At 41.3% G+C, this 57,671-nt stretch carries 52 protein-coding genes and 1 tRNA gene (1 of these 53 running past the window's edge); 26 read left to right on the top strand and 27 right to left on the bottom strand.

The window, feature by feature from the left end; translation table 11 throughout:
• From B9N65_RS05285 to abc-f, 8 genes are all read right to left on the bottom strand, one after another.
• On the bottom strand, positions 1-121 hold the 5' portion of the coding sequence (locus B9N65_RS05285) for a hypothetical protein (RefSeq protein ID WP_087583094.1). 992 nt of this gene lie to the left of the window's left edge; 121 of the gene's 1,113 nt are visible here — the first part of the coding sequence; its start codon is at positions 119-121; its stop codon lies beyond the left edge, outside the window.
• A 3-nt stretch (positions 122-124) separates the two neighbouring features.
• Positions 125-1,498, bottom strand: coding sequence for a sodium-dependent transporter (locus B9N65_RS05280; RefSeq protein WP_009293662.1), 1,374 nt, complete (start codon positions 1,496-1,498; stop codon positions 125-127).
• A 152-nt stretch (positions 1,499-1,650) separates the two neighbouring features.
• Positions 1,651-2,103 (bottom strand): hypothetical protein, encoded by a 453-nt coding sequence (locus B9N65_RS05275; protein WP_087583093.1) that lies wholly within the window; start codon positions 2,101-2,103, stop codon positions 1,651-1,653.
• 391 nt (positions 2,104-2,494) lie between these two features.
• Complete coding sequence (locus B9N65_RS05270) at positions 2,495-4,435, bottom strand: BCCT family transporter (RefSeq protein ID WP_087583092.1); 1,941 nt, start codon at positions 4,433-4,435, stop codon at positions 2,495-2,497.
• A gap of 127 nt (positions 4,436-4,562) precedes the next feature.
• Positions 4,563-6,008 carry a DKNYY domain-containing protein gene (locus B9N65_RS05265; RefSeq protein WP_087583091.1) on the bottom strand — a complete coding sequence of 482 codons (1,446 nt, stop codon included), beginning with the start codon at positions 6,006-6,008 and terminating at the stop codon, positions 4,563-4,565.
• Complete coding sequence (locus tag B9N65_RS05260) at positions 6,008-7,519, bottom strand: DKNYY domain-containing protein (RefSeq protein WP_087583090.1); 1,512 nt, start codon at positions 7,517-7,519, stop codon at positions 6,008-6,010. Before B9N65_RS05260 ends, B9N65_RS05265 begins: the two co-directional genes overlap by 1 nt.
• Before the next feature lie 73 nt (positions 7,520-7,592).
• A complete protein-coding gene (locus B9N65_RS05255) occupies positions 7,593-8,027 on the bottom strand; it encodes a hypothetical protein (protein WP_087583089.1) in 435 nt (144 codons plus the stop codon).
• 1 nt (position 8,028) lies between these two features.
• Complete coding sequence (gene abc-f / locus B9N65_RS05250) at positions 8,029-9,960, bottom strand: ribosomal protection-like ABC-F family protein (RefSeq protein WP_087583088.1); 1,932 nt, start codon at positions 9,958-9,960, stop codon at positions 8,029-8,031.
• A gap of 95 nt (positions 9,961-10,055) precedes the next feature.
• Here abc-f and B9N65_RS05245 point away from each other — a divergent pair, with 95 nt between their 5' ends.
• The 3 genes from B9N65_RS05245 (at position 10,056) to B9N65_RS05235 (ending at position 12,569) form a co-directional block, all read left to right on the top strand.
• Positions 10,056-11,375, top strand: coding sequence for an MATE family efflux transporter (locus tag B9N65_RS05245; protein WP_087583301.1), 1,320 nt, complete (start codon positions 10,056-10,058; stop codon positions 11,373-11,375).
• Entirely contained in the window at positions 11,351-12,013 is a 663-nt protein-coding gene (locus B9N65_RS05240) for a M48 family metallopeptidase (protein ID WP_223231304.1), read from the top strand. Before B9N65_RS05245 ends, B9N65_RS05240 begins: the two co-directional genes overlap by 25 nt.
• Positions 12,014-12,083: 70 nt before the next feature.
• Positions 12,084-12,569, top strand: coding sequence for a tetratricopeptide repeat protein (locus B9N65_RS05235; RefSeq protein ID WP_087583086.1), 486 nt, complete (start codon positions 12,084-12,086; stop codon positions 12,567-12,569).
• 94 nt (positions 12,570-12,663) lie between these two features.
• Here the strand turns inward: B9N65_RS05235 and B9N65_RS05230 are convergent, their stop codons facing one another.
• The 6 genes from B9N65_RS05230 to B9N65_RS05205 all read right to left on the bottom strand — a co-directional run bounded on the left by B9N65_RS05230 (position 12,664) and on the right by B9N65_RS05205 (position 18,978).
• The gene (locus B9N65_RS05230; protein WP_087583085.1) at positions 12,664-14,730 is read right to left on the bottom strand and encodes a TRAP transporter permease; all 2,067 of its coding nucleotides are present in this window, start codon (positions 14,728-14,730) and stop codon (positions 12,664-12,666) included.
• 87 nt (positions 14,731-14,817) lie between these two features.
• On the bottom strand, positions 14,818-15,759 hold the full coding sequence (locus B9N65_RS05225; RefSeq protein ID WP_002940425.1) for a TAXI family TRAP transporter solute-binding subunit: 942 nt from the start codon (positions 15,757-15,759) through the stop codon (positions 14,818-14,820).
• Positions 15,760-15,964: 205 nt separating this feature from the next.
• Positions 15,965-16,837, bottom strand: a complete 873-nt coding sequence (locus tag B9N65_RS05220; protein WP_087583084.1) for a carbon-nitrogen hydrolase — start codon at positions 16,835-16,837, stop codon at positions 15,965-15,967.
• Between the two features lies 1 nt (position 16,838).
• The gene (locus B9N65_RS05215; protein ID WP_087583083.1) at positions 16,839-17,765 is read right to left on the bottom strand and encodes a cation diffusion facilitator family transporter; all 927 of its coding nucleotides are present in this window, start codon (positions 17,763-17,765) and stop codon (positions 16,839-16,841) included.
• Positions 17,766-17,767: 2 nt separating this feature from the next.
• Positions 17,768-18,736, bottom strand: coding sequence for an agmatine deiminase family protein (locus B9N65_RS05210; protein WP_087583082.1), 969 nt, complete (start codon positions 18,734-18,736; stop codon positions 17,768-17,770).
• A complete protein-coding gene (locus B9N65_RS05205; protein ID WP_002940350.1) occupies positions 18,733-18,978 on the bottom strand; it encodes a CBU_0592 family membrane protein in 246 nt (81 codons plus the stop codon). The genes B9N65_RS05210 and B9N65_RS05205 overlap by 4 nt, the downstream gene beginning before the upstream one ends.
• Before the next feature lie 109 nt (positions 18,979-19,087).
• Between B9N65_RS05205 and B9N65_RS05200 the strand changes: the two genes are divergently transcribed.
• From B9N65_RS05200 to B9N65_RS05185, 4 genes are all read left to right on the top strand, one after another.
• Complete coding sequence (locus B9N65_RS05200) at positions 19,088-19,741, top strand: amino acid ABC transporter permease (RefSeq protein ID WP_021085233.1); 654 nt, start codon at positions 19,088-19,090, stop codon at positions 19,739-19,741.
• A complete protein-coding gene (locus tag B9N65_RS05195; RefSeq protein WP_087583081.1) occupies positions 19,728-20,396 on the top strand; it encodes an amino acid ABC transporter permease in 669 nt (222 codons plus the stop codon). The genes B9N65_RS05200 and B9N65_RS05195 overlap by 14 nt, the downstream gene beginning before the upstream one ends.
• A 1-nt stretch (position 20,397) precedes the next feature.
• Complete coding sequence (locus B9N65_RS05190) at positions 20,398-21,135, top strand: amino acid ABC transporter ATP-binding protein (protein WP_087583080.1); 738 nt, start codon at positions 20,398-20,400, stop codon at positions 21,133-21,135.
• A 90-nt stretch (positions 21,136-21,225) separates the two neighbouring features.
• Positions 21,226-22,083 carry a cysteine ABC transporter substrate-binding protein gene (locus B9N65_RS05185; RefSeq protein WP_009293645.1) on the top strand — a complete coding sequence of 286 codons (858 nt, stop codon included), beginning with the start codon at positions 21,226-21,228 and terminating at the stop codon, positions 22,081-22,083.
• Between the two features lie 446 nt (positions 22,084-22,529).
• Here B9N65_RS05185 and B9N65_RS05180 read toward each other — a convergent pair whose 3' ends face one another.
• The 3 genes from B9N65_RS05180 to groES form a co-directional block, all read right to left on the bottom strand.
• Positions 22,530-23,897: a phosphomannomutase/phosphoglucomutase gene (locus B9N65_RS05180; protein ID WP_087583079.1), complete on the bottom strand. Its 1,368-nt coding sequence runs from the start codon at positions 23,895-23,897 to the stop codon at positions 22,530-22,532.
• A 130-nt stretch (positions 23,898-24,027) separates the two neighbouring features.
• Positions 24,028-25,662 (bottom strand): chaperonin GroEL, encoded by a 1,635-nt coding sequence (groL, locus tag B9N65_RS05175; protein ID WP_002940160.1) that lies wholly within the window; start codon positions 25,660-25,662, stop codon positions 24,028-24,030.
• Positions 25,663-25,679: 17 nt separating this feature from the next.
• Complete coding sequence (gene groES / locus B9N65_RS05170) at positions 25,680-25,940, bottom strand: co-chaperone GroES (protein ID WP_009293641.1); 261 nt, start codon at positions 25,938-25,940, stop codon at positions 25,680-25,682.
• A gap of 168 nt (positions 25,941-26,108) precedes the next feature.
• Here groES and B9N65_RS05165 point away from each other — a divergent pair, with 168 nt between their 5' ends.
• Positions 26,109-28,652: a tryptophanyl-tRNA synthetase gene (locus B9N65_RS05165; RefSeq protein WP_087583078.1), complete on the top strand. Its 2,544-nt coding sequence runs from the start codon at positions 26,109-26,111 to the stop codon at positions 28,650-28,652.
• Positions 28,653-29,813: an MFS transporter gene (locus B9N65_RS05160; RefSeq protein ID WP_087583077.1), complete on the top strand. Its 1,161-nt coding sequence runs from the start codon at positions 28,653-28,655 to the stop codon at positions 29,811-29,813.
• An 862-nt stretch (positions 29,814-30,675) separates the two neighbouring features.
• On the opposite strand, the gene uvrB is transcribed toward B9N65_RS05160, so the two are convergent.
• A complete protein-coding gene (gene uvrB, locus B9N65_RS05145; protein ID WP_087583074.1) occupies positions 30,676-32,652 on the bottom strand; it encodes an excinuclease ABC subunit UvrB in 1,977 nt (658 codons plus the stop codon).
• 125 nt (positions 32,653-32,777) lie between these two features.
• On the opposite strand from uvrB, the gene B9N65_RS05140 reads away from it, so the two are divergent.
• From B9N65_RS05140 to B9N65_RS05105, 8 genes are all read left to right on the top strand, one after another.
• A complete protein-coding gene (locus tag B9N65_RS05140) occupies positions 32,778-33,011 on the top strand; it encodes a hypothetical protein (RefSeq protein WP_012001558.1) in 234 nt (77 codons plus the stop codon).
• Positions 33,012-33,034: 23 nt separating this feature from the next.
• Positions 33,035-33,271, top strand: a complete 237-nt coding sequence (locus B9N65_RS05135) for a hypothetical protein (RefSeq protein ID WP_009293636.1) — start codon at positions 33,035-33,037, stop codon at positions 33,269-33,271.
• The gene (locus tag B9N65_RS05130) at positions 33,268-33,678 is read left to right on the top strand and encodes a type II secretion system protein (protein WP_087583073.1); all 411 of its coding nucleotides are present in this window, start codon (positions 33,268-33,270) and stop codon (positions 33,676-33,678) included. The genes B9N65_RS05135 and B9N65_RS05130 overlap by 4 nt, the downstream gene beginning before the upstream one ends.
• Positions 33,678-35,528: a primosomal protein N' gene (locus tag B9N65_RS05125; protein ID WP_087583072.1), complete on the top strand. Its 1,851-nt coding sequence runs from the start codon at positions 33,678-33,680 to the stop codon at positions 35,526-35,528. The genes B9N65_RS05130 and B9N65_RS05125 overlap by 1 nt, the downstream gene beginning before the upstream one ends.
• Positions 35,529-36,147: 619 nt before the next feature.
• Positions 36,148-37,206, top strand: coding sequence for a flavodoxin-dependent (E)-4-hydroxy-3-methylbut-2-enyl-diphosphate synthase (gene ispG / locus B9N65_RS05120; protein ID WP_087583071.1), 1,059 nt, complete (start codon positions 36,148-36,150; stop codon positions 37,204-37,206).
• A 4-nt stretch (positions 37,207-37,210) separates the two neighbouring features.
• Positions 37,211-38,623, top strand: coding sequence for a replicative DNA helicase (locus B9N65_RS05115; protein WP_009293632.1), 1,413 nt, complete (start codon positions 37,211-37,213; stop codon positions 38,621-38,623).
• Positions 38,624-38,625: 2 nt separating this feature from the next.
• Entirely contained in the window at positions 38,626-39,873 is a 1,248-nt protein-coding gene (locus B9N65_RS05110) for a ComEC/Rec2 family competence protein (protein WP_087583070.1), read from the top strand.
• Positions 39,874-39,923: 50 nt separating this feature from the next.
• The gene (locus B9N65_RS05105) at positions 39,924-40,283 is read left to right on the top strand and encodes a hypothetical protein (protein WP_087583069.1); all 360 of its coding nucleotides are present in this window, start codon (positions 39,924-39,926) and stop codon (positions 40,281-40,283) included.
• Positions 40,284-40,354: 71 nt separating this feature from the next.
• Here the strand turns inward: B9N65_RS05105 and B9N65_RS05100 are convergent, their stop codons facing one another.
• Genes B9N65_RS05100 through B9N65_RS05065 form a run of 8 tightly spaced genes read right to left on the bottom strand, consistent with a single transcriptional unit; the run spans position 40,355 to position 49,755 of the window.
• Positions 40,355-41,218 (bottom strand): EamA family transporter, encoded by an 864-nt coding sequence (locus B9N65_RS05100; RefSeq protein WP_087583068.1) that lies wholly within the window; start codon positions 41,216-41,218, stop codon positions 40,355-40,357.
• Complete coding sequence (locus B9N65_RS05095) at positions 41,215-42,450, bottom strand: TolC family protein (RefSeq protein WP_087583067.1); 1,236 nt, start codon at positions 42,448-42,450, stop codon at positions 41,215-41,217. The genes B9N65_RS05100 and B9N65_RS05095 overlap by 4 nt, the downstream gene beginning before the upstream one ends.
• The gene (locus B9N65_RS05090) at positions 42,447-45,473 is read right to left on the bottom strand and encodes an efflux RND transporter permease subunit (RefSeq protein ID WP_087583066.1); all 3,027 of its coding nucleotides are present in this window, start codon (positions 45,471-45,473) and stop codon (positions 42,447-42,449) included. Before B9N65_RS05090 ends, B9N65_RS05095 begins: the two co-directional genes overlap by 4 nt.
• Positions 45,470-46,213 carry an efflux RND transporter periplasmic adaptor subunit gene (locus tag B9N65_RS05085; protein ID WP_087583065.1) on the bottom strand — a complete coding sequence of 248 codons (744 nt, stop codon included), beginning with the start codon at positions 46,211-46,213 and terminating at the stop codon, positions 45,470-45,472. Before B9N65_RS05085 ends, B9N65_RS05090 begins: the two co-directional genes overlap by 4 nt.
• On the bottom strand, positions 46,210-47,475 hold the full coding sequence (locus B9N65_RS05080) for a TolC family protein (RefSeq protein WP_087583064.1): 1,266 nt from the start codon (positions 47,473-47,475) through the stop codon (positions 46,210-46,212). The genes B9N65_RS05085 and B9N65_RS05080 overlap by 4 nt, the downstream gene beginning before the upstream one ends.
• Positions 47,475-48,197 (bottom strand): flagellar type III secretion system pore protein FliP, encoded by a 723-nt coding sequence (gene fliP, locus B9N65_RS05075; protein ID WP_374220070.1) that lies wholly within the window; start codon positions 48,195-48,197, stop codon positions 47,475-47,477. Before fliP ends, B9N65_RS05080 begins: the two co-directional genes overlap by 1 nt.
• 11 nt (positions 48,198-48,208) lie before the next feature.
• Positions 48,209-48,988, bottom strand: coding sequence for a flagellar motor protein MotB (locus B9N65_RS05070; protein ID WP_087583062.1), 780 nt, complete (start codon positions 48,986-48,988; stop codon positions 48,209-48,211).
• Positions 48,988-49,755, bottom strand: a complete 768-nt coding sequence (locus B9N65_RS05065; RefSeq protein ID WP_004318159.1) for a motility protein A — start codon at positions 49,753-49,755, stop codon at positions 48,988-48,990. The genes B9N65_RS05070 and B9N65_RS05065 overlap by 1 nt, the downstream gene beginning before the upstream one ends.
• A 136-nt stretch (positions 49,756-49,891) precedes the next feature.
• Between B9N65_RS05065 and glmU the strand changes: the two genes are divergently transcribed.
• From glmU to truA, 7 genes are read left to right on the top strand one after another with little or no spacing between them, the layout of a single operon-like run.
• Positions 49,892-51,202, top strand: coding sequence for a bifunctional UDP-N-acetylglucosamine diphosphorylase/glucosamine-1-phosphate N-acetyltransferase GlmU (glmU, locus tag B9N65_RS05060; RefSeq protein WP_087583061.1), 1,311 nt, complete (start codon positions 49,892-49,894; stop codon positions 51,200-51,202).
• The gene (gene coaBC, locus B9N65_RS05055) at positions 51,189-52,361 is read left to right on the top strand and encodes a bifunctional phosphopantothenoylcysteine decarboxylase/phosphopantothenate--cysteine ligase CoaBC (protein WP_087583300.1); all 1,173 of its coding nucleotides are present in this window, start codon (positions 51,189-51,191) and stop codon (positions 52,359-52,361) included. The genes glmU and coaBC overlap by 14 nt, the downstream gene beginning before the upstream one ends.
• On the top strand, positions 52,358-53,044 hold the full coding sequence (locus B9N65_RS05050; RefSeq protein WP_087583060.1) for a hypothetical protein: 687 nt from the start codon (positions 52,358-52,360) through the stop codon (positions 53,042-53,044). The genes coaBC and B9N65_RS05050 overlap by 4 nt, the downstream gene beginning before the upstream one ends.
• Before the next feature lie 3 nt (positions 53,045-53,047).
• Positions 53,048-53,719 carry a polyprenyl diphosphate synthase gene (gene uppS, locus B9N65_RS05045; RefSeq protein ID WP_087583059.1) on the top strand — a complete coding sequence of 224 codons (672 nt, stop codon included), beginning with the start codon at positions 53,048-53,050 and terminating at the stop codon, positions 53,717-53,719.
• Between the two features lie 7 nt (positions 53,720-53,726).
• Complete coding sequence (locus B9N65_RS05040; RefSeq protein ID WP_087583299.1) at positions 53,727-54,515, top strand: prepilin peptidase; 789 nt, start codon at positions 53,727-53,729, stop codon at positions 54,513-54,515.
• The gene (locus tag B9N65_RS05035; protein WP_087583058.1) at positions 54,508-55,536 is read left to right on the top strand and encodes an LptF/LptG family permease; all 1,029 of its coding nucleotides are present in this window, start codon (positions 54,508-54,510) and stop codon (positions 55,534-55,536) included. The genes B9N65_RS05040 and B9N65_RS05035 overlap by 8 nt, the downstream gene beginning before the upstream one ends.
• On the top strand, positions 55,536-56,267 hold the full coding sequence (gene truA, locus B9N65_RS05030; protein ID WP_087583057.1) for a tRNA pseudouridine(38-40) synthase TruA: 732 nt from the start codon (positions 55,536-55,538) through the stop codon (positions 56,265-56,267). The genes B9N65_RS05035 and truA overlap by 1 nt, the downstream gene beginning before the upstream one ends.
• A 41-nt stretch (positions 56,268-56,308) precedes the next feature.
• Here the strand turns inward: truA and B9N65_RS05025 are convergent.
• Positions 56,309-56,385: transfer RNA gene (locus tag B9N65_RS05025), tRNA-Arg, on the bottom strand.
• 109 nt (positions 56,386-56,494) lie between these two features.
• Between B9N65_RS05025 and B9N65_RS05020 the strand changes: the two genes are divergently transcribed.
• Both B9N65_RS05020 and B9N65_RS05015 read left to right on the top strand, forming a co-directional pair.
• A complete protein-coding gene (locus tag B9N65_RS05020; RefSeq protein WP_087583056.1) occupies positions 56,495-56,680 on the top strand; it encodes a hypothetical protein in 186 nt (61 codons plus the stop codon).
• Between the two features lie 50 nt (positions 56,681-56,730).
• Positions 56,731-57,555, top strand: coding sequence for an adenylosuccinate lyase (locus B9N65_RS05015; protein ID WP_087583055.1), 825 nt, complete (start codon positions 56,731-56,733; stop codon positions 57,553-57,555).
• Positions 57,556-57,671: the final 116 nt, after the last annotated feature.

The following is a 57,671-nucleotide window of genomic DNA, read 5'->3' as shown; positions in this document are numbered from 1 at the left end:
TTGCAAATTCTTTTTTACTCTGCTTTGTTTTGCCGCCTTTTTGGCTCACGCTCACTAGAGCATTACCCTCTACGCCAAGTCTTAGGCGCTCACCACTATCAAAATTTACAAGCTCACGCATTTTTCACTTCAAAAAGTTGTCGTAAAAACTACTGATAAATAGCACCAAAATGACAAAAGGCACGATAAATTTGATATAGAAAAACCAAATATTTATAAGCTTTGCGTACTTTTCGCTACCTTGCAAGATCTCTTTTTTCGCTTCATCTTTTAGCACCCAGCCCACAAATATAGCACATCCAAGTGAGGTCAGCACGAAAAATATCGTCGCACTTATCGCGTCGTATGCGTCAAAGATATTTTTACCAAAGATACTCACATGGCTTAGCAAATTTGTAGCCATAAGTGATGGTAAATTCCCTAGCACGAAGATGACGCTAAGCACTAAAAATATCGCTTTTTTGCGTTTTATCTTAAATTTCTCTTGCAACGTTGTAATGATCACTTCATATATCGGTAGCGACGTCGTAAGCGCAGCGATCATAAGAAGCGCGAAAAACGCAACCGCGAAAAATCCGCCAAAAGGCATGTGCGAAAAGACGATCGGAAGCGACTTGAAAACTAGGCTAGGACCGCTATCTGGCGAGACGCCGTAGCTAAAGAGCGACGGAAATATCATAAAGCCAGCAAGCACGGCGATGACGGTGTTTAAGATGCCTGTGATGATAGAAATTTTAACCAAGCCTTCGTCCTTTTTCACAAAGCTTGAGAGCGTTATCATCACGCCAAATCCAAGCGAAAGCGCAAAGAAAACCTGTCCCAAAACCTCGACAAAAAGCTTTAAGTTTATCTTTGAAAAATCAGGCGTTAAGTAAAATTTCACACCGCTCATCGCACCCCCAAGCGTGATGTTTTTAGCGATCATTACTAGCATCAAGATAAAAAGAAGTGGCATTAGGTATTTTGCTGAGCGCTCGATGCCGCCAACTGCACCTTGCACCAAGATAGCGTAATTAACCAGAACAAAAACAAGGGTCGCAAAGCTGATGGCTAGCGGGTTGCTAACGATATTTTGCTCGTAAAATGCGCTAGTTTGCTCAAAGCTCACGATGTGCGAGAGATCAAGCAGTCCAAATGAAATTTGAGCGATATAGTTTAAGACCCAGCCGCCAATAACCATATAATAAGCCATGATGCCAAATGCGCCAACAAGCCCCATCCAGCCCACTATTTGCCACTTTTTGCTGATCTTTTTGCCATTTATCGTGCCGCCAAATGCATCAACGGCGTTGCATTTTAGACGCCTACCGATGGCGTTTTCAACCAAAATCATAGGAATACCAATGACTATCATCGCTATGCAAAATACCAAAACATAGGCCCCACCGCCGTTTTGACCGACCAAGTAAGGAAACCGCCACGTCGCGCCAAAGCCGACCGTAGCCCCTGCAACAGCTAAAATGTATGTAAGTCTTGAACTCCACGATTTTCTATCCATATTATCTACCTTTGTGAAAAATTTGGATTATATAAAAAAAATGATTAAATTTTGCTAGCAAAAGGCGATGCTTGCGTGCAAATTTGACTTTTTTGCTAAATTTTAGGACTTTTTTGGACGGAATTTATTTTTAAATTTGCGTGTAAATTTATTCAAAAAGTTTGTTTATCTAAAACACCAAATTCTACGTATCCCTCCATCGCAATTAGCAAGATCCAGCCCTCTTTTGGGCTGCAAAAATAGTGATGTTGCGCGATATTTTCAACCATAAATTTTAAAAAATCATAAAAGCATTCAGGCGCAAATTTAAGCTCTAGGTTAGTTAAACTATCGCCGACGTAGCTTATCTCGCCACTTAAAATTTTACTTTGAATGCTTGCGTCTAGGCTTAGAAAATTTTTAATATCAGCAAAATTTTCATAATCAGCCACTTTATAATCTTTTAAATTTTGCAAAAGCGGTTTTGAACCAACAAAGGTAAAATTTCGCTCTATAAATTTTGCTACATCATCGCTTTTGCACCATTTTTGACCCAAATTTGATAAAAAAGCAAGCACCTCATCATCAGCTGATGTGAAATTTGAAACTAGACTTTTCTCGCTCATTTGTCTCCTTTTTGTAAAGTCGCTACACCTTTATAAAAGAGGGATTATATAAAATTTATGGTGGTTTTATAATTTTTTAGTGGCAGTTAATGAGCAAATTTTAAAATTTCATGAGCGAGTAATTTCGGCTCTAAAATTTGAGCTAAGCGATGAGCGAAGCCAAATTTTAGTAGTCAATTCTTGCGAGTGAATGAAAGTTTAAAATTTGCAAAATAGATTTTTTATAAATTTAAAGTTTTATTTCTTTGTTAAGGGGGAAGAGGCTTGAATTACGAAGTCGCTCCCTTCCCCCTTTAACAATCCCCTAACCCCCGACAACGTTAGAGGTGCATGCGATAGCACTATCGTGCCGCATGCGTTTTGTTGAAAATCAATCAAATTTCACTCAAATTTACTCTCTAACGACGTGTAAAAACTGCATGTGTTTGCGGTATTGCTCGATGACGTCGTTTATCAGCGTAGCTTCGCTCCAGCCAAGCACGTCGTAGTCCTGACCGCCCTCTTTTAGATAGACCTCAGCTCTGTAATAAAGATCGTCACCCTCAAGCTCTCTGGTGTAGTCTGGGCTCTGGCTCTTGGTGAGATAGACGCCATATCTAAAATCCATCTCGTCGCCAAGCCCAACGTTTAAATTTACAAAATTTTCGCCATTTGTGACCTTTGCTTCAAGGCCGTTTTTGGCAAATTCCTCTTTTAGCTCGTTAAAAGCTTTTAGCACGACTTCATTTAAAAATTTCTTGCCATCTTTCTTGCCTGGCAGCGTGATGATCGCACTTAGGCGCTCTTGCCACGGCTTTGAAAGATCACTAATAGGCATGTTGCTAAAGTTATTTGTCTCTTTTTTGGTTAGATCCACACGTAACGCCTTAAATAGCCCGTAAATGGCGCCAAGTAGCACTATGGAAAATGGCAGCGCAGTCGTGATCGTAAGTGCCTGAAGTGAGCCAAGACCACCAGCTAGCATCAAAAATGCCGCCACAACACCCACTGTAACGCCCCAAAAGACCTTTTGCCAAACTGGTGTATCGTCCTTGCCGTTTGAGCAAAGCATATTCATCACGATCGCCGCAGAGTCAGCGGAAGTGACGAAAAATATGACGATCATAAAGACTGCAATCGTGCTTAGCACGCCTGAGAAGCTAAATTTTTCTAAAAACATAAAAAGTGCTGAGGCTGAGTCAGAATTTACCGTGGTCGCTAGCTCGCTGAAGCCACTTTGCACAAGTGCGATCGCTGAGTTACCAAAAAAGCTCATCCAAGCAAAAGTAAAGCCAGTTGGCACGAGAAGCACGCCGATCACAAATTCTCTAATCGTTCTGCCCTTTGAAATTTTAGCGATAAATAGCCCCACAAACGGCGACCAAGATAGCCACCAAGCCCAGTATAGCAGCGTCCAGCCGCCAAGCCAGCTCTCGTTTTGCCTCTCATAGGCGTAGAGGTTAAAAGTGTTTGAAATGAGCGTAGAGACGTAGTCGCCGCTGTTTTGCACAAACGACTTTAAAAGCTGCGTCGTATCGCCCAAAAATAGTATCAAAAACATAAAACATATAGCTAGCGCGATATTTGCGTTTGATAAGATCTTGATGCCCTTATCCACGCCGCTTGCCGCTGAGATAGTAGCTGCAAAACAAAGCACTATTAGAAGCGTGATATGCATAGTCGGCAGCCCAAAAACGTGCGTAAGGCCAGCATTTACCTGAAGTACGCCGTATCCTAGCGAGGTCGCCACACCAAAAAGGGTCGCTACGACGGCAAATGTATCGATAGCACTACCTATCTTGCCGTAAATTTTATCACCGATGATCGGATAAAACGCCGATCTAAGCGTGAGTGGCAAGCCGTGCCTATATGAGAAAAAGGCGAGGATTAGCGCTACGATAGCATAGACCGACCATGCGCCCATGCCCCAGTGAAAAAATGTGATATTCAACGCAAGCTTTTGCGCTGCGATAGTTTGTGCGTCGCCAACTGGTGGGTTTAGATAGTGCATGAGCGGCTCAGCCACACCAAAAAACACAAGTCCTATGCCCATGCCAGCGGCAAAAAGCATAGAAAACCACGAGATATTTTTGTGCTCTGGCTTTACATGGTCAGCTCCAAGCTTGATCTCGCCAAGCTTACTAAAGCCAAGAATGATGACGCTTAGCAATATGACGGCAACGACTAGGATGTAAAACCAGCCAAATTTCGCTGCGATGTAGTTTTGCATACCTTTAAAAAACTCATTTGAGAAATTTGGAAATATCGCTGCAAATGCCGCTATTAAAAATATGACAATAAGCGATGGGATAAATACTGAGTTGTTAAATTTTGACCTTTGAAATTTAAACATTTTTCTCCTTTTTTGTAAATTTCAGCTTCCTTTCAAACTAACAAAAAAGAGTAAATAGGTCAAATTTTCTCTTTAAAGTTTTTATGAAATTTTAAGCTTTAGCCACCAAAAATAGCCACTTTGAAATTTATCTCAAGTCGCTTTTATCTCTCTTTGGTTTTGCAAGAGTTGTTAGCACTATGACGACAAAAGCAATGCCAAATGTGATATACAAAATGATCTTTGGCGAGTCATACTCTATCCTAGATCTTGCGACCTCTTCGCCGCTTGCCTCCACTAGCTCGCCGCGCTTTATCATACCGCTGATATCTTTTGCACTAAGCTCTTTGGATGCTCTTGTTAAAATTTCTATGACACTAAGATTTGCCACCTCATAAACGCTATGCTTTATGCCATAAAATGGCTTTATCTTGCTAAAAAAATAGACCTTATCGCCGTTTGCATAAACTGCGCCATATTCGCCATCTTTTACTAGCCCTACTTCGCGCCAAGAGCTGCTTGGGGCAAATTTATATAAAGAGACTGTTTGCGCCTCTAAGTGCCTGCCGTGCTTTGAGCGCCGCCACTCTTCGCCTTGCTGTAAAAAATACGCCGAGCTCTCATCTACAAAAACGTCAGCATAGAGCCTTTTTAGCTCGCCTTTTAGCTGGTAGTCTGAAATTTTAGCCTGCTCGTCTTTCGTGCTATCCCAAAAGTAAATTCCATTTTTACTGGCAAAAAGAGGCCAAAAAGAGTGCACGTTATCCACGCTATAAATGGCGCTATAAGGCATATTTTGAGCGCTAAATTTACGCTCATTTGCAAACGCCGCCCCACTTTTTGGCTCAAAAAGATATTCTATATCGTGCTTAGCATCGTAGCATATCCGGCGCGTCTCATCTGAATATCTTGTATCAAGCCTATAAAAGCCCATAAACAAGCTTTTGCCATCTGTGTAATATCCGCTAGCAGCGCCGCTTTCTGTCGTGATGTATCTTAGCTCGCTGGGATCTGCATCAAGCTTTTCGCCCTTGTAATAAAGCGTACTGCCGTCTCTTGCAAAGCCAGCGTCAAAGATAGGCTCTAAATTTGTGCTTTCAACCCTTTTTGTCCTGTAAAAATAAGGGCTATCATCGTAGCTTTTTATAAAAACGTGAACAAGGTTTTTCATAATGGCGCCAAATTCGCTAAATCCCGCCTCTTTCTCGCTTCTAGTGCTGCAATAATAGCTTATCTTGCCATCACTTATATAGCCATTGCCAAGCACTTTGGTGCTGTTTGGATCAAGACCAGGCAAAATTTCTCTAGCGCAATAGACACTATTTTTATCAGCCGCCACATTTGAGTAATCGTATGCGTGTTTTAGCTTTAAGACCCTAAAACTAGCCTCATCAACGCCTTTTAGCTCATACTTGCCACTGCCTGAAATTTGAACGTAAATTTTACCCTCAGGCGAGCGGTAAAACTCGCTACTATCAATGTTTGCAAAGCCTCTTTGATACTCTCCCTCACGCCAGAGATAAAGCATTGCCAAAACAAAACATAGCGTCAAAATAACAAAAAGAAAAAGTATCTTAGTCGCAATTTTTCTCATTATCTATAATCATCCACCCTTTTTTTAAGCTCGCTGTTTTGCTTTTTGTTTTTAAAAATAGCGCCAACTACCGAGGCCACAAATGCTATTGCAAGAAATATCCAGTAGGCATATTTTTGCGAGTAATCATCAAAGTCGCTTATCGCATCGATCACCACCTCGCCCTCAGCTGGCGTCATAGCGCCTTGATCTACCATTTTTACTATCTCATCAAGTTTTAAATTCTTAACATTTGGGCCATAAGGACGAGTGAGAATTTCAACTACGCCAAGATCATTTATATCATAAACACTGCTGTTAAAACGCCAGCCGTAGCCGACGTTATCAAAATAATATGTCTTATCGCCGTTTGCATAAACCGCTCCGTAGCCATCGTTTCTTACAAGCCCTATCTTTCGCCACTGCTCTTTTGTATCAAGCCTTACGATACACGTGTGGCGTGAGCTTAGGCTGTGATTATTTTTTGTGTTGTGCCAAATTTCATAAATTTTTAAAAAATATGTCTTGCCATCACTTATCACCACGTCGCCATATAGCGGCGTTATCTCGCCTTTAAACGGATCATCACCGTCTCTTACAAACTCGCCCTCATCTATGCTGTTATACCACTGCCACTTTCGCTCCCAGTGATAGATCCCGCCTTTACCACGAAAGAGCGCATGATAGGTGTGCCTGTCTTCTAGGTTAAAAAGCGGTTCGTATGGGGCAAATTTTGGGTCAAATTCGTGATCGTTTGCATAGACCATGCCAGAATTTGGCTCATAAAGATAGTGAATGCGCCATATCTCGCCGATATCACGCATTTGCGGGCTAAATTTGATCCCTAGCTTTGAGCTGTCATAATAGACATTTTCTCCGTCAGTCGTAAAATGCATGCTCTTTCTGCCAGATGCCTGCTCGATGTATCGCATTTTGCTGGCATTTGCGCCCTCTAGCTCTTTGCCCTCATGATAGACCTTTACTCCGTCGCTTGCATAGCCAAAGCCCAAGATCGCTGCTAAATTAGCGTTATCAACCTGTCTAAATTTATAGATATGAGTTTGCGCTTTAGGGGTATTAAACATTTTATGTGAGAATATGTCCCAAAACTCTTTAAGTGCGGATATTTCGAGGTTTGTCTCGCTTTCGCTATCACAAAAATATGTGATCTTGCCATCGCCAAAATAGCCATTGCCAAGCGCTCTAACACCATTTGGATCAAGCCCACTCATCACGAGATTGCCACAATATACCGCCTTATCGCTAGCGCCAACGTTTCTGTTGTCGTATTTGCCGGTGTCAATGTATCTAAATTTACTGGCCTTCACGCCTATTAGCTCAAATTTACCGCCACTTGGCACTAAGGCATAGACCTTGTCGTCTTTGACGTAAAAATAGCTATTATTTAACTCTTTACTATCACCAATGTCGTCATCTAAAACAGAAACTAACCCAAAGACAAAAAAGTAGGTAGCAAAAAATATCACAACAATGGCGATTATTACTGAGATTAGCGGATGTTTTTTTAGCATTTTAGCCCCATTTCAAACAATTTTAAAGACCTCATCATGGCGCAAACCTTTCATACATTTAAATTTCAAAGTTCTATCCAAATATAAAATATCTAAATATCAAAAACTTAAGATAAGCAAATTTACCCATCAAAAACAGAAAACAAGCGGCTACTAATGTAATAATAAGCCTAATAATATTAAATTCCAATGTAACCCCATAATAAATAAAAACTGACGCAATAAAGCATAGATAAAAATAACTAAGCATGAAGATCAAATTTTTAATCCTTGCAAAAAGTCCCGACTCTTCGCTGCTTTTTGCGATTAGCCTAATGCTCTCTATCTTATTTAAAAATCCAACCTTTTTATATTTTATCCGGACTAGATCACCTACTTCATATTTATATATTTTAGGCGAAAATGTCTCACTAAACCTCATCTTATCAACGATAATACTAAGGCTTACAACAGAATTTTGCCTAACAACTCTCGTATTTAGCGCGCTTATCCTACCGATCTTTTTCAAGCTACTCTAGCTCCTCGGCGATCTCAAGCACTTCAAAATACTCATTTTCTAGGCTTTCAAGCTCGGCTTTTGCCTTTTCAAGCTCTTCATAAAGTTTAGTAAGCCCCACTTCTTGATAAATTTTTGGATCGCTAAGCCCCTCATTTAGCTCGGCCACTCTTGCTTCAAGGGCTGAAATTTTATCTGGATATGTATTTAAAATTTGCGTTTGTTTGTAGCTTAGTTTTGCGCCAGATTTGCTCTTTTGTTTGGCTTCATTTTGACTATTTGAGAGCTCTTTTTCAAATTTATCAAGCTCTTTCATCTCATCTTCAAGCTCTAAATAGACGCTATACTCTTCATGCAAGACATTTATCTTTGTCCCCTCAAACGCCCAAAGCTTATTTGCCATCTTATCTACAAAATATCTATCGTGGCTAACTAGCAAGATAGCCCCTTCAAAGCTTTGCAAGTAGTCTTCTAAGATGTTGATAGTTGCGATGTCAAGGTCGTTTGTCGGCTCGTCAAGCACCAGCACGTCGTAAGTTTTGGTAAAAAGCATCGCAAGTGCGACACGGTTTTTCTCGCCACCACTTAAAACGCCTATCTTTTTATCTAGAAATTCCTTTGGAAAGAGGAAATTTTTAAGATAGCCATAAACGTGCATATTTCGCCCACGAACTAGCACGTGATCGCCGCCATTTGGGCAAAATGTCTCTATAAGGCTCTTGTCATCATCAAGGACATTTCTAGCTTGATCAAAGTAGCCGATGCTAACCTCGCCTCTTTTTATCTCGCCACTACTTGGCTTTTCAAGCCCTAGCAAAATTTTAAGTAGCGTGCTTTTGCCACTGCCGTTTCGTCCTACTATGGCGATCCTCTCGCCTTGCAAAACCCTTGCGTCAAATTTTTCAAAAAGCACCTTGCCGTCTATACTTTTGCTTAAATTTTTAAACTCAAAGAGCATTTTCTTGCGGTTTTGGCTCTGCGTTTGGTTGAAATTTTTACTCGCACGCTCAAGTTCTAGCCTCACGCGCCTTATCACGCCTGGGTTTTTCTTAGCCTCCTCGCGCATAGCAAGCACCCGCTCTTTTCTGCCCTCGTTTCGCTTTAGCCTAGCTTTTACGCCACGCCTTAGCCACTCCTCTTCGGCCTTTAGCTGTTTTAGCAGCGTTTCATGCGACTTTGCAAGGCTTGCTAAAATCTCCTCTTTTTTGGTTAGATAGTTTGCATATCCGCCCTCAAAATTTTTTAAGCTTGCATCCTCGACCTCAACGCACCTAGTTGCCAGCGCATCGATAAAATACCTATCGTGGCTTATAAAAACTATGCTTTGATTTGAGCTTTTAAGCATATCTTCAAGAAATTTGACCATATAAACATCAAGGTGGTTTGTAGGCTCATCAAGCAGTAGCACATCTGGCTTTTTAAGGATGAGCGCGCCTAGTGCCACACGCCTGATCTCGCCACCACTTAGCGAGCAAATGGGTCTGTTTTCATACTCTTTTAGCTTAAATTCTTGCAAAATTCGCTCGATCTTGTGCTCGATATTCCAGCCGTCTTTTGCCTCTATAAATTTTAAAAGTCTCTCTTGCTCTTTTAAAATTTCTTTGTTCTCTGGGTCGTTTGCTAGTAAGACGCCGCTTTTTTCATATTCGCTTATCGCCTCAAATATCTCTTTTAGCTCGTTATTTAGCGCATCTCTTACGCTAAATGTGGCGTTAAAATTTGGATTTTGCGCTAGCATCTCGACGCTTATTAGGTTTTGCACTATACGCCTGCCACTATCTGCTACCACCTCGCCAGAGATGATCTTCATAAGCGTGCTCTTGCCGCTGCCGTTTTTACCGATGATCGCTATCTTTTCATTTTCATTTACACTAAGGCTTACGCTGTTTAAAATTTCATTTGCGCCAAATTTTTTACTTACGTCTATTAGGTCGATTAATGCCATTTTTCTCTCAAATTTTAAATTTTTTGGATTATATCAAAAGGGAGCTAAAACCTAATTTGGCTATAATCGCCCAAAATTTAAAAAAGGAGAAATTTATGAACCTTTCTATGAAAAAACTGGTCGTCCCTATATTTTTAGATATGTTTTTACACTTTATAACGCTCATCATAAACACCTACATGGTGACAAAAGTGAGCGTGCATCTAGTTGGCGCTATGGGTGCGGGCAATCAAGTGATGGATCTTTTTATGACCATTTTTAACTTTTTAAGCATGGGCTGCTCAGTCGTCGTCGCACAAGCCCTTGGAGCAAAGCAAAACGAGCTAGCCTCAAGCGTCATACACGCAAGCATCACGTCAAATACGATCTTTGGTATAGCTTCAGCCATCATCATCTACGTCTTTGGCTACAACATCTTAAATTTACTAAACGTGCCAAATGATCTCATAAACGATAGCTTCTCATACCTTCACATCCTTGGCTTTGCATTGCTATTTGATGGCATCGGCATGGTGCTAGCTGCGGTGCTTCGCGTCTATAACCTAGCAACTGCCGTGATGCTAACTTCAGTTTTGATGAACATCATCACCATCTTTGGCAACGCCATCGCTCTTTTTGGCTGGTTTGATCTGCCAAATTTAGGCCTGCAAGGTGTTGCTATCTCGACATTTGTGGGCAGACTAATAGGCCTTTTTGTCCTACTTTACATGCTCATACGCGTGGCAAAAGTTAGAATTTATCTTAGCGGACTGCTTGTCGTGCCGTTTAGAATTTTAAAGAAAATACTCTCAGTTGGCCTACCAAGCGCTGGCGAAAATTTACTCTGGATGGCGCAATACATGGTCGCTTTTGGCTTTATCGCGAGCATGGGCGAGGCAACTCTTAGCGTGCAGACTATCTACTTTCAGATCACTCTTCTAATCTTGCTTTGTGGAGCTAGTATCAGCGTGGCAAACGAGGTCATCGTGGGGCATTTAGTGGGAGCTAGCGAGTTTAACGAGGCTTACGCAAGAACCTTTAAAGCCTTGTGGCTTGGAATTTCTATCACGCTCGTCGTCGTTTTGATCGCCTACGCCTTAAAGTATAAGATCATGGACGCACTAAATTTAGATGAGAGCTTACGCAAGATAATGTTGCCGCTCTTTACACTCTCGATCGTGCTAGAAGCTGGCAGAACCTTTAACATCGTCATCGTAAATGCCCTTCGTGCAAGTGGCGACGCGAAATTCCCGCTAGCGACTGGGCTTATCTTTATGTGGGGGCTTTCGCTGCCGCTTGGATATTTCTTAGGCATACACCTTGGCTGGGGCATCGTTGGCGTTTGGATAGGATTTTGCGCTGATGAGTGGCTAAGAGGCCTTGCAAATACATGGCGCTGGAGAAGCAAAAAGTGGCAAGAAAAACGCCTAGTTTAAGGCAAAAGAGCCTAAATTTAGACTTTTATGGCTTAAGCGTTTTAATAAATTTTAAAACAAATGTAAAGGCTATGCGATTAAGAGTTGGTAAGGACGCTAAGATCACGCTTTCTATGCCATTTTACAGCACGCAAAAGATGGCTCTTAGCTTTCTTGAGACGCACAGAATTTGGCTTGAAAATGCTTACAAAAAAGCTCTTTTAAATTTGCCAAAAGATGATGAGATGAAATTTCTTGGGCAAATTTATAAGATCAAATTTGATGAGAGCGCAAAGGTGCCATTTTTTGAAGATAAATTTATCATAACGCCAAATTTAAAGGCACTTGAGCGCTTTAAAAAAGCAAGAGCAAAAGAGCTATTTTTAGAGCTTGTAAGCTACTATCAGCCTCATATCAATAAGCCAGTTAGTCGCATCGTCATAAGAGATAGCAAAACTCGCTGGGGCAGCTGCAACCACAAAAAAGGCTATATAAACTTAAGCCTAAGGCTTATAGAAAAGCCACTCTCTGCCGTGCGATACGTCGTGCTTCACGAGCTTACTCACCTGCTCTATCCGCATCATCAAAGCAGTTTTTATAAATTTATAGAAGCCATCATGCCTGATTACAAAGAGCAAGAGCAAATTTTAAAATCGTAATTATTTTTCATCAAGTAAGTGTAAATTTAATATGTTAAAATTGCACATTACTTTACAAAAGGAAAATTTGATGAAAAAAATGATTTTTATCTCGCTTCTTGCAGCTTGCGCTCTAGCAGGCGACTTTGAAGATGGCTTGAAAGCTTATGCTGACTCAAATTTCACTGAGGCTTTGTCTAAATTTGAAGCAGGTTGCGCGGCAAATGACGCAAGATCATGTGCAAAAGCAGGTGCGATCTATCAGCTTGGCAAAACTGATGTGCCAGACAGTAACAAAGCGTTAGAGTTTTACAACAAAGCTTGCCAAGGTGGCGAAAAAGAGGGTTGCTCAGCAGCTGGTGGAATTTATCTCGATAACGATCCACAAAAGGCAAGAGAGCTTTTTAACAAAGCTTGCGAGCAAAATGACGGCTACTCTTGCGGCATGATAGGCTCGATACTAATAGAAGCTAAGAAATTTAAAGAGGCTTACATCTTCTTAGAAAAAGGCTGCAAACTAAACGATAAGATGTCTTGCGAGTTTGCAGGCGATCTAAAACGCTCAAAACAACTTTGATCTTTAGGCTTTAAAAGCCTAAATTCTCACTTTTTACAAAATCACTAGAAATAAATAAATTTAAAAGTTTAGGCAAGAGAGCTCTTGCCTAATGTTAAATCGCTCTTATTTGATCAAGCGGTTTATCTTTTATGCCCCACTGAGTCATAAAGATAAGGCCATAAAGAGCTGCTGCTACGATGTAGGCTGTGTATTCGTTTGGCATTAGTCCAAATTTCACGCAGATATTTGGCACAAGAGCTAGTGGCACGACAGGGATAAGTAGCAACCTCTCCCAAATCCTAAGCTTTGTGACGTAATATCCTTGAAGCAAGCTAGAAAAGGCGAACATTCCCACGATCGCCATACCAAAGACGAGCAAAATTTCAAGTGGATTGCTCATCCAGACTATCCCTTTTGAATCAAGCGGATCGCCAGTATTTATGCTCTCAATTAGCATAAGTTTGTTGTTAAAGAAAAAGGCAAATGGCAAGATCGCTGTTCTTAGATCGTAAAAAAATCCTTGCACGCCAACGGTTATTGGATTTGCCTTGGCAATACCCGCTGCTGCGTAGGCTGCAATGCCAACTGGCGGCGTGTCATCAGCTAAAATTCCAAAGTAAAATACAAAAAGATGCACGGCGATGGCTGGGATTAAGAAGCCATTTTTGTGCGCTAAAAACAAGATAACTGGCGCAACAAGGCTTGATACGACGATGTAGTTTGCTGTCGTTGGAAGACCCATACCAAGGATTAGCGACATAAGAGCTGTTAAAACTAGGATCATCATGATGTTATCGCCTGCTAAAAGCTCAACTAGATCAGAGAGTACCTGACCAAGGCCAGTAAGCGAGATAGAGCCCACGATGATGCCAGCAAGCGCGGTTGCGATGGCTATTGTAGTCATGCTCTTTGCAGCTGCGACCATCGCCCAAAATATATCCTCAAAACCAAGAAGCACGTCGCTTAGCCCTACTTTTTCGCCTGAAGCTAGCTTTTTAGTTGGCTCTTGAAAGATCATTATCAAAAATAAAAATCCAATCGCATTAAACGCTGCAGCTATGGCTGACTCTTTTGCGATTAGCAGTGTGTAAAGCAAGATCAAAATAGGCGTTATATAGTGAAGGCCACTTACAAAAATTTTAAATCTTGAGTGGAATTCGCTCTGATTTATGCCTTTTAGTCCAAGCTTGACGCTCTCTAGATGCACGATGAAAAATAGCGATAAATAACAAGCAAATGCTGGGATAACCGCTGCCATCATCACGTTTGTATATGTCATACCCAAAAACTCAGCGATGATAAAAGCGGCCGCACCCATGATAGGAGGCATGAGCTGTCCATTTACGCCAGCTGCAACCTCGATGGCTCCAGCTTTTGTGCGTGAAAGACCAGCTTTTTTCATAAGCGGAATGGTAAATGTACCAACGGTTACGACGTTTGCTGTTGAACTGCCTGAAACCATGCCAGTTAGGCCACTTGCGATGACTGAAGCCTTAGCTGGGCCGCCTCTATATTTGCCAAGAAGCGAAAAGGCTAAATTTATGAAGTATTGTCCAGCGCCTGCTCGCTCTAACAATGAACCAAAAAGAACAAAAAGGTAGATAAAACTAACGCTAACGCCGATAGGCACGCCAAAAACGCCCTCAGTCGTTAAAAACATATGACCTGCGATTTTTTCAAAGCTAGCGCCTTGGTGAGCGATGATGTCTGGCATATAAGGGCCAAAGTGATCATATATCAAAAATAATATACAAATGATAGGAAGCGCTGGTCCCATGACACGCCTGCCAGCCTCAAGTAATACGATGATCGCTAAAAACGATATGACGATATCTTGAGTGATGTAATCCCCTGTCCTATCAGCTAGCTCATAAAAATAAACCGCTGGATAAAGCACGGCAACAACGCCTACCACGCAAAAAACTAGGTCGTAAAATGGCAAACTTGAGTGAGCCTTTTTATGAAAAGTGACTGGATAGAGCAAAAATACAAGCCCAACCGCAAAAGCTAGGTGCACTGAGCGCGAAATGTTAGTATTTAGCGGGAAATACGCTATATAAAGCTGAAAAACTGACCAAGAGAAACACGCAAATGCGATGAAATAGTTGTAAAAATTGCTATTTATCTCTCTTGTCTTTACCTCGACAAATTGTTCTTCGTTGTCATTAACTTCGTTCATCTTTCTCCTTTAAAATTTAAATATATAAATTTAGAAGAAATTTGCATATTTAAATTTTATCCAGAGGCAAAAGCCCCTGGAGATGGATTATTTTAAGATACCAGCCTCTTTAAATGCAGCCTCTGCAGCTGGGTGAAGCGGAGCTGAAAGACCTTGAACAAGATCTTCTTTTTTAACTGATTTTAGTGCTGGGTGAAGAGTTTTATACTCATCAAAGTTATCTAAGATAGCTTTTATCACAGCTTTTACAGCCTCATCTTTTGTATCTTTGCTAGTTACTAAAACAGCTTTTACACCGATAGTATTTACATCGTGATCGACGCCATCATAAGAGCCTTTTGGGATCACGCCTTTTGCAAAGTATGGTTTTTCTTTAAGAAGGTTATCGATCTCGCTGCCTTCGATGTTTAAGATATCGATCGGTAAAGATGTCGCTGCATCAGTGATGTTTGCAGTTGGGTGACCGACAACAAAGCTATAACCATCTATCTTTTTATCTTTTAGTGCATGTGGGCATTCGCCAACTGTTAAAACGCCGCGGTATCCTAGTTTTGAAACGTCAAAGCCTTTTGCTTTAAAGACTTCAAGTGTGCTCACTTCGTTGCCACTACCTGGGTTGCCTACGTTGTATTTTTTGCCTGCAAATGAAGAGAGATCGCTTGTAAGACCACTATCTTTTGCCACGACAAATGCAAGAAGCTCAGGATAGATAGCCACTACTGAGCGTAAATTTTCATCTTTTGCTCCGTCAAATTTGCCGGTGCCGTTATATTTATCATAGACGACGTCGCTTTGAACAAAGCCAAATGTAAGCTCTTTTTTAAGGACGTTATTTACGTTATAAACTGAGCCGCCAGTTGATTGAACAGAACATTTTACATCGGTGTTTTTGTTTGCCAAACGGCAGATCGCTCCACCTATCGGATAGTATGTACCTGTCATGCCGCCAGTGCCGATACTGATAAATTCTTTTGCTGAAAGTGTTGTTGCCAAAAGCAATCCAGCAAGTGCCAAAGAAGTAGTTTTCATCTAAAATCCTTTCAAAAAATTTAAGGCTATTTTATTCTATAAATTTAGCTTTGTATCTTTTTGATATGATATTTTTATGCCATTTTGGTAAAGTTGCAACTATTCTACACAATCAAGGCTTAAAAAAATATTTTCTTAAGAATAAATTTATATTTCTTTTACGAGCATTCTAAAATTTAAGAGCTAGAAATTCTAGCTCTTAAATTTAGTCGATAAACCTCTTTGTGATATTTGCGTAGGCATCGATCCTGCGGTCTCTTAAAAATGGCCAAATTCTGCGCACTTCTTCGCTTCTTTTCATATCTATCTCAACGATCTTGCAAAGCTCATCTGTACTATTTGCACGGAAAAGCTGCTCGCCTTGTGGCCCGAAAACAAAGCTATTTCCCCAAAATTTTATCCCATCCATCACGCCGCTATCATCTTTTTCAAAGCCCACGCGATTTACTGCAACAACTGGCAGGCCATTTGCCACGCTGTGACCTCTTTGCACCGCCACCCACGCCTCAAGCTGTCTTGACTTTTCATCCTCGCTATCGCCCTCAAACCAGCCAATAGCCGTTGGATAGATGAGAATTTTCGCCCCTTTTAGTGCCATTAGCCTCGCTGCCTCTGGATACCACTGATCCCAACACACCAAAACACCAAGCTTACCAAGGCTAGTCTCAACTGGCTCAAAGCCAATGTCGCCAGGCGTGAAGTAAAATTTCTCGTAAAATCCAGGGTCATCAGGGATGTGCATTTTTCGGTATTTGCCAGCCACACTGCCGTCACGCTCGAAGACAAAGGCGGTGTTGTGATAAAGTCCGTCAGCCCTCTTTTCAAAGAGTGAAGTGACTAAAACTACGCCGTTTTCTTTAGCCACCCTGCCCCAAAAAGCGACATCTTCTTGCCAGTCGTTTGCGTGATCAAAGAAATTTGTATCCTCGCTTTGGCAAAAGTATTGCGTCTGGTGTAGCTCTTGGCACACAACTAGATCAGCGCCACCTTTTTTTGCCTCAGCTATTAGCTCAAGCGTCTTTGTGATGGTCGCCTCTTTTGTGCCTTTAAATTCTTGTTGAAGTAGTGCTACTTTCATCTCATCTCCCTTCTTTGTCGTTATATGGGTCTAAATGCGTGGTTATCTGCCACGAAAATTCCTTAAATTTCTCTCTTATCTCAGCTTCAAGCGATTCGGCCACTTCGTGCGCGTCATAAAGCGAGATATCTTTGTCAAAAACTAAATGCATCGTTAAAAATATGGTATTTGCGCTCTGCCTTGTGTTTAGATAGTGAAAGTCTGAAATCCTCTTCTTTGCCTTTATCATCTTGATGATCTCAGCTGTGACCTCAGGGCTTGCTGCGTGATCTAGCAAGACACCAAGGGCGTCTTTGCCAAGGCTTATGGCGCTTTGAGCGATGTAGCCACTTATCACGATACCAAAGATCGCATCTATCATCACAAATCCGCTAAATTTAATGATAAGCAGCGAGATGATGACTGCTAGGTTGCTAAAAAGGTCGATCTTATAGTGCAGTGCGTCTGCTTTTATGATAAGGTTGCCACTTTTTTTAGAAATTTGGTTTAAAAATAGCACCAAACATAGCGTCACTATGACCGAAAAGACCATCACACCAAGGCTTAAGCCAAGGTCTATCTCTAAATTTGGCTCGCTAAATTTCTTAACGCTCTCATAAAATATATATCCAGCAGCCACAACGATGATGACGCACTCAAATAGCGCTGCTAACGCCTCTAGCTTTGTGTAGCCAAAGTTAAATCTCTCATCGGCTTGCTTTCTTGACTTTCTAAGCGCAAATAAATTTAAAAGCGAAACGATAAAATCAAGCATTGAATCAATCGCCGAGCCAAGCACAGCGACCGAGCCGCTAAAAAGTCCTGCTGCAAATTTCACAAGTGCGAGCAAAAAGGCGCAAGCCCCTGCTGCGATGACGGCCTTATTTTCGCCCTGCGTGCACTCCTGCTTATTTATGCGGTTAAACTCATAATCAAACGGACTTCCCAAGTTTAGGCCCTCTTGTATCTATTTTGGCTTGAGCAGTGAAGCGAGCCATTTTGACGGACAAAAACTAGCGAATTTACACCGATGACCTTTCTATCTGGCAGTGCCTTGGCTAGTAAATTTAGCACCTTTTCATCGTTTTCGTCGTTATATGTTGGCACGATTAGCGCACCATTTATAAAGATAAAATTTGCATAGGTGCAGCCAAGCCTTTTGCCCTCATAAAATTTAGGCTTAGGAAGTGGCAGAGCAAGTAGCTTAAAGCCAGTTTTTTTAAGCTCATCCTCCATCCTTTTTAGCTCATCAAAGTGCTCATCGCTCTCATCATCGCAAGCTGCGTAAGCTATCGTATCAGGCGTGATAAAGCGCGCTAAAGTGTCGATGTGACTATCTGTGTCATCGCCTTTTATAAAGCCATTTTCAAGCCATATGATACGCTTTAAGCCAAATAAATTTTTTAGTTTTTCTTCGATCTGCTCTTTGCTAAGAGAGGAATTTCTATTTTCATTTAGCAGACATTTTGAAGTGGTTAAAAGCACTCCGTCTCCGTTAAATTCAACACTTCCGCCCTCTAGTATCATATCAACTGGCTCAAGCTTGGTTTTGTAAATTTTAGCTAGCTCTAAATTTATAGCATCATCTTTTGAGCTCTTAAATTTACCGCCCCAAGCGTTAAATTTAAAGTCGTAACTTTTTACGCCGTCTTTAGTGCAAACATCGATCATACCGTAGTCTCTGATCCAAGTATCGTCAGTATCGAGCTTAACAAACTCAACATTTTTAAATTTCTTAAATCTATCAAAATTTGCCTCATCAGGGCAGATGAGCACCACCTTTTCAAAAGGCGTAACAGCAGCCACAAGCTCCTCATAGCCCGCCAAAATCTCCTCTAAATAAGGCTCCCAGTCGCTCTTACTATGTGGCAGCGATAAAAACAAAAGCTCCTGCTCTTCCCACTCTGCATACGCTCTCACGCTCTCTCCTTGTAAATTTTATAAATTCCATAAATCGTAATGATTATCCAAAAGACCTCTATCAAAAATGAGCCGAGGTTAAAGTGCACAAAAAGCGAGATTATAAGTAGCACCGCACCTGCTAAATTTATTATCTGATAGGCTAGATCGTGGCTATTTAGACGGCCGATCTGGAGTAAAAAGTAGCCCATCACGATGCAAATCATCCCTAAAAAACCGATGATCTGAAAAAGATCGATCAAATTTTATCCTTTTTGTAAGCTTAAATTTAAAGCGTGATCATATCTAATTAGTTTTAAATTTATGATTATGGGATAAAATAACTCCATTTTTCAGATTGGATTAAAGTTTATGGATTTTGAGTTTATTGAGAAATTTTACCCCCTTTTTGTAAAGGCTGGCGTGCTTACGATCGAAATTGCCTTTTTGGGGATCGTTTTTTCTATTTTGATAGGCATTTTTTGCATGGCTGTGAAATTTTACAAGCTAAAATTTCTCTCAAAACTAGTTGATTGCTACGTTGAGCTTTCAAGAAACACGCCGCTTCTTATCCAGCTCTTCTTTTTATACTACGGCTTGCCAAAGCTTGGAGTGTCGATGAGCGGCTTTGCCTGTGCGGTCGCTGGGCTTAGCTTTCTTGGTGGCAGCTACATGAGCGAGAGCTTTAGACTTGGCTTTGAGGCGGTTAGAAGGTCGCAGATAGAAGCAGGCCTTAGTATCGCACTTAGTAAAAATCAGCTCCTAAGATATGTCATCTTGCCACAAGCCTTTAGCGTGGCACTTCCGAGCATCAGCGCAAACGTCATATTTTTACTAAAAGAGACAAGCATCGTTAGTATCGTAGCGCTTGCTGATCTAGTCTATGTCGCAAAGGATCTCATCGGACTTTACTACAAAACAGATGAGGCGCTTTTTATGCTGGTTATTAGCTATCTTGTCATCATCTTGCCAGTCTCGCTGGCGCTTAGCTACGTCGAAAAAAGGGTGAGAAATGCAAGGAGTTAGTATATTATTTGATACACAAAATTTACTAAGACTGCTTGAAGGTCTTGTCGTAAGCACTGAAATTTCATTTATCTCGATCATCATCTCCGTAGTCGGTGGCCTCATACTTGGCGTTTTGATGAGTATGAAAAACAAATTAATCTATCTTATTTTAAAAATTTGCCTAGAGATCGTTCGTATCATGCCTCAGATCGTCTGGTTATTTTTATTTTACTTTGGCGTTAGCAAGGCTTTTGGGCTGCATATCTCGGCATTTACCGCCTCGCTCATCGTCTTTAGCCTTTGGGGCGTTTTTGAGATGATGGATATCGTGCGAGGGGCGATCACCTCGATACCAAAGCACCAGTTTGAGTCAGCCGCCTCGCTAGGACTTAGCAAATTTCAAATTTACTTTTATGTCATCATCCCACTTGCTACTAGAAGGCTGGTGCCTGGAGCTGTAAATTTACTAAGCCGTATGATAAAAACGACCTCTATCGTCGTGCTAATCGGCGTTGTAGAGGTGGTCAAAGTCGGTCAGCAGATCATCGAGCGAAATGTATTTACAAATCCTATGGCGCCATTTTGGATATACACGCTCATATTCTTTTTATATTTTGCGATCTGCTATCCAGTCTCAAAACTATCGAAAAAATTAGAAGAAAAATGGAGCTAAAATGAGCGAAAATATCTTAGAACTTAAAAATTTAAACAAATTTTATGGAGAGCTTCACGCCTTAAAGGATATAAATTTAGAGGTAAAAAGTGGCGAAGTGGTCGTGCTTCTTGGACCATCAGGCTGTGGCAAGAGCACAACACTTAGATGCATAAACGGCCTTGAGAGCATAGCAAGCGGCGAGATAGTCATAGACGGCGAAGTGATAGATGCTAAATTTAAAGAGTGGCAAAGGATCCGCCAAAAGGTCGGCATGGTCTTTCAAAGCTACGAGCTATTTGACCATATGAACGTCATAGACAACGTCCTTCTTGGACCTTTAAAGGTGCAAAAAAGAGATAGAACCGAGGCTGAAAAAACGGCTGATATGTGGCTAAGCAAGGTTGGGCTACTTGATAAGAAATTTGCCTATCCAAAGGAGCTAAGCGGCGGTCAAAAGCAGCGCATAGCAATAGTAAGAAGCCTTTGTTTAAACCCTGAGATCATGCTATTTGACGAGGTTACTGCCGCACTTGATCCAGAGATCGTTAGAGAAGTGCTTGATGTGATACTAAATTTAGCTAAAGATGGCATGACGATGCTAATAGTCACCCACGAGATGAGCTTTGCAAGAGCGGTTGCAAATAAGATCGTATTTATGGACGCTGGAGCGATCGTGGAGATAAGCGAGCCAGAGGAGTTTTTTACTAATCCAAAGAGCGAGCGAGCGAAGAAATTTCTAAATTTATTCTCATTTTAGAAAAAATAAGAGATAATTTGCCGTTTTTCAAAATGCGTTTAGAGCGAGATTTGACCGCTCTTATTTACTAAATTTTTCAAAGGAGAAAGAGTGAGAAAATTTAAATTTTTCTTATTAGCATTAGTCGCTACCGTCTTTCTAACGGGTTGTGGTGATGACAAAGGTGCGGACAAAGCAGCCGCTTCAAACCAAGCTGATACGATCGCAAAGATCAAAGAGCGTGGATATATAAGGATAGGCGTTTTTAGCGATAAACCGCCATTTGGCTACGTCGATAAAGACGGCAAAAACCAAGGCTATGACATCTACTTTGCAAAACGCATCGCAAAAGACTTGCTTGGCGATGAGAGCAAGGTAAAATTTGAGCTAGTCGAGGCTGCTGGCAGGGTCGAAGTGCTCACAGCTGACAAGGTCGATATCACGCTTGCAAATTTCACAAAGACGCCTGAGCGCGCGCAAGTTGTTGATTTTGCGCTTCCATATATGAAGGTCTCACTTGGCATCGTTAGCCCTGAGGGCGCTGTGATAAAGAGCGTTGATGAGCTAAAAGATAAAACTTTAATCGTTAATAAAGGCACAACAGCAGACGCATTTTTTACGAAAAATTATCCTGATATCAAGCTTTTAAAGTATGATCAAAACACCGAAACTTTCGCAGCTTTGGTTGATAAAAGAGGTGCGGCTCTAGCGCATGATAACGCCCTACTTTTTGCCTGGGCGAAAGAGACTCCTGGCTTTGTCGTTGGCGTTGAGGCGCTTGGCGATGTGGATGTGATAGCTCCAGCTGTCAAAAAAGGCAACAAAGCCTTGCTTGAGTGGCTAAACAACGAGATAATTGAGCTTGGAAAAGAAAATTTCTTCCACAAAGACTATGACGCAACGCTAAAACCGATCTATGGCGACAGCGTAAATCCTGAATCTCTAGTCGTCGAAGGCGGCAAACTCTAAATTTAATGGCGTAATCTTTACGCCATCTCTCTTTTTTAAATTTAACAAATCTATTCGTGATGTTTTTGGCAGCAGATGGTATTTTAATAAAATCCATGACAGCGGTTTTGCAATTCTTGGTAGCAAGCTATTAGGTAAGCTTTACGATAAAGTTTCTAAATTTTTTGTCAGTAAGTGGGACTGCTTTAAAATCTATAATGAGCAGATATTTTGCATACCTGAGCGCTAAACGAGCAAGGTAAGCTTATAGTAATGAACTCTTTTTGAAAAACACCGATACCGATAGGCTATTTGTTGATTTTAAATTCTATATATTTGATAAATTTAATACTACGAAGCATGTATGCAGAGAAAATTCGCAAGAAAGAAAACCTTAGTTTTTAAATATTTAAATAAAATTTTAAAAAGCATTTTGGAGTAAATTTAACCCAAAATGCTTTTATTGGCTACATTAAGCTCTTTAGCAAATTTGTCACTTTTTGCTCGATCTCTTCTAAGAATTCCTTGCTTTTAGCTTCAAATCTAGTAACGATAACTGGCGTTGTATTTGACGCACGCACCAGCGCCCAGCCATTTTTAAACTGAATTCTGATACCATCAATGTCGATGATATTTTTTATCTTTGGCAGGTCGCAACCCTCGTTTTTCACGCACTCTTTTAGCTTAGCAACTATCTTAAATTTAGCCTCGTCAGTCGTCTTTATCTTGATCTCATCGGTGCTAAAGACAAGCGGCATCTTATCAAGCTCGCCGTCAAGATCAAAGCCCTTATGAACTAGCTCAAGCACCCTCATCATCGCATAAAGCGCATCGTCAAAGCCAAAATAGCGTTCTTTAAAGAAGATATGACCGCTCACTTCAGCCGCAAGATCTACGTTTAGCTCTTTCATCATTTTTTTTATATTACTATGTCCAGTTTTTCCCATGAAGACTTCGCCGATCTTGGCGATCTCATCATACATATTTTGTGAGCATTTTACCTCGCCAAGCACCTTTGGATGTTTCATATTTAGCGCATAAAGATATGCTAGCTCATCGCCTTTTATATCTCTTTTTGGCGTTATAACTGCAATCCTGTCGCCATCTCCGTCAAAGCCAAATCCAAGGTCAAATTCTTTCTTTTCAATGAGCGAAAATATCTCTTTTAAATTCTCTTTTTCGCTTGGGTCTGGGTGGTGATTTGGGAAATTTCCGTCTGGATCTTCATATAAAATTTTTGCATTTAGTCCAAGTGCTTTGACGATAGGCACCAAGCTCACGCCAACAGCACCATTTGCGCAGTCGATGACAAAAGGCTTTTTGAAATTTTTAAGCTCACTAAATTCTTTTACAAAAAACTCAACGTATTTTTCTAAGATATTAAATTTCTCACAGCTCTCATCGTCTGCTATTTGCTCACTAGAGGCGATTATCTCATTCACCTTATCTTTTAAAATTTGCAGATCTTTGCCAAAAAAACTATCTTTTTTGATAGTGATCTTAAAGCCGTTATAATCTTTTGGGTTGTGAGAGCCCGTGATCATGATGTTTGCATCAAAATAATCAGCATAAACGCTAAAGTAGCCAACAGGAGTTGGCAGCAAGCCGATGTTATAAATTTTAAAGCCACCAGCCTTGTTTAGACCGCTTAGCAGATACCTAAAAAGCGTGCTAGCACTTAGCCTTGCGTCAAAACCAACGCTTAAAGTTTTCACGCCAAATTCGTTAAATTTCTTACCCAAAGCAAGCCCTATAGCCTTGACACTGTCCTCTGTCAAGTCTTTTTCAAAAATGCCGCGGATGTCGTATTCTCTAAAAATTTCATCATATTTCATTGTAAATTCTCCCTAAAAGAATGCAAAAATGATACAAGAATAAATTTAAAAAGGAGTAAATAATTTTATAAATTTAGTGAGGTTAAAATTTAAATTCGAGCTAGAAAAGGCTCTAGCTCGAAAAGGGCTGCTACATCATGCCGCCCATACCACCCATTCCGCCCATGTCAGGCATTGCAGGCATTGCTTTTTCTTCTTTTATCTCGCTGATAGTTGCTTCAGTTGTTAGTAGCAAGCTAGCCACGCTAACAGCGTTTTGAAGCGCAACTCTCTCAACTTTAACTGGATCGATGATGCCAGCTTCAAACATATTTACATATTCGCCAGTTGCAGCGTTAAAGCCAAAATTTGCATCTTTACTTGTCTCAACTGCATTTGCTACTACGCCTGCGTCAAAGCCAGCGTTCTCAGCGATTTGGCGAAGTGGAGCACGAAGCGCTCTTCTAACGATCTCAGCACCGATTGCCTCATCGCCTTGTAAATTTAAATTTACACTCTTTGAAGCGAGGATAAGAGCTGAACCGCCACCTACTACGATGCCCTCTTCAACAGCTGCACGAGTAGCGCTTAGAGCATCATCTACGCGGTCTTTTTTCTCTTTCATCTCAGTCTCAGTCGCAGCACCTACTTTGATAACTGCCACGCCGCCGCTTAGTTTTGCAAGGCGCTCTTGAAGTTTTTCTTTGTCGTAGTCGCTTGTAGTCTCAGCTATTTGAGCTTTTATTTGAGTTATTCTAGCATCGATCGCTGACTTCTCGCCTGCACCATTTACGATAGTTGTGTTATCTTTGTCGATAACTACGCTTGAAGCTTGTCCAAGGTCGTTTATAGTAGCGCTCTCTAGTGTCCTGCCTAGCTCTTCGCTGATGACTTCACCGCCTGTTAAGATAGCGATATCTTCAAGCATCGCTTTTCTTCTGTCGCCAAAGCCAGGAGCTTTTACAGCTGAGATGTTTAACACGCCACGAAGTTTATTTACAACAAGCGTTGCAAGCGCCTCGCCTTCGATATCTTCAGCGATGATTAGAAGTGGTTTGCCACTCTTTTGTACTTGCTCAAGCACTGGAAGCAGATCTTTTAAATTTGTGATCTTTTTGTCAAATAGTAATATAAATGGATTGCTTAGCTCAACTTGCATCTTTTCAGGGTTTGTGATGAAGTATGGGCTTAGATATCCGCGGTCAAACTGCATACCCTCAACAACGCTTAGCTCATCTTGGATAGACTTTGCCTCTTCTACTGTTATGACGCCATCTTTGCCGACTTTTTCCATCGCATCAGCGATAAGTTTGCCGATACTCTCGTCTGAGTTAGCAGAGATAGTAGCGATCTGTGCGATCTCTTTTGAGCCAGAAACTTTTTTAGAGATGTTTTTTAATGCATCTATAAGAGCTGCTACTTCTTTATCCATGCCGCGTTTTACTTCGATAGGATTTGCGCCAGCAGTTACGTTTCTAAGACCCTCTTTAAATATCGCATGAGCTAGCACAGTCGCTGTTGTAGTGCCATCACCCGCTTGGTCGTTTGTTTTGCTTGCTACTTCTCTAACTAGGCTTGCACCCATGTTTTCGATAGTATCTTTTAGCTCAACTTCTTTAGCCACGCTAACGCCGTCTTTTGTGATGTTTGGAGCGCCAAAGCTCTTTTGGATAAGGACATTTCTGCCTCTTGGTCCCATTGTCACTTTTACAGCGTCATTTAGTTTTTTTACGCCCTCATATAGGCGGTTTCTTGCATCATCAGAGTAAAAAATTTCTTTTGCCATTGTCTTTCCTTTTTAAATTATTTAATCACGCCTAAAATATCGTCGATGTTTAAAACAAGATATGTTTTATCATCTAAATTAACCTCAGTGCCAGCGTATTTAGCAAATACTACTTTTTCGCCAACTTTTACGCCCTCAGCTTCAGCGCCAACTGCTTTTACCTCGCCGCTTAAAGGTTTTTCTTTTGCGTTATCAGGTATAATTATGCCCGAAGCTGTCGTCTTTGTCTCTTCTACGCGTTCGACTAGGACACGCTTGCCTAATGGTTGAAAGTTCATTGTTCATCCTTTTAGTTTAATTGTCTTTTTTAGCACTCTTTATTTTTGAGTGATGAAATCCTAGCATTTTTTTCTGAAAAAGTCAATAATTTATAGTGAATTTTATTAAAAACTTTAGTCTAAGTGACTAAAGTTTTATGATATGTAAAACTAATATAAAGGAATTTTATGAAAAAAGTAGCCTACATAGTAACGGCTTTGGTGCTGATAATCCTTTGCGTTTTTGGCTTTATCTTTAGCTCTTTTGGCAATAAATTTATAGCCAGTAAAATAGAAAAAGAGGCGCTAGCTCGTGGTATCGATGTCAAATTTAAAGACTTTAACCTTGGGCTTAGCACCTTAAATTTAGAAGCGACCGTGATGGATGCCATAAATTTAAAGGCAAATGGCGATCTATCCTTGCTTGCTCAAAGTATGAGCTTAAACATAGATATAAATGCCAACAAGGCAAAGGCTAGCGAGCTTGGGCTAAAAAAGGACGTCGCTCTTAAAGCAAATGTGGCTGGCAAATTTAGCGACTTCAAGCTAACGGCAACTGGCACGGCGCTTGGATCAAATATAAATTTAAACGCAAATTTAAAAGATTACCTGCCAAAAGCTCTAAATCTTGACGCTAAAAACATCGAACTTTCTGAGATATCAGCTCTTGCCAAAAAGCCAAATTTAGCTAGCGGCAAGCTTGATTTAACGAGCAATATGCAAGGAGTTGATGAGAAAAATGAACCCATCATAAACGCTCAAATTTTAGCTAGCGATGCAGCGATAAACAAAGAAATTCTTAAAAATGAATTTGGGCTAAATTTAGCAAAAGATATAAGCTTTAAAGGCGGCGTAAATGCTAAATTTGCAAATGAAAAAGTGAGCGCAAAAACCATCATCATCGCACCTGAAGCCACTTTAAAAGCAAATGAGACGATCTATGATCTAGCTAGCAAAAATTTAAAGAGCGACTTTTCGCTAAATGTGCCTGATCTTGCCCTTTTTGGCAAGCTCTTAGGCGAGCAACTAAGTGGCGCTGTGGATGCAAACGGCGAAATTACAATGCAAGAAAATGCCCTTCAAAACCTAAAAGCTGAGATAAATGGGCTTGGCGGCAAGATAAATGCAAATTTTGATAGCAAAAACTTAGCCCTAAATGCAACTAGCATCAAGCTAAAAGAGCTTCTAGCGCTTGCTTTGCAGCCTAGCTACGCAGACGGGCAGATAAATTTAAACGCAAATTTTAGCGGCTTTAATGAGCTAAAAAAGCTTGCAGGCGAGACTAAATTTGAGATAAAAAATGGCCTTATAAATAATGGTCTTGCAAAGCTTAAAAATGCGGCTAAATTTGAGCTAAAAGGCGGCGCCACAGCAAAAGGTGAGCTTGTAAATTTTGACGCAAACGTGCTTAGCGACCTTGGCGAGTTAAAGGATGTAAAGGGCGTTTATGACCTAAAAAACAACCAAATTTTTAGCAAATTTGCCCTGCTCATTAGCGACCCTGAGAAATTTAAAGCGGTTAGTGGCTTTGAGGTGGGCTCAAAGATGGCGCTTGCTGGCAATGTGAAGCTCAAGGCTAGCAAGATAAATGAGCTAAATTTAGGCGGCGATGCCTTTGCTGGCAAGCTAAACGCCACCATAAAAAATGAAAATCTTGATCTTAACCTAAAAGAGGCGCAGCTTGGAGAAATTTTAGCCATAAGTGGCAACGATAGGCTGGTAAATGCCAAGGCAAATATCCAGGCAAAGGGGCAAAATATCTTTGATAAAAGCCCAAGTATCACTACTGAGATCGCTTTAAATGATGGCAAATTTAACGCCGCAGCGCTTAGCAAAATGCTTGATAAAAAATTCCCCCAAAATGAGAAATTTAGCTCAAATTTGAGCCTAGACTATAAAGGCAACGTAGCAAAATTTAGTGGCGACTTTCTTAGCTCGCTTGCTGATATAAAGGGCATAGACGGCAGCTTTGACGTAGGCAAAAGCACGCTAAGCTTAAAGCTTCAAGCGGTAGTTTCAGAGCTAAATAGGCTTGCATTTTTAGCTGGTCGCGAGCTTCACGGTAAATTTGCAGCCCTCGTAACAGCAAATGGCAAAGTAGATGATCTAAGCGTAAAAGTCACCTCTGATGATCTATTTAAGGGCAAACTGGAGGCAAACTACAAAGGTGGCGCGCTTGATGCGGTGCTAAAAAACTTTGAAGTCAAGGGGCTAACGCAGACTTTGGGGCTAGATCATCTTTATGATGGCAACGGCGATGCTAAATTTGACTACGAGACGAAGCAAAGGGTGGGTAAATTTGACATCTTGCTAAAAGAGGGTCACCTAGCCAGCACAAATCTCACAAACAACATAAAAATATTCACCGGCAAGGACATCACAAAAGAATTTTACAAAGACGGCAAAATTTATGGCGATATAAAGGGCGACAACGTCGTTTTTAACGTAAATTTAAGCTCTCCAAAGAGCGATATAAAGGTTGCAAACGGCACTTACAATACCGCGACAAAAATGCTTAACGCGCCACTTGTTTGCAGGCTAGAAAAGACTGACCTAAACGTGCAAATTTCAGGCACGACAGACAAGCTAAAATATGACGTCAGATCGCAATATCTCGAAAATAAGGTCAAAAAAGAGATAGGTAGATTTTTAGATAAAAAGCTCGGCAAAGATGATGAAAGCACAAACGGCGAAAAGCAAAATTTAAAGGGACTTTTAAAAGGGCTATTTTAGATGAAAAAGGCGGAAAATTTAAAGTATCTAATGGGGCTTGGGCACTTTTGTAGCGACATAAACCAAAGTGCGCTTGGCGCGATGTTACCCTTTTTCATCGCGAGCTACCACTACGACTACGCTACGGCCGCCTCGCTCGTGACCACCACAAATTTAGCAAGCTCGCTCATCCAACCGCTGATAGGCCGCCTAAGCGACAAAAGGGAGCTTCCCTACGTCATCCCGCTTGGGCTACTTTTGGCAGGCGGGGGCATGAGCCTAACTGGCTTTGTCACAAACTACTACCTCATCTTGGTTTGCGTGATGATAAGCGGTATCGGCGCCGCGCTCTTTCACCCAAGCGCCGCAAGGATCGTAAACTACGCATCAAACGCCAAAAATAGAGCCAAAAGCATAAGTATATTTTCATTTGGCGGAAACGCGGGCTTTGCCGTTGGGCCTATTTTGGTCGCTGTTTTTGTGGGAAATTTTGGCCTAAAAGGGACGCTAGTCTTTATAATCCCTCAAATTTTGCTAACACTTTTATACCTTAAAAAGGGCAAATTTATAAAAGCACTCGAAGGCAATCACAAAAAGCAAATTTCACAAAAAACAAGTGCTCTAAAAGACGATCTGGGCGCGTTTTTAAGGCTTTGTTTGTGTATATTTTCACGCTCTATCGTCGCATTTGGCTTTACGGCATTTTTTAGCATCTACCTCATCAAAATTTTTGGCCTTAGCAAAGAGGCTGCAAATGTAAATTTAAGCCTCTTTTTTGCTGCAGGTGCGATCTCTACGCTATTTGGTGGAGCTCTAGCTGATAGATACGGACTAGTTAAGCTCATCAAAATAAGCCTAAGTATCGCCGCGCCATTAGTCGTGCTAATGCTCTTTATCGACAGCTACGCGCTATTTCTCGTGGCCTCTATGTGCGTGAGTGCCTGCATCAGCCTATCTTTTAGCCCCTCAATCGCCCTTGCACAGCTTTATCTGCCAAATCAAATCGGCCTAGCCTCTGGCGTAACGCTTGGGCTTAGCATCACGATCGGCGGTATATTTGCGACGGTCATCGGCAAGATCGCTGACATATTTAGCCTAACGCACTCGTTTTACTTTATCGCCGCAGTTTCGCTTATCTGCGCGGTTTCTAGCTACTTTTTAAAGCCAGTTAGCAAGATATAAATTTACAAAAATAGCTTGCTAACAGCGTATAGCACAGCCTTACCATCATCTCTGATGCTGTGAGCGACCTCGCCACCTCTTTTTGATGCCTCAAATGCTGCGGCTTTTACCAAGCTCTTTTGCCCAAAATGGTACCAGATGGCAGTGCCCCGAGCCGTAAATTTTATTTTTTGGGCTTTAAATTTTGTTGAGCAGGCGAAATTTGATACGAGCTGAAATTTAGACAAAACTTGTCAAAGAGAATAAGTTTTTTTGCTTCTCTATAAAAGCAAAGCTAAATTTAAAAATCCAAAAGAGCCAAACCATGGCATTTGGTAGCAGTATTTTGCAGTAGTTTTATTTTTAAATTTAACAACAAAGCATCGAGGCAAAGTATCTTGTGATGATTTTAAATGTTTTGCTTCGTAAGCTCGCAACTGCAAGCAGAAACGAAGAAATTTTTGACCGAAGATAGAACATATAAGTTCAACTCGAAAAATTTAAACTACCAAGACAAGAATTTTTGTTTTTGCTTCGCAAGCTTGAAACGAGATTTCATTACAAGGAGCTAAGCCACAGATTTTGGGCGGCAGTATTTTGTGATAGATTTAAATGTTGCGCGGTTTAAAATTTGCGCAGACCAGACACATAAAAATTTGAATTTGGCTACTGAAATATCAAGGCAAAGTATCTTGTGATGATTTTAAATGTTACGAAGAAATTTTCGACCGAAGATAAAACAAATAAATTTAAGACATCAAGACAAGAAAATTTTTGTTTCAGACAAGGCGGATGAGCAAAAACGAGGGAGCGTATATACGATACGTGACCGAAGTTTGAAGCGATATCCAACGCAGTATAAAACAAAAAGGGCTTGTCTTTTTTAAAGCTTTCTCATCTTTGCTATCTCATCACGTAGCGCTGCCGCCTTCTCAAACTCCAGCTGCGCCGCCGCCTCTAGCATCTGCTTTCTTAGCTCTTTTACGATCGCGGCTCGCTCGCTCGCAGGCATTTTTTCCAGATTTGCGCCTTTTCTTAAAATCTCCGTACCGTCCTCGACGTGCAGACTCTCTTCGATATTTCTACTTGCAGAGTGTGGCGTTATGCCGTGAGCTTTGTTGTATTCATCTTGAAATTTACGTCTAGCAGTCGTCGTATCGATCGCCTCTTTCATGGACTTAGTTATCTTTTTGGCAAACATTAGCACCTTGCCATTTACGTTTCTAGCCGCGCGCCCCATCGTCTGTATAAGGCTCGTTGTCGAGCGCAAAAAGCCCTCTTTATCAGCGTCCATGATCGCTATCAAGCTCACTTCAGGCAGGTCAAGCCCCTCACGGAGCAAATTTATGCCTATTAGCATATCAAACTCGCCACTTCTAAGCCCTCTAATGATCTCATTTCGCTCAATCGCGTCGATATCTGAGTGCATATACTTGACCTTTATGCCAAGCTCGATGTAGTAGCGGCTTAGCTCCTCAGCCATCTTTTTAGTTAGCACCGTAACTAGCACACGCTCACCTCTTGCAATGACCGCCTTTGCCTCGTCAAATAGCGCTTCTACTTGATTGTCACTATCTTTTATCTCGATGATCGGATCAAGTAGCCCCGTAGGTCGTAAAATCTGCTTATAGACGTGCCCCTGGCTGATACCAAGCTCATACTCGTTTGGCGTGGCTGAGACAAAGAGAAATTTCGCCTTTTTGCTTATAAACTCATCAAATTTAAGCGGCCTGTTATCAAGCGCTGAAGGCAAGCGAAATCCATACTCCACGAGCACCTCTTTACGGCTCCTATCACCCGCGTACATGCCCCTAAACTGCGGCAAACTCACGTGGCTCTCATCGACGATAACTAGATAGTCCTCGCCACTTATCTCAAAGTAGTCAAACATCGAGTACGGCGTCTCTCCAGCCTTTTGACCAGTTAGGTGGCGCGCGTAGTTTTCGATACCTTTACACATGCCCGTACTCGCCATCATCTCAAGGTCAAACTCCACTCTCTGCTTTAGTCTCTGCGCCTCAACTAGCTTGCCCTGCTCGTTAAATTCTTTCAAGCGCACATCAAGCTCCTCTTCGATCTCTTTCATAGCGATCTTTAGCCTATCAGCGCCCACGATAAACTGGCTGGTCGGGTAGAGGATAAATTTTTTCAGGTCGTGTCTTTTTTTGTTTTCCAGCACGTCCAGGCTATACATCGTCTCGATCTCGTCGCCGAAAAACTCGATCCTAAACGCCTCGTCGTTAAAATATGCGGGATATACGTCCACCACGTCGCCGTTTACGCGAAAGTCGCCACGATCGAAATAAACGTCGTTTCGCTTGTATCCCATATCCACTAGCTTTTGCAGTAGCGTGCGCTGGTTGATTTTATCGCCGACGTTTAGGTATGCGACCATGCCTTTATACTCGCTTGGATTACCAAGGCCGTAGTTTGCAGAGACTGAAGCCACGCACACGACGTCATCAAAACTTAGCAAGCTAGCAGTCGCAGAGAGACGCAGGCGCTCAAGCTCATCATTTACCGAGCTATCCTTTTCTATATATAGGTCGCTTCGTGGGATGTAGGCCTCTGGCTGATAGTAGTCGTAGTAGCTTATGAAGTACTCCACGTGGTTTTTTGGGAAAAAGCCCTTAAATTCGCTGTAAAGCTGAGCGGCAAGGGATTTATTGTGCGTCATGATGAGCGTTGGCATATTTAGCTCGCGTATGACATTTGCCATGGTAAAGGTCTTGCCAGACCCTGTAACGCCTAGAAGTGTTTGATATTTGTTGCCTGATTTTATGCTTTTTACTATCTCTTTTATAGCTCTTGCTTGGTCGCTGCTTGGGCTAAATTTAGATGAAATTTCAAATTTACTCATTGATCGCCTTTAAATTTGGGCGAATTTTATAGCAAAGATAGTACTTTGTCAAATGAGAATTTTAAAAAGAATTTAGCCTCTGCGTGTTAGAATACGGCATTAATTATTATTTTAAAGGAACCTTTATGTTTGAAGATAATGCGATCTTAACCACACTAAGCGACAAAGTAAATGACCTCATCACAAAATACGATGAAGTTTGCAAAATAAATGAAGAGCTACGTAACGAGATCGTAACATTAAAAGCACAAAATGAGGCAAAGAGCAATCAGATTATGCGCTTAGAAGAGGATTTAGATAAGAAGAATAGCGAAGCTGATGATGTAATGAAAAAGATCGAAGCTGTCCTTGGTAGATAAGCTAGGCATTTTTGGCATAAAAGATGAAACAGATCACGCTCACCGTATCATCTCGCGACTACACGATAACGCTTGATGATGATTTTGCTGAAGTTTTTGAGCGTGACTGGCAGAAATTTATGGGGGGAAAGAAATTTATAGAGCCTCGCGAGCTTATAAACGCCTTTGTCGAAAAGAGCTACGAGAGCTACACAAATTTGCGCGTCGTAAAGGACGTCACAAAAGAGATAGAAGAGATACTAAAACCGGAAAATAAATGAAAAAAAGAGCTTTTACCCTAATAGAAATCATATTTGTTATCGTCATACTTGGCGTCTTGAGCGCTATTGCTATACCAAAGCTTTTCTTTACTAGAAGCGACGCCATAGTCGCAAATGCAAAAACACAAATCGCTGCCATAAAAAGCGGTATCTCACTAAAATACAACGATAGCGTCCTAAAAGGCACTCCAGCATATCCAGACGCGCTTGATGATGGGAATAAACTTTTCAACAAAGTAATAAGCGTAAATATCGCAGACAGCGGCACAAAAAACGGCTGGCACAAAACTGGAGCGACAACTTATACCTTCAAACTAGACGGACAAACAGCAAATTTCACTTATAACAAAACCACTGGCGAATTTGACTGCCAAAGCAGCGACGGACTTTGCAGCGCCCTTGAGTGATGAGATACTACGAGGTCGTATTTAGCGGGGTAAATTTAGCTGCGCTCACATATAAAAGCGAGCTAGATATTGCGCCATTTAGCGCCGTCACTGCAAAGCTTAGGGGTAAAAGTCTAACTGGCTTTATCCTGCGCGAAGTAAGCGAGCCAAGCTTTAAAACAAGCTTTATTGATGAAATTTTACCCATTAAGCTAAACGAGATACAGGCAACATTAGCTAAATTTATCGCCTACTACTACACCTGCGAGCTTGGCGTTGCTATAAATTTATTTGAACCACAAAGCCTTACTGATGATGAAATTTACAAAGGCGAAAGCGACTTTAAACCGCCAAATTTAAGCCCAAAGCAGCTTGAAGCGCTAAATTTTATAAACGAGCGAAAAAGCTCACTCATCTTTGGCGACACGGGAAGTGGCAAAAGCGAAATTTACATCGCTAAAATCAGAGAAATTTTAAACGCAGGCGCTCAAGCGCTATTTTTGATGCCTGAAATTTCACTAACGCCGCAGATGCAAAAGCGCTTAGAGAGCTTCTTTGGCGAGGCTGTAGCTGTGTGGCACTCAAAGATCGCGCCAAAGAAAAAAGAGCAAATTTTAAAGGACATTAAAAGTGGCAAAGCAAGGCTAATAGCTGGAGCTAGATCTGCCCTATTTTTGCCACTTGAGAGGCTAAAACTCATCATCATCGACGAAGAGCACGACGATAGCTACAAAAACACGGGCTCAAAGCCTCATTACAACGCAAGGGACCTAGCCCTCTTTCTAACTAGCAAATTTGACCTGCAAGTAGTTCTGGGTAGTGCTACGCCAAGCCTTACTAGCTTTTATAAGCAAGAATGTTTTCGCCTAAAGGGGACATATTTTGCGTCGCAAAAGAGCTATATATTTGACGAGAGCGAGACTGGCATAAGCGAAATTTTAAAAGAGCAGATCGCAAAGACGCTTGAAAATAAAAAACAAGCCGTCATCTGCCTGCCAACAAGGGCAAATTTCAAATATCTTGTCTGCAAAAACTGCGGCGAGACGGTAAAATGTCCATTTTGTAGCATCGGTATGAGCTACTACAAAAAGCAAAACGTGCTCAAGTGCCAATACTGCGAGCACAAAATGGCCGTGCCAAAGACCTGCCACCAGTGCGGCAGCGAGATGATAGAGGCTAAAAAGATCGGCACGAGTGAGCTTCTTGAGAGGCTTCAAGCTGAGTTTGCAAACGCTAGGATCGCTAAATTTGATAGAGATGAGATCACGACGCAAAATAAGCTTGTAAAGGCTTTGGAGGAATTTAACGACGGCAAGATAGATATCCTGCTGGGCACGCAGATGCTAAGCAAGGGGCATGACTATCACAACGTCGAGTTAGCCGTCATCATGGGCTTTGACGAGCTTTTAAATTTTCCTGATTTTAGAGCTAGAGAGCGGACACTCGCCCTTGCCATGCAAGTAGCTGGCAGAGCCGGCAGAAACGGAGCTGGCAGGGTCATCATCCAAAGCAAACAAAGAGAGTTTTTTGAAAGTTACATCAGCGACTACGATGCGTTTTTAAAGGAGGAGATCAGCTACCGAGAGGGTCTTTACCCACCATTTACGAGGCTGCTTCGCGTGGTCGTTTCGCACAAAGATGAGAGCATGGCAAAGGGCGCAATGAACGAATTTGTGCAAAGGCTAGAGCCACTAAAAAGCGATGAACTAGAGATAGTGGGATACGGCAAATGCCAGGCTGAGTATCTTGTGGGTAAATTTAGATATGAAATTCTGCTTCGATCAAACTCGCACACCATGCTTTTAAAAGCCGCAAACCTCTGCAAAAGCGAACTTAGCGATATTGATATAGACCCGGTGAATTTTAGCTAGAAGACGATTTAACACAAGCAAATTTTAAATTTAGCAAGTTGCTAAGGCGAGTGAGAAAATTTTAAAATTTGCAAATTTGCTTTGTTAAATCAAGTGAGCGCCAAGTAAATTTTAAAATTTCATGAACGAGTAATTTCGGCTCTAAAATTTGAGCTAAGCTGTAAGCGAAGCCAAATTTTAGTAGTCAATTCTTGCGAGTGAGTGGAATTTTAAAATTTGTGAAATAGTAAATTTCTATTTTTAAAAATACAGACCTTAAATTTAAAAACTCTTTTATTTAAAAGGGAGACAAGGGGACTTGAATTACGAAGCCGTCCCCTTATCCCCCTTTTTAAATCCCCTAAACCCCTCGCACGTTAGAGGTGCATGCAATTGTGCTTCGCACTGCATGCGTTTTGTGTAATAGAAAGTCAGACAAATTTTAAAATTTCATGAGCGAGCATATCACGCTTCTAAATTTAGTAGTCTGCTAAGGCGAGTGAGTGAAATTTTAAAATTTGCATTTACAATAAAGAGATCTGAATTGCAAACTGCCTGCATTTAAAAACTTTATTAATTTTTCAAGCCTTTTAAAAGCCATTTTTTTTTATAATCCCCAATAAAATTTAAAGGCAAAATTTTGCAACGATACCCGACAAAACAGATAAAAATTCGCGATGTTTTAATAGGCGGTGACGCACCGATCTCCGTGCAGTCGATGACATTTTCAAAGACAAAGGACGTAAAAGGCACGCTAGAGCAGATACAAAAGCTATATTTTGCAGGCTGTGACATCGTGCGCTGCGCAGTTTTTGACAAAGAGGACGCCAGCGCGCTAAAGCAGATCGTCGCCGGTTCCCCCATCCCAGTCGTTGCAGACATCCATTTTAACCACACCTACGCGCTCATCGTTAGCGAATTTGTCGATGCTATCCGTATAAATCCCGGCAACATCGGCTCAGCCAAAAACATAAAAGCAGTTGTTGATGCCTGCAAGCAGCGAAATTTACCTATCCGCATAGGTGTAAATTCTGGCTCGCTTGAAAAGCAGTTTGAAGACCGCTATGGCCGCACGGTGGAGGCTATGGTGGAGAGTGCATTATACAACATCAAGCTTCTTGAGGATTTTGACTTTACGGACATTAAAATTTCGCTCAAATCAAGCGATGTCGAGCGCACTATGCAAGCTTATAGAGCGCTTCGCCCAAAGACAAACTACCCATTTCATCTAGGCGTAACAGAGGCAGGTACCACTTTTCACGCGACTATCAAGTCCGCGATCGCACTTGGCGGGCTTTTGCTTGAAGGCATCGGCGATACGATGAGAGTTAGCATCACGGGCGAGCTTGAAGAGGAGATCAAAGTCGCAAAGGCGATCTTAAAAGATAGCGGCCGCCAAAAAGAGGGGCTAAACATCATCTCATGCCCAACTTGTGGGCGTTTGCAAGCTGACCTCATGGCAGCAGTAAAGCTCGTAGAAGAAAAGACAAAAGGGATAAAAGAGCCACTAAACGTCTCAGTGATGGGCTGTGTGGTAAATGCGATCGGCGAGGCAAAAGGCGCAGACGTAGCCATAGCATTTGGCAAGGGAAATGGCATGATCATGCGACACGGCGAAGTAGTCGCTAGGCTGCCTGAGAGCGAGCTTGTGGATAGATTTTTACAAGAGATCGACGACGAGATAAAGAGCAGAGGATAAAGCAGTGGCAAAAGAGAGACTTAACGAGATAGAATTTAGCAACCTTTACGACCTTGATATGGAGCGAGCCATACTAAGCTCGATCATCGCAAACAATGACGCTTTGGGCGAAATTTTTGACACTATAAAGGCTGGAGACTTTTACCTAAAGGCTCACGCACAAATTTACAAAGCAATGGTTGATTGTCTAAACGGCGACGTGCCTATCGCATCGACTTTTATCAAAAACAAACTTGGTGAAAACTACGATGATAACGTCATGGCGAGCATTTTGGCCACAAACTCGATCATCGACATCCAAAGATACGCAAACGAGTTAAAAGAAAAATCGATAAAACGAAGTCTAGTCAAGATCGCTCACGACATCCCAAGCAAGGTAAATGAAGACAAAGCTAGCCGCGATATGGTCGATGAGTTAAGTCAAGAATTTTACTCGCTAGTCGATGGCAGCGGCACTGGCAGCATCAGAGATAGCGAAGATATCATAAAAAGCTTGATCGTGCACATGCAAAAGCAAGCAGCCCTAAATGAGCGCGATATCATCGGACTAAACACCGGCTTTAAAAAACTAAATGAGATGATAAAAGGCTTTAAAAATGGCGATCTCATCATCATCGCAGCGCGCCCTGGCATGGGTAAAACGACGCTTTGTCTAAATTTCATGGGGCACGTTTTAAAAAGTGGCGCCGGCGTCGTCTTTTTCTCACTTGAGATGCCAGCAGAGCAGATCATGATGAGGATGCTAGCAGATAAGACCTCGATCCCACTTCAAGAGATAATGACAGCGACCTTGGACGACGAAAAACTCGCCCACTTTAGCCACGCATGCAGCGAATTTTCGCACGCCAAGCTCTTTGTGCACGATAGCGGCTACGTAAATATCCACCAAGTAAGGACACAGCTTCGCAAGCTAAAGTCGGCCCACCCTGAAATTTCACTCTGCGTCATCGACTACATCGGCCTTATGATGAGCACAAACAACTACGCCGACCGCCACATACAAATAGCTGAAATTTCTCGTGGCTTAAAGCTTCTAGCGCGCGAGCTGGATATGCCTATCATCGCACTTTCGCAGCTAAACCGCGGCCTTGAAGCACGCGCGAACAAGCGCCCTATGCTAAGTGACCTAAGAGAGTCAGGCGCGATCGAGCAAGACGCCGATATCATCCTTTTTGTCTATAGGCACGAGGTCTATCTGGAGCAAGAGGAGAACGAGAAAAAGAGCAAGGCAGCAGCCGAGGGCAAAGAGTATAAAAGCGAGCATGTTTTTAACAAGCTTCAAGAAAACGCTGAGATCATCGTTGGCAAAAATAGAAACGGCGAAGTCGGATCTATCGACGTGCTCTTTCAAAAGCAGTACTCTCGCTTTTGCGATATCGCCACCACACCGGTGCAATCAACTGAATTTAAAGAGTAAATTTGCCAAAAAGCAGGCGTATATTTTATTTTCTCCTGCTTTGCCTATTTCTTTTTTGTCTAAATTTAGAGCTTAAATTTCATGAATATAACGCTTTTATGGAGCTTGGCGAGCAAGACATCCTAGGCAAAGTAAGCGTAAATTTCACCAAAGAGAAAAACGGCAAAAAGCGCCAGATCATTAGGATCGACACTTCAAATTTTAGCTTTTACACAACCGCTTCTAAAAAAGATGAAATCAGCCTTTATGACGTAGTAGCGCTTAGCGTTCAGCCAATAGACGTTAGTTTTAAAGAGTATCTTTCTGGCTCATTTTACATGCCAAGCTACGATAGAGCCGTTATTAAAAAAGATGATAGCCTAAGGCAAAGAGCCATAAATTTCATCTCCGCCCAGCACGAAAACGCTAAAATTTCGCAGCTTTACTCAGCGCTCTTTCTTGGCACAAATGTCTTTGGCGAGCTAAGAGATGACGTCTCAAACTGGGGCGTGGCGCACCTCATCGCCATTAGCGGCTATCATCTTGGCGTCATAAGCGCGGTTTGCTTTTTTCTTTTAAAGCTAGTTTTTAAGCCCATTTACGCGAGATATATGCCTTACCGCTCATACATTTTTGACTTTACTATCGTCATATTTTTGGTGCTTTGCTTTTATTTTTACATGATCGGCTTTATAGCAAGCTTTTTGCGGGCATTTTTGATGAGCGTGGCTGGCTTTTACATGATATGTAAAAAGATAAAGATCTTAAATTTCTACACGCTCTTTGGCGTTATTTTATTTAGCGTCGCCCTATTTCCGCAGCTTCTTTTTAGCGTTGGATTTTATTTTTCATGCCTTGGCGTCTTTTATATTTACGTCTATCTTTTATACTTTGCGCCCAAATTTAGCCTGCTAGCAAACTCGCTACTTTTAAATTTATATGTCTTTTTTGCTATGGAGGTTGCGGTGCTTTACTTTTTCCCGCTCATTAGCCTCTTGCAGCTTAGCGTGCTAGCTATCAACTACCTATTTGGCATATTTTATCCGCTAAGCTTCTTGCTTCATCTCTTTGGATATGGCGGCATTTTTGATGAAATTTTAAGCAAGATGCTAGCTTTTAGGCTAAGCTCTGGCAGCCTTTACATAAGCACATCTGTCTTTTTACTTTATAACGCCATCACGCTTTTATGCGTTAAATTTAAGCCAGCAGCACTTTTGCCGTCACTCTTTGGCGTGGCATCGTTTTTGCTCTTTTTGCTAAATTTTTCGTAGTCAAAGTTTATTTAAATTTGCCGATATGCTTTAAATTTAAAGGCGAGGCGATGCAGATAAACTCAAATTTTATAAATTTAAACAAAAGCACTCCCAAAAGTGGGCTAGATGAAGTAAATTTAAAAAGCCAAAATTCACAAAATAGCGACAAAAGCACTATCTTGCATGACGCTTCAAATTTAGTTAGCGAAACAAATAACCAGAGTGAGAGTAGCGCCGATGTCATAAAAAAGCAGTTAGAAAAACTGCAAAAACAGCTAAAAGAGATTGAAGCTGCGATAAAGCAAGCAAGTGCGAGCAAAAATCCATACGCAAAAGAGCTGGTCGCCTCACTCCAGAGCAAAAAAGGAGCTATCTTTGCTCAGATAATGCAGCTAAACGCCCAGCTTGTAAAGATGCAAGGCGCTTAAGTAGATCAAATTTAATGCTTTAAAATTCTCTACTTAACTTAAATAGCTCAAATTTAACCCTAAATTTAACCTCACGCGGCCTTTACGCCGTAAAATTTCATCACTCTATTATGAATTAATAGCGAGATATACATTATCACAGCGCCCAAAATAAGCCTTGTTAGATTAGTGTCCTTTTGCCAAAAGACCAAATTTACGATGATAGCAGCTGGTATGAGGGCGTTGTTCATGATGGCAAGCACGCCGCTATCGACCTCGCAAGCCCCTTTGTTCCACATAAAATATCCCAGCCCACTAGCAACCGCTCCAAGCCACAAAAGCACCAAAGTTTGAGTTAGATCAACGTGAAATTTCGCTGGATTGCCAAGGGTTATTAGTGCGATCACTGCCACAAAAAACGCTCCAAAGTGAAAGTAGCCAAAGACCTTTTTTTGATCCACGTCAAATCTCTCCAAAAGCGCCTTATACGCACTCTGCCCTGCTCCAAAGCAGATGTTTGCCCCTTGCACCAGCAAAAAGCCCTTTATTGCCCCTTCGTTTATCGCGCCATACTTGATGATAAGCGCGCCAAAGACCGCCACGCCAACGCTAAAGAGATAAAGCGGTCTAAATTTAAAGCTAAAAGCATCGTAGATCAGTGTCACATAAAATGGCGTAAAAATGGTAAAAAGCGCGACTTCTGGCACGCTTAGATACAAAAACGAGTTGTAGTAGCAAAGATACATGAGCCCTATTTGCACCGCTCCGATCGCCATTATGCCAAGGGCGAGCTTTGGATTTATCCCGCGAAATTTCGTAAATGGCAAAAAAACTAGGCTTGCAAGCGTCACTCGCACAAAAACAGCCAGATAGCTATCGACCTTGCCCGCTAAAAACTCGCCTATCAAGCTAAAGCTAAACGCCCACAAAATGGTCACGAAGATCAGTTTATTCATTCTATCACCACCTCATTTATATTTCTTGCGCACTCAAAAAAGTATTCAAGCTTGTTTAGCTCGAGCAGATCGCCATTTAGGATGAAATTTGCCCTGTCGCTAAAATTTTTCTCGCTTACAAATAAAAACTGCTCAAATTTTACCTTGCCGCTAAGATAGCCATTTAGCAGGTCATTAAAATCGCTATCAAGGTTATCTTGCTTTAGCGAGTCTAAATTTAGCCTAGCACTTAAGCCCTCTATCACGCCTCTTAGATCCTTTAGCCTAGCTATTATTCTGTTTTCTTCGTCGCTTAGATCAAGTGCGGCCTTTTGCTCCTCTATGCGCTTAGTTTGGCTTTGCTTGCTAAGGCTTAGGCTATCTGGCAGCTTCCACTCAAACTCCACTCTAGGCTTGTTCGCATCAGCATACGCATCAACCATCTGTGAAGTCGTCCTCTCACCTTTTTTAAAGCTGTTATTATTTACACTTTGCGTATCTTTTAAGTAAATTTTTGGAGCAAATTTGCTCTTTTGCTTCTCATTTTCTTGCTCTTTTATATATTTTTCTTGCTCCATAGCCCCAAGTTTGGCACTTAGATCATCTTTGCTAAAATCAGGCATCACTATCTTTGAGCCAGCATTAAAGCCGATCTCGCCGTTTGAGAGTAAATTTATCCTTGAGTTTAGCTCGGCTAGCTTAAGCCCAAGCTCGTCAAGCTCAGCTCTTTTTTTATTTAAGGTGAAATTTATCGCATCAAATTCGCTCTTATCTATCTCGCCATACTCAAACCAAAATTCATTTTCAGCCGCAGCCTTGGCAAAGCTATCTACAAATTTTGTCTCTAAATTTATAAGTGAATTTAGCGCAACGGCGTTAAAATAGACCTTTGCGACCTGAAAAGCGGTTAAATTCATCAGCTCTTCGTCCTTGTAAATTTTCTCCACACCCTTGTGGTCTAAAATCTTATCCGAAGCCTCACTCACACCACCGTCAAAGATGAGATACTCGACCTTTGCCGTGATCGATCCAGCCTTTGTCATATACCCGCCCTTTAGCTCGTCAGGCACAAAGGTATATCTGCCATCAAGGGATAAATTTAGCTTGTTGCTCTTATTTTTATTTATATATTCATTTTTATTAAATTCTTTCAAACTCTCAAGCTTCGCACTTTGCGCCAGAGCGATGATTTCTAGTAAATTTCCAGCCCAAAGAGGCAAAGCAAAGAGCAAAACAGCCAAAATCTTCTTCAAATTCTCTCCCTTTCATAAAATTTTCTTATAAATTTATCAAGATTATAGACCCATGCAAAAAGCACTGGCACGACAAGCAAGCTTAGCATGGTCGAGCTAATGAGCCCAAAGATGATGCTTATAGCCATAGGTGAGTTGGCCTCAAAGCCAGCACCCCTGCTAAGAGCAAGAGGCAGCATGGCAAATATCATCGCAAAAGTGGTCATCAAAACAGCCCTTAGTCGCTTTTTAGCAGCCATTTTCACAGCTTCGTTTGCCTCCATGCCACTATTTGCAAAGTGATTTGCAAAATCAACCACCAAAATGGCGTTTTTACCGACCATACCAAAGAGCAAGATGACGCCAACCATGACAAATAGGCTAAATGGATTGCCGCTTATAAAAAGCCCTATAACGACGCCACAAAAGGCAAGTGGCATGGCAAGCATGATGAGAAATGGCAGCAAAAAGCTCTCATAAAGTGCAGCTAGCACCATGTAAATAAGCACTGCGCTAGCACTCACTGTAAAGATAAACGAAGCGTTTGTATCGTCCATGAGCTCGACAAATCCAAGAAATTTATACTTGAAATTTGCTGGCAAAATTTCATCAAGCTTCTTTGAAATTTCATTTGCCACGCTATTTAGCGGAGCGTTGTTTTTGGTATTTGCTAGAAATTTGATCTCATCTGCTCTATTAAACCTTGAAATGCTAGCTGGCTTTTGCTCGAAACTAATCGTCGCCACATCGCCAAGTGTCACGAAAAAGCCCTCATTGCTTCTTATCTTGGTCTTTAAGATATCATTTGTATCGCTTCTAAATTTATCATCAAGGCGCATGTAAAGCTCATACTCTTTGCCATTTTCGTTTTCAAAAACAGAGACCTCGTTCTGGCTAAATGCGCTATAAACGGCGCTTGCAACGCTGGCTTTGTCTAAATTTAGCCTCTTAGCCTTATCTTCATCGATAGAAATTTGCACGCGTTTTAGCAGATCTTCTTCGGGCGAATTTACGTCCGTTGCGTCATTTATCTCCTTTAAGATCTTGCTGATCTTTGGCACAAATTTCTCTAGCTCTTTACCATTTTCAGAGGTGATAGTAAGCTTAACTGGCTGCACATCGCCACCCTCAACCACCGGAAGATCAGCTACAATGACGCTCATATCATCACTTTTTAGCTTGTCGCGAAACCTCTGCATGATGGCGTTTTGTCGCTCGTGATTAGCTCTATCTTTTAGCTCTTTTAGCCTAACGTAAGCTTTTACAAGATAAGGCTGCTTGGCATCTGTGTAGCCAAGGATGAAGTAGGCGTAAGCTACCTGAGGATCGGCGTTTATGAGTGAAATTTTATCTTTTAACCTCTCTTTGCTAGCTTGCAGGCTAAGTGAGGGATCAAGCTTAAAGTAGATGTTAAACTCCGAGTTATCCTCGCTTGGCATGAAGTCACCGCCTACAAATTTAGCCAGTCCAAATGAGCAAACAACGACCACAATCGTTATGGCTAAAAATATGAGTTTAAATTTAAGCGCTAAGGCTAAAAGCTTCTCATAGCCATTTTCAAGAGCCTCAAAAAAGGGCTCACTCTTTAGAAAAAAGCTGCTTTCTTTGGCATTTACAAACCTAGCACTTAGCGTTGGCACGAGAAAGATGCTCACGAAAAACGAGATGACGATGCCAGCTGCCACACTCATCGCAAAGGAGTTAAAGTATTTGCCAACGATGCCGCTCATAAAGGCTATTGGCACAAAGACGCAAAGTAGCACGAGCGAGATCGCAAAGACGCTAAATGCTATCTCTTTTATGCCTGCAAAGCTTGCTTTTAGGGCATTTGGCTCATCTTTTAGCTTGCTAGCGATATTTTCAGTGACAACTATCGCATCGTCGATGAAAATTCCGATGCCAAGTGTCAGCGCTATAAGGCTTAAGCGGTTTATGTCGTATCCTAGGGCATTTATGATAAAAAATGTCGCTACGATGCTAGTTGGTATCGCTACGACTGAGATGATGGTGATAGAGAAATTTCTTAAAAACAGATAGACGATCACGATGGTCAGCAAGACGCCAAGGATCATATCAAAGGCGGTTTGATCGATGTGCTTTTGTATCACTTCGCTCTTATCGTAGGCTATTTTTACGTCGTATTCATTGCCAAGCAGGCTTTTAAACTGATCTAGCTTTGATTTTGCTAGAGCGATCACGGTTAGAGCGTTTGCGTCTGGAGCTAGCTCAAGACCAAGCAAGACGCCACTTTTTTTATCCATTATCGCTGCTTCATTTGCGTCTTTGTAAGCGAGATCAACGCTTGCGATATCTTTTAAAAAGACCCCTTGTTTGATCGTTAAATTTCTTATCTCATCTATGCTTTTGGCACTGAAATTTGACTTGATCGCCATTTGGATTTTTTCATTTTCTATCTTGCCAAGAGGTGCTTTTAAATTTTCAACCTTTATCAAATTTGCCACTTCGTTTGCGCTAAGAGCGTTTTTATCAAGCTTAAATCTATCTAGCAAAATTTTCACCGCTGGCTCTAAAAAGCCATTTGTCTTGACCTTTGAAACGCCGCTAATGCGCTCTAAAAATGGCTTTGCCACGTCGTCGATCTCTTGCATGAGCTTAGTTTCGTTGCCATCAAGCCTTGTGATAAAGAGGCTAAAGACGGCTGAAGAGAGGCCATTTAGCTTTTCTATCTCGTAGTTTGCGTTTAACCTTGCCTTTTGCATCTTGTCGCGGACGTCGTTTGTAGCGCTCTCTAGGTCTTTGTTTAGCTCAAATTCGATGCTTACCACGCTTAGGTTGTCAAAGCTGGTTGAGTAAAGCTTTTTTATCCTCTCGATGCTTGAGACCTCGTCCTCGATCTTTTGCGTGATCTTTGTCTTGATGTAGTTCATATCGCCGTTTGCGTAGGTCGTGATCTTAACGATTGGGATATTTACTTGCGGGTATAAATTTACATTCATCGTCTTTAGCGAGTAGATGCCAAAGACAACGAGGCTTAAAAATATCATAAGCGTAGTTATGGGGCGGTTAATGGCTGTTTTTATCATTTATTTTCGCCGATTATCACTTTTCCTTGACCAAACATGCCTGGCTTTAGCCCGCTGTCATAAGCCTCGGCGTAAAACTTCCTAGTCTCTCGCTTAATTTCTGGGTAAATTAGCGCGATTTTTACCTCTTTCTCCTCGTTTGTTGCATCAAGCTTAAATTTAAACGTATCGCCAACTTTTACTAAATTTGCATATTTTTCGTCAATCGCTATTAAAATTTTAACCTCCTCGGAGTTTAAAACAAAGGCTGGCTGAAGCGGCGAAGCACTTTCGCCAAGCTCGACATTTTTACTAGCTATGACGCCATTAAACGGGGCTTTTAAAACGGCCTTTTTAAGATGATCATCTGCATTTAAAATGGCGATCTCAGCCGCTTGCACCCTAAGAGCCGCCTCATCAAATTTATACTTTACCTCATCAAATTCTTGCTTTGAAGTGACGTCCTTTACTTGGCTAAATTTATTAAAGGTGCTTTTAGCAAATTCTTTGGCATTTTTGGCAAGCGCTAGGTCGTTTTTTGCCTTTTTTAGAGCGATCTCTAGGCTTGTTTGATCAAGGCTAGCTAAAACGTCACCCTTTTTAACGTGGCTTGAGACATCTACAAAAATTTTATCCACCTTGCCGCTGCTCTCAAATGCAAGCTTTGAGCTTTGTTTAGCATAGACTTCAAAATCAGCAAAAATCTCTTCTGCTGCAAATGAAAAGATGCAAAATATCATTAAAATTATCAGCTTTTTCAATCCCTAATCCTCTCTAAAATGCTCTCCCCGCTCTCAAAAAAATACTCCGCCTTTTTTATCTCTAGCTCATCTTTCGCCCCTTCAAAAAGGCTAATGGCGTCAAATTTCTGAGAGAGCACCTCAAGCAGGTCGCTATACCCTAAAAGCCCAGAGTTATACTTTTCAAAGCTCGCTCTAAGCGCAAGTTCGCTTGCTTTTACATACTCATTTAGCGAGGCGATCTTTGAGCTAAGAGTTGCGATCTCGTTTTGTAAATTTTTAAGTTTGGTCTCATTTTCACGCTTTTTATACTCTAAATTTAGCCTCGCTTCATCAAGCGCGATCTTGCTAGCTTGGCTCATCTTGCTAGTGGCAAAAAAGTCAAAAATTTTCCACCTAAAGCTAACGCCAAATTTATTGCCGTGCGTATCTTCTTTTAGATATTTATCAAGATATGGACGATAAGCGCTATACTTGCCAAGGTCGATGTCGTAGTTATTTTTGTAAAATCCATAGGTGTCATAAAGCGAAATTTGAGGCAAAAAGCCAGCTCTTGTCTCGCTAAGCTTAGCCTCGCTTAAAGATATATCTTGATTTAGCCTATCAAGCTCGGCATTTTTTGAAGCTAAATTTGAGCTAATCTCAGCCATTTTTGCTCCGCTAAGTGGCGAAATTTGCTCGCCTGTTAGCAAATTTATCTCATTTAAAATTTGCTCCATTTTGTTTTTGTATTCAAGCTGCGTGCTGTTTGCTAGGTGGTACTTTGCCCGCACATTTTCTAGCTCATCTTTTGGGGCAAGCCCTGCTTTATTTGCCTTTTCAAGCTTGTCTAAAACGCCTTTTAAGAAATTTGCCTGAGCGTTTTTGGCGGCTATTATATTTTCAAGTGCGCAGGCGTTAAAGTATAAATTTACAGCCTTAAAGGCAAGGTAGTTTTTGGCTTCATCGTTTGCGATGGCGGCTTTATTTTTTAAAAGCTGGCTCATCTTTAGCCTAGCCTCTCTAGCTCCACCATCATATAGTAAAAAATCGATCCTTGCCAGCACGCCAGCTGACTCTTTGGCGACGATACTTGGAAAGGTGCTTGCGTTTTTACCGTATGAGCCCTCTAGGCTAAGGCTTGGCAAGTAAGCGCTTGATGTCGCTTCGTCATTTAAATTTGCTCTTTTTAGCTCAAGCTCTTTGATCTTTGAAATTTCGTTTTGAGTGGCCTTGTTTGCTATCTCGCTTAAATTTGATCCAAATAGTGCCAAAGGCAAAAGTGCTAATAAAATTTTCTTCATCAGTGAAAGCTCTTTACGAGGTTTCCTATTAGCAAATTCCAGCCATCAACTAGCACAAAGATGAGTAGTTTAAATGGCAGCGAGATCATGACAGGAGGCAGCATCATCATACCCATCGCCATCAAAACTGAGCTTACGACCATGTCGATAACTAAAAATGGCAGATAGAGCAAAAATGCTATCTCAAAAGATGTCTTTAGCTCGCTTATCATAAAGGCTGACATCGCGATGCTTAGCGGGATCTCCTCGATATTTGCTGGATTTTGCAAATTTCTTATCCTAAAAAATAGCGCAAGATCCTTCTCTCTAGTGTTTTTCACCATAAATTCTTTAAAGGGCTTTAAACTCTTATCAAGCATCTCCTCATAGCCTATCTGCTCAGCTATATAAGGCTTTATGCCCTCATCGTAGCTTCTTTGACCAACTGGCTCCATGATGAAAAATGTAAGCACCATCGCAAGCGAGATAAGCACCGTTGAAGGTGGCACTTGCTGCGTGCCCATCGCTTGACGCAAAAATGAAAATACAATGACAAGGCGCAAAAAGCTCGTCATCATAAAAATGAGCGAAGGAGCAAGCGCAAGAGCAGTGAGGATTAGTAAAACATTTAGTGAATTTACAAGCTGCTCGGCATTTTGCGGTGAATTTAGGCTTAAATTTATAGTTGGTAGCGCAGGATCAGCGCCAAAAACCACACAAAACAAAACCGCTAAGCTAAGCAGTGCTTTCACGACTAATTCCTCGTATCAAGGATACTTTTCTTAGTAGCCTCTTTATTTTTTGGCTCAAGCGAGACGAAGTGAATTTCCACTCTATTGTTTTTAGCTCTGCCCTCGTCTGTGATGTTGCTAGCGATCGGATCAAAAGAGGCCCTGCCAGAAGTGATAAGCCTCTCTTGTGGCACGCCATCGCTAACTAGCTCTTCAAGCACACTTAGCGCTCTTGCGGTAGAGAGCTGCCAGTTGTTTTTATATATAGAGTCTTTACTTGGATTTGTATTATCAGTGTATCCGATGATATCTGTTTTTACCTCATTTGGCATTTTGGCTATGATCATGCCTATTCGCTTTAAAAAGAGTTTCGCATCCTCGCCAGAAATTTCAGCGCTATCTTTGTCAAAGAGCATCGCAGCTGGAAGCCTAACGATAAAGCCATCCTCGCTCTCCTCCATCGTAATCTCAGGTGCCCCACTAGCCGTTAATAGCTCATTTATCTTTTTAACAGTCGAAGTAACCTCGTTTTGAGCGCCTTTTTGAGCTTTTGGCTTTGGAGTGCGTCTGCTTTCAGGGTCTGTCTCTTTTTCTACCTGACTATCTGGTCTTGCACCACCCTCTAGCACGCTTAGCGCACCAGCTAGTGAGCCAACAGCAGCCTCCATCTTTTTAGCATCCATTGTCGCCATAGAAAGGAGCAAAACGAAGAAGCAAAGTAGGAGCGACATAAGGTCACCAAAGGCAGCCAGCCACTCAGGCATACACTTTGGGCACTCTTCTGGTTTTATTAATTTACCCATTATTCAAACTGACTTTTTCTATCTTTTGGAGGTAAAAATGCTAAAAGCTTAGCCTCAAGTGTTCTTGGATTATCCCCTGCTTGTATCGCCATGATACCCTCTAAAATGACTTGCTTCTCAAGCGCCTCATCAGCATCGCGGATCGAGAGGATATTTGCAACAGGTGAGCCGATGATGTTACCTATCATCGCACCATAAAGTGTCGTAAGCAAAGCAACCGCCATAGATGGACCGATCGCACTAGGGTCTGACATGTTAAGAAGCATCGCAACAAGGCCGATCAGCGTTCCGATCATACCCATCGCACCAGCAAAACCGCCAACTTGCTCGAAAATTTTGATGTTATTTGCATGCCTTGTGCTAGTCTGATCGATGTCGATCTCTAAAAGCGCTCTGATCGCATCTGGCTCATTGCCATCGACCGCCATTGAAAGACCTTTTTTTAAAAACTGATTTGATTCATTATTTACTTCGCTCTCAAGTGCTAAGATGCCATCTCGCCTAGCTTTGGTTGAATAATCAACTACTTTTTTTATAGTCTCAGGTAAATTTACAACAACTGATGGCTTAACAGCGACACCATAAAATTTACCAACACCTTTAAGCGTCTCCATCTTGAAGCCAACCATCATAACGCCGATAGTACCACCAAAAACGATCATCACAGAAGGGATATCGATGTATGGTCCTATACCAACGCCTATCGCCATTGATCCAAACAAAAGCACTAGGGTCAAAACCCAGCCGACGACGGTTCCTAAATCCATTTAAACTCGCTTTATTTATAAATTCTTAAGAATTGCTATTTTATTAGCTTTTTGTTGAAACAATCGTTAAATTAAAAAAAATGTTTGCCATTTTTTGCTACAATCTGCGAAATTTTTAACGTTAAAAGGCTTAAAAATGAACAATAATACTTCAATCATAATCCTAGCTGCTGGTCTTGGCACCAGAATGAAATCAAAACGCCCAAAAGTCCTATTTGAGCTATGTGGCGAGCCGATGATCATTCACATCTTAAAGCAAGCTTATGCGATCACAAATGACGTTAGCGTCGTGCTTCACTACGAAAAAGAGTTAATTAGCAAAAAGATAAAAGAAATTTTCCCTCAAACTAAAATTTTCGAGCAAGATCTAGCAAATTTCCCAGGCACTGCTGGCGCAATAAAAGGCGTAAATTTAAGCGGTGAAAAGGTGCTAGTAACTTGCGGCGACATGCCACTTGTTAGATCAACTGATCTTATGCGTCTAGCAAATGCCGAAGCAGACGTGGTTATGAGCTCATTTGAAGCAGCAAATCCTTTTGGCTACGGCAGAGTTATCATAAAAAACGGCAAAGTCGAGGCAATCGTCGAGCAAAAAGATGCGAGCGAAGCGCAGCTTGCTATAAAGAGCGTAAATGCTGGATGCTACTGCTTTAAACGCGAGGCGCTAGAGCAAATTTTACCGCTCATAAGCAACCAAAACGCACAAAAAGAGTACTACTTAACTGACGCCATAAAAATAGCAAACGAAAAGGGACTAAAGTGCGTTGCAGTAAATGTAAATGAGCAAAATTTCATGGGCATAAATGATAAATTTCAGCTTAGCATCGCTGAAAAAATCATGCAAGATGAGATCAAGCAAAATTTGATGAAAGCTGGCGTTTTGATGCGCATGCCTGAGAGCATTTTCATAGACAGCAGAGCTAAATTTGAAGGCGAGTGCGTGCTAGAAGAAAACGTAAGCATCCTTGGCGAGTGCGTTATTACTGAGAGCATCATCAAAAGCTCATCAGTGATAGAAAGTAGCATCATCAAAAACTCAGACATCGGCCCACTAGCTCACATCAGACCAAATTCTGAAATTTCTGACACACATATAGGAAATTTCGTCGAGGTTAAAAAAGGCGTTCTTAGCGGCGTAAAAGCTGGGCATTTGAGCTATCTTGGTGACTGCGAGATAGAAAGTGGCACAAATATCGGTTGTGGCACGATCACATGCAACTACGACGGCAAAGCAAAATACAAAACCAAGATCGGCAAAAACGTCTTTGTTGGCTCAGATACACAGCTAGTCGCCCCTGTAAATATCGCTGATAACGTCATCATCGCAGCTGGTAGCACCATCACAAAAGACGTTGAGAGCGGCGCTCTAGCCATCAGCAGAGGTCGCCAAGAGAACAAAAGCGGCTTTTTTGAGAAATTCTTTGGCAAAGATGATGTTAAAAAATAAGAAAATTTTACTTGCCGTTTGTGGCAGTATCGCCTTTTATAAGGCATTCGAAATTTTATCGCTGCTTAAAAAACAAGGCGCTGATGTTTATGTGGCTTTAAGTGAGGGAGCGCTTGAATTTTGCAGTGTAAGCGGCTTTGAAGCGCTAAGCGAGCATAAAATTTTAAGCTCACAAACGCAAAACTGGCAAGACGGCGTAAATCACATAGCCTACTCTAGAATGGATCTAGTCCTCATCGCACCCGCCTCGGTAAATACGATAAATAAGCTAACAGCTGGTATCTGCGACAATGTCTTTATGCAAACGCTAATCGCCGCCTCACACGTGCCTTTGGTCGTTGCCCCAGCTGCAAATAACAATATGATCGAGCATTTTGCGACGCAAAATTCGCTTGAAATTTTAAAGAAAAACGGCGCTTTAGTAGTTGAGCCGGTGCTTAAAACTCTAGCTTGCGGCGACGTTGGCAAGGGAGGTCTTGCAAGTCCTGAAGCGATAGTTGAAGCTGCCATTAAAAGGCTTAGCAGGCCACTTTTTGCTGGCAAAAAAGTGGTGATCACGGGTGGCGCGACAACCGAAAAGATAGATGATGTAAGAGCCATTACAAATTTCTCAAGCGGAAAGATGGCAAGAGCTTTGGCTAGAGCCTTTTACTACGCAGGTGCAGAGGTAAAACTGCTTGCCAGCTTTGAAACCGCAAACGAGCCGTTTCTTAGCCTTAAATTTAGCTCAAGTAGCGAGCTTTTAGAGCTTTGCAAGAGTGAGTGTGAGGGTGCAAATTTACTTGTAATGTGTGCTGCAGTGAGCGATTTCGTACCGACGAAGGCCCATGGCAAGATAAAAAAAGAAGACGTTGGCGAGATCTTAAATTTAGACCTAAAGAAAAATGTCGATATTTTGCAAAGCTTAAAAGAGTTTAAATGTAAAAAGATCGGCTTTAAGCTTGAAATTTCAAGCGAGAGCGCTCTTAAAAGCGCTAGATTGATGCTAGAGAAAAAAGGGCTTGATGCAGTTTGCCTAAATATATTGGGCGAGAAAAATGGCTTTGCAAGCGAGCAAAACGAGGTAAATTTCATCACAAAAGATGATGAAATTTTACTGCCACTTGCATCAAAAGATGAGATCGCAGGGCGTATCGTGGAGCTAGCAGCAAATTTATGATAGAGCAGATCTCACGCGTCCAAAAGATAGCAAATAACAGCCAAGCTCCGCTAGTAGCGATAAATTCGTCCCTGCCACTTAGCATTTTGGTGAGCCAAAAAGTGGGCTTTAACAGATACATCTTAAATTTCGCAAATAGAAATTTAAACACAAAAAGCGTAAAAGAGCTAAACGTGGGCTCTAGATACTGGGGCGAGGTGCATAGTCAGGGCGAAAACATCGTCATAAAAAATTTATACGAAAAACCAAAAATTTTAGATGAGGACGTTTTGGCTGATGGGCTAAATTTGATAGAAAATTTGGTAAAAAATGAGAATTTATCGTGGCTTTACAGCTATTTATTTAAAAACTTAAGCGAAGTTAAAACAAAAGATGAGATGAGAGTGCTAGCAAAAATGCTCTTTGCTCTGCAAGAAAATGTCGTGCATATACCATTTGCGTATAGCGGCACAAACGGTATTTTCCAGCTTAAAAAAGAGGCAAATGAGATGAGAGTTTTTCTTGTTTTTTCAAATTTTGCGCCGCTTATTTTTAAATTTAAAGATGAAATTTTGTGTGAGATCGCAACTCCATTTAGCAACGTTGCAAGCTTGCTAAAAAGCGAATTCAGCGCCGCGGTTTTGGTGCAAAACGTAAGCGCTCTTTGGAGTAAAAAAGAGCAGATAATTGACTTTAAAGGCTAGATATTGAACAAACTTAACCACCTCGCTATCATAATGGACGGCAATGGACGCTGGGCGAAAAAGCGTGGATTTTTGCGGACAAATGGGCACGAGGCTGGGGCAAATGTGGTGAGCGATATGTGCGAATTTTGTATCGATAATGGGGTGAAAATTTTAAGCCTTTACGCATTTAGTACCGAAAACTGGAAAAGACCGCAAAAAGAGGTTGATTTTTTGATGAATTTGCTTAAGAAATTTCTTCTTTTAAAGCGTGATGATTTTATAAAAAATGGGATCAAATTTAACACGATCGGCGACATCTCGCCATTTAGTGACGAGCTAAAAAATGAGATAGAGATCACCAAAGATGCAACAAGGGAAAATACAAATTTACTTTTAAATTTAGCGATAAACTACGGCTCAAAAGATGAGATCATAAGAGCTGTGCGAAAACTAAATTTAAAAGGCTGCGAGATAGATGAAGCGAGCCTAAATGCGGCACTTGATGAGAGTGAGCCGGTGGATCTTCTCATTAGAACTGGTGGCGAGAGCAGGCTTTCAAATTTCATGCTCTGGCAGGCAAGCTATGCGGAACTGTTTTTCACGCCGACACTTTGGCCTGACTTTGGCAAGGATGAGCTTGCAAGCATAGTTGCTAAATTTAAAGATATAGAGCGAAGATTTGGCGGAGTTTAGTGAGATAATGGATATTTTGGTCATCTTTTTTGCCGTTTTTGCTTTTGTTTTTGGCATCTGCGTGGGGTCATTTTCAAATGTGCTAATCTACCGCCTGCCACGAAATGAAAGCATAAATTTCCCAGCCTCACACTGTCCAAAATGCTCTCACAAGCTAAATTTTTATCACAATATCCCGCTTTTTTCATGGCTATTTTTAGGCGGAAAATGCGCCTTTTGCAAGCAAAAGATAAGCCTTGTCTATCCGCTAGTTGAGCTAGCCTCTGGATTGCTTTTCCTGATCTGCTTTTTTAAAGAGTGCGGCGAAATTTTAAGTGTAGAAACCTTGCTTTATGCACTATTTTTAGGGCTTTGCTTTATCATGCTACTAGCCCTTAGCGTCATAGACATAAGGTATAAAGCCGTGCCAGATGCGCTCCTTTTTGCGGCGCTATTTTTCGCATTTGGCTACGCCCTGCTACTTTTTGTCTTTAAAGGAAATTTCGCTCAAATTTTAAATTTAACCCTCTTTGGATTTATCTTTTGGGCGCTTAGATTTGTCGTGAGCTATGCGATGAAAAAAGAAGCCATGGGAAGTGCTGACATATTTATCGCAGCGATCATCGGAGCCATTTTACCAGCTAAATTTGCCCTTGTGGCGATCTATCTGGCGGCACTTCTTACGCTCCCAGTCTATGCGCTCGTTCGTAAAAAGGGCTATGAACTAGCCTTTGTGCCATTTTTAAGCCTAGGACTGCTTGTCACCTACGCTTTTGACGGGCAAATTTTAGAAATTTTAAGGTTCATTTATGAGTAGAGTAAATAAATATCTTTTGTTTAACTTTTTAGGCACGTTCGCATCGCTATTTAGTACGCTTTTTTTGATCATGTCGATCGTCTTTTTTATCCAGATCGCGCGCATCACCTCATACATTGAGATCAGCTTTGGCGAGCTCTTTAAACTCTATTCTTTTATGCTCCCACGCGTGCTGCTCTTTGTCGTGCCTATCGCGTTTTTCGTCTCACTTGCGATGACGCTTTTTCGGCTATCAAAAGAGAATGAAAGTATTGTTATCTTTACGCTTGGTGGCTCGCCAAATAAGATCGCAAGATTTTTCTTAGCTTTTTCAGCCCTTTTAAGTGCTGCCTTGCTGATAGTTGCCATAGTCATGATACCAATAGCCGCCCAGCTAAATGCAAATTTCATCGACTACAAAAAGACGGTTGCTAAGCTAAATTTAAAGCCAACCCAGTTTGGACAAAAATTCTCCGACTGGATGGTCTATGTGGGCAGTGAAAGCGAAGACAAAAATGGCACAACCTACAAAGATATCGTGATGTTTAACCCCTTTGTCAAAGACTCACAGCGCCTAATAACCGCCAAAAACGCAAAGATCATAAACGTGGGTCAAAGTGTAGAGCTCTCTTTAAACGAGGGCAAAATGTATGACATCAGAGATGAAATTTATCACCAAAGCAACTTCAAATCAATGAAGATAAGAACCGCCCAAAGCGAGGAGATAAGCGACGTTGGCAGCATCAAAGAGTACTGGATGGATGCAGCTAGCAGCGATAAACGCAGAAAAGACCTTAGCACCTACGTCCTAGTGGCCCTCTTCCCGCTTGCTAGCACGCTCTTTGCGATCAGCCTTGGCATCGTCACATATAGATATGAAAAGGGCATGGTCTATGTTGGTACTTTTGGCGTTTTGTTTGGATATTTTACGCTCATAATGCTCTTTTCATCAAAGCCAGCGCTTGCGATACCACTCATATTTTTCGTATTTTTACTAGCTGGCGTCTTGCTTTATAAAGCCAAGATCACACGAAGATACTGATGAAAATTCAGCTAATCTACAGCTACGATGGCTCGAAATTTCAAGGCTCGCAGACCCAGCCGCATGAAAACGGCGTAGAGGATGAGTTAAAGCGCGCCCTAGCTCATGTTGGCATTTTTGAAAGAGTGATCTCTAGCTCGCGCACCGATAAAAGCGTGCACGCAAATAACCAAAGCTCAAGCGTCGTTTGCGGCGATCACTTTAAAGATTTAAAGCGATTGCAAGATCTTATAAACCGCCACGCACATCCAAGCATTCACATAAAACGCATAAATTTGGTGGATGAGAGCTTTCAAGCAAGATATGACGCGGTCGCAAGGTCTTATAGATATGTGATAGATCACGGTAAATTTGATGTTTTTAGCTCAAACTACAAGGTATTTTTGCCCAAATTTGATATCAAAAAAGCAAATGAAATTTTGCGTAATTTTATCGGCGAGCATGATTTTAGCGCATATATGAAAACTGGAAGCGACACAAAAAGCCCGATGCGAGAAATTTACAAAGCATTTTGCTACACACACAAGGAGCAAACTATCATTGTTTTTAAAGCAAATGGCTTTTTACGCGGTCAAGTGCGCCTCATGGTTGCAAATTTACTAAAGGCGCTAAAGCAAAAAGACGGCAGCGATCTCATCAAAGCTTCACTAAATGGGCATCCTGCTCTAACTCGCATACCTGCACCTGCTGAGGGACTATATCTAAATAGAGTTTTTTATAAATTTAACTAATCTCAAAAGTGGTCTGAAAATAAAATTTGGGGAGAAAAGGATGGTGCGCCCGAGAGAATTCGAATCTCTGACCTTTTGAACCGCAATCAAATGCTCTATCCAGCTGAGCTACGAGCGCACATGAAAAATTAAATTGTGATATTAACCAAACTTTCCTTAAAAAGAGATTGTATTCATTTTAAATTTATAACCTTTTTAGTAAAATCCTTTGAGCAAAAGGAGCAAAAATGAACGATTTTTTCGATAGTCTAAAAGAGATCAAAAAAGAGCTTACAAAAGAGCAAGGCGTGGCAAAAAAGCCTCAAAAAGAGGCCGCTTCTCATACAAAAGAAGAAGCGATATTATACAAAGAACAAAAGCTAAGAGATGAGTTTTTGGCATATACAAAAGATAGCAATATCAGGAAAATTTAACTTTGGAACGCTAGTTGCTTTAAATGAGGATATTTTGAATGGAGAAACCCATGAATATAACCCAAACTTTAGAATCTTTAAGCATTTTAACCGATAGCGACGCTCTTTTTTGCGAGCTTCGCGCACTGATAAGTAAGAATTTCACAAAAACCCTAGCAAACAAAGACAAGATCATCTCTTTTTATGAAGAGAGCGAGATCCCACAGCGAAAATGCTTTTTAAAATTTATAAAAAAACTCTACGAAAAACAGGGCAACGAGCTTGACGTAACCTTTGCAAAATACAAAACCATAAAACTATCTTTAGTGCAAAGAAACGCTCTGACAAACATCTACAACATCGACATCGACTTTCTTAACGACGAGATGATCTTTACGCTAAATAACACTCCAAGAGCTTTTGCTAGCTATATTTTGCAAAATTTCAAAGGCAATGAATCTAGATTTGACGAGAAAAATCATAAATTTAGCCTAAAGATAAAAAAAGAAAGCAACTTTGACTTGATCGAAGAGATCATTTCAAAACGCGAACATCTAAAATTTATAGTAAATTTTAACTACAATGAAGTCAAATTTAAAGAGTTCAAAAGAAATTACAAGATCCAAAACTCAGCCAAATTCAAAAGTCGCTTTAGCGCTTTGGCAAATTTGTTAGAAGAAAATTTTGAAATTTTAGGCTGCTCAAATAGCGATAGCTTCGAAACCGTAAGAGACAGCTACCTAGCCCTTGCTAAAATTTATCACCCAGATAGGCACTCAAGCAAGAACGAAAGCATCAAAAGCGAATATAACGCTAAATTTAAAAAGATCCAAACAGCTTATGAAGCACTAAAACCGTTCTTTAAAAACCAAGAGAATTTTATAAAAGTTGGCTAGATAAGACAACACTTAATATAAATTTAATTGGCGGTTTTTGCCTAAGAGCATTTATCGTTCTTGGAGCAATTTATATATTTTAATAAACTTTCTCCCTTTAAAAACTAGGTCGGATA

Origin of the sequence: Campylobacter concisus, from assembly GCF_002165815.1 — a bacterium.
GTDB classification, from domain to species: Bacteria; Campylobacterota; Campylobacteria; order Campylobacterales; family Campylobacteraceae; genus Campylobacter_A; species Campylobacter_A concisus_BH.
The sequence above is the reverse complement of the archived record's forward strand: the minus strand, read 5'-3'. Positions and strand labels throughout refer to the sequence as shown.

Excerpts from the sequence above, each read along its gene's own strand:
- B9N65_RS05015 (WP_087583055.1), top strand. The coding sequence starts at position 56,731 with ATGAATATAACCCAAACTTTAGAATCTTTAAGCATTTTAACCGATAGC.
- B9N65_RS05125 (WP_087583072.1), top strand. The coding sequence starts at position 33,678 with ATGAGATACTACGAGGTCGTATTTAGCGGGGTAAATTTAGCTGCGCTC.
- B9N65_RS05260 (WP_087583090.1), bottom strand. The coding sequence starts at position 7,519 with ATGCTAAAAAAACATCCGCTAATCTCAGTAATAATCGCCATTGTTGTG.
- B9N65_RS05035 (WP_087583058.1), top strand. The coding sequence starts at position 54,508 with ATGAGTAGAGTAAATAAATATCTTTTGTTTAACTTTTTAGGCACGTTC.
- groL (WP_002940160.1), bottom strand. The coding sequence starts at position 25,662 with ATGGCAAAAGAAATTTTTTACTCTGATGATGCAAGAAACCGCCTATAT.
- B9N65_RS05130 (WP_087583073.1), top strand. The coding sequence starts at position 33,268 with ATGAAAAAAAGAGCTTTTACCCTAATAGAAATCATATTTGTTATCGTC.
- B9N65_RS05230 (WP_087583085.1), bottom strand. The coding sequence starts at position 14,730 with ATGAACGAAGTTAATGACAACGAAGAACAATTTGTCGAGGTAAAGACA.
- B9N65_RS05100 (WP_087583068.1), bottom strand. The coding sequence starts at position 41,218 with ATGAATAAACTGATCTTCGTGACCATTTTGTGGGCGTTTAGCTTTAGC.
- B9N65_RS05065 (WP_004318159.1), bottom strand. The coding sequence starts at position 49,755 with ATGGATTTAGGAACCGTCGTCGGCTGGGTTTTGACCCTAGTGCTTTTG.
- B9N65_RS05275 (WP_087583093.1), bottom strand. The coding sequence starts at position 2,103 with ATGAGCGAGAAAAGTCTAGTTTCAAATTTCACATCAGCTGATGATGAG.
- B9N65_RS05105 (WP_087583069.1), top strand. The coding sequence starts at position 39,924 with ATGCAGATAAACTCAAATTTTATAAATTTAAACAAAAGCACTCCCAAA.
- glmU (WP_087583061.1), top strand. The coding sequence starts at position 49,892 with ATGAACAATAATACTTCAATCATAATCCTAGCTGCTGGTCTTGGCACC.
- B9N65_RS05280 (WP_009293662.1), bottom strand. The coding sequence starts at position 1,498 with ATGGATAGAAAATCGTGGAGTTCAAGACTTACATACATTTTAGCTGTT.
- B9N65_RS05070 (WP_087583062.1), bottom strand. The coding sequence starts at position 48,988 with ATGGGTAAATTAATAAAACCAGAAGAGTGCCCAAAGTGTATGCCTGAG.
- coaBC (WP_087583300.1), top strand. The coding sequence starts at position 51,189 with ATGTTAAAAAATAAGAAAATTTTACTTGCCGTTTGTGGCAGTATCGCC.
- B9N65_RS05220 (WP_087583084.1), bottom strand. The coding sequence starts at position 16,837 with ATGAAAGTAGCACTACTTCAACAAGAATTTAAAGGCACAAAAGAGGCG.
- B9N65_RS05225 (WP_002940425.1), bottom strand. The coding sequence starts at position 15,759 with ATGAAAACTACTTCTTTGGCACTTGCTGGATTGCTTTTGGCAACAACA.
- B9N65_RS05200 (WP_021085233.1), top strand. The coding sequence starts at position 19,088 with ATGGATTTTGAGTTTATTGAGAAATTTTACCCCCTTTTTGTAAAGGCT.
- B9N65_RS05165 (WP_087583078.1), top strand. The coding sequence starts at position 26,109 with ATGAAAAAAGTAGCCTACATAGTAACGGCTTTGGTGCTGATAATCCTT.
- B9N65_RS05050 (WP_087583060.1), top strand. The coding sequence starts at position 52,358 with ATGATAGAGCAGATCTCACGCGTCCAAAAGATAGCAAATAACAGCCAA.
- B9N65_RS05195 (WP_087583081.1), top strand. The coding sequence starts at position 19,728 with ATGCAAGGAGTTAGTATATTATTTGATACACAAAATTTACTAAGACTG.
- B9N65_RS05270 (WP_087583092.1), bottom strand. The coding sequence starts at position 4,435 with ATGTTTAAATTTCAAAGGTCAAAATTTAACAACTCAGTATTTATCCCA.
- B9N65_RS05180 (WP_087583079.1), bottom strand. The coding sequence starts at position 23,897 with ATGAAATATGATGAAATTTTTAGAGAATACGACATCCGCGGCATTTTT.
- B9N65_RS05140 (WP_012001558.1), top strand. The coding sequence starts at position 32,778 with ATGTTTGAAGATAATGCGATCTTAACCACACTAAGCGACAAAGTAAAT.
- B9N65_RS05040 (WP_087583299.1), top strand. The coding sequence starts at position 53,727 with ATGGATATTTTGGTCATCTTTTTTGCCGTTTTTGCTTTTGTTTTTGGC.
- B9N65_RS05020 (WP_087583056.1), top strand. The coding sequence starts at position 56,495 with ATGAACGATTTTTTCGATAGTCTAAAAGAGATCAAAAAAGAGCTTACA.
- B9N65_RS05265 (WP_087583091.1), bottom strand. The coding sequence starts at position 6,008 with ATGAGAAAAATTGCGACTAAGATACTTTTTCTTTTTGTTATTTTGACG.
- groES (WP_009293641.1), bottom strand. The coding sequence starts at position 25,940 with ATGAACTTTCAACCATTAGGCAAGCGTGTCCTAGTCGAACGCGTAGAA.
- B9N65_RS05160 (WP_087583077.1), top strand. The coding sequence starts at position 28,653 with ATGAAAAAGGCGGAAAATTTAAAGTATCTAATGGGGCTTGGGCACTTT.
- B9N65_RS05245 (WP_087583301.1), top strand. The coding sequence starts at position 10,056 with ATGAACCTTTCTATGAAAAAACTGGTCGTCCCTATATTTTTAGATATG.
- abc-f (WP_087583088.1), bottom strand. The coding sequence starts at position 9,960 with ATGGCATTAATCGACCTAATAGACGTAAGTAAAAAATTTGGCGCAAAT.
- B9N65_RS05235 (WP_087583086.1), top strand. The coding sequence starts at position 12,084 with ATGAAAAAAATGATTTTTATCTCGCTTCTTGCAGCTTGCGCTCTAGCA.
- truA (WP_087583057.1), top strand. The coding sequence starts at position 55,536 with ATGAAAATTCAGCTAATCTACAGCTACGATGGCTCGAAATTTCAAGGC.
- B9N65_RS05135 (WP_009293636.1), top strand. The coding sequence starts at position 33,035 with ATGAAACAGATCACGCTCACCGTATCATCTCGCGACTACACGATAACG.
- B9N65_RS05090 (WP_087583066.1), bottom strand. The coding sequence starts at position 45,473 with ATGATAAAAACAGCCATTAACCGCCCCATAACTACGCTTATGATATTT.
- uvrB (WP_087583074.1), bottom strand. The coding sequence starts at position 32,652 with ATGAGTAAATTTGAAATTTCATCTAAATTTAGCCCAAGCAGCGACCAA.
- B9N65_RS05190 (WP_087583080.1), top strand. The coding sequence starts at position 20,398 with ATGAGCGAAAATATCTTAGAACTTAAAAATTTAAACAAATTTTATGGA.
- B9N65_RS05080 (WP_087583064.1), bottom strand. The coding sequence starts at position 47,475 with ATGAAGAAAATTTTATTAGCACTTTTGCCTTTGGCACTATTTGGATCA.